This window comes from Streptomyces subrutilus, from assembly GCF_008704535.1.
GTDB lineage: Bacteria > Actinomycetota > Actinomycetes > Streptomycetales > Streptomycetaceae > Streptomyces > Streptomyces subrutilus.
On the sequence record NZ_CP023701.1, the window covers coordinates 1 to 57,671 of the forward strand.

The 57,671-nt window shown below is 71.0% G+C and carries 46 protein-coding genes and 3 pseudogenes; 14 read left to right on the forward strand and 35 right to left on the reverse strand.

The features are described 5' to 3' along the window. Nucleotides 1-1,136, reverse strand: a 1,136-nt coding sequence (locus tag CP968_RS00005; RefSeq protein WP_244330563.1) for a helix-turn-helix domain-containing protein, incomplete at its 3' end; no start/stop codon positions are given. Between the two features lie 173 nt (nt 1,137-1,309). Here CP968_RS00005 and CP968_RS00010 point away from each other — a divergent pair. Further along, a complete protein-coding gene (locus CP968_RS00010) occupies nt 1,310-1,609 on the forward strand; it encodes a hypothetical protein (protein WP_150516023.1) in 300 nt (99 codons plus the stop codon). 128 nt (nt 1,610-1,737) lie between these two features. On the opposite strand, the gene CP968_RS33900 is transcribed toward CP968_RS00010, so the two are convergent. Next, nucleotides 1,738-1,914 carry a hypothetical protein gene (locus CP968_RS33900; RefSeq protein WP_167536722.1) on the reverse strand — a complete coding sequence of 59 codons (177 nt, stop codon included), beginning with the start codon at nt 1,912-1,914 and terminating at the stop codon, nt 1,738-1,740. Nucleotides 1,915-3,101: 1,187 nt separating this feature from the next. Between CP968_RS33900 and CP968_RS00015 the strand changes: the two genes are divergently transcribed. After that, a complete protein-coding gene (locus CP968_RS00015) occupies nt 3,102-4,325 on the forward strand; it encodes an IS110 family RNA-guided transposase (protein WP_150516024.1) in 1,224 nt (407 codons plus the stop codon). Nucleotides 4,326-4,369: 44 nt separating this feature from the next. Here CP968_RS00015 and CP968_RS00020 read toward each other — a convergent pair whose 3' ends face one another. Continuing rightward, a complete protein-coding gene (locus tag CP968_RS00020) occupies nt 4,370-4,792 on the reverse strand; it encodes a hypothetical protein (RefSeq protein WP_208835959.1) in 423 nt (140 codons plus the stop codon). A gap of 263 nt (nt 4,793-5,055) precedes the next feature. Between CP968_RS00020 and CP968_RS33905 the strand changes: the two genes are divergently transcribed. Then, nucleotides 5,056-5,226, forward strand: a complete 171-nt coding sequence (locus tag CP968_RS33905; protein WP_167536723.1) for a hypothetical protein — start codon at nt 5,056-5,058, stop codon at nt 5,224-5,226. Between the two features lie 3,547 nt (nt 5,227-8,773). Here the strand turns inward: CP968_RS33905 and CP968_RS00025 are convergent. The 8 genes from CP968_RS00025 to CP968_RS00065 form a co-directional block, all read right to left on the reverse strand. Further along, the gene (locus CP968_RS00025) at nt 8,774-9,583 is read right to left on the reverse strand and encodes a helix-turn-helix domain-containing protein (RefSeq protein ID WP_150516025.1); all 810 of its coding nucleotides are present in this window, start codon (nt 9,581-9,583) and stop codon (nt 8,774-8,776) included. 12 nt (nt 9,584-9,595) lie between these two features. Then, nucleotides 9,596-9,880, reverse strand: coding sequence for a hypothetical protein (locus CP968_RS00030; RefSeq protein WP_150516026.1), 285 nt, complete (start codon nt 9,878-9,880; stop codon nt 9,596-9,598). A 1,327-nt stretch (nt 9,881-11,207) separates the two neighbouring features. Further along, nucleotides 11,208-11,486, reverse strand: a complete 279-nt coding sequence (locus tag CP968_RS00040; protein WP_306419972.1) for a hypothetical protein — start codon at nt 11,484-11,486, stop codon at nt 11,208-11,210. A gap of 119 nt (nt 11,487-11,605) precedes the next feature. Further along, on the reverse strand, nt 11,606-12,145 hold the full coding sequence (locus CP968_RS00045) for a hypothetical protein (RefSeq protein WP_150516027.1): 540 nt from the start codon (nt 12,143-12,145) through the stop codon (nt 11,606-11,608). Between the two features lie 81 nt (nt 12,146-12,226). Then, on the reverse strand, nt 12,227-12,739 hold the full coding sequence (locus CP968_RS34465) for a DUF6087 family protein (protein WP_306419973.1): 513 nt from the start codon (nt 12,737-12,739) through the stop codon (nt 12,227-12,229). 665 nt (nt 12,740-13,404) lie between these two features. Continuing rightward, nucleotides 13,405-13,716: a hypothetical protein gene (locus CP968_RS00055; RefSeq protein WP_150516028.1), complete on the reverse strand. Its 312-nt coding sequence runs from the start codon at nt 13,714-13,716 to the stop codon at nt 13,405-13,407. A 110-nt stretch (nt 13,717-13,826) separates the two neighbouring features. Then, nucleotides 13,827-14,429, reverse strand: a complete 603-nt coding sequence (locus tag CP968_RS00060) for a gamma carbonic anhydrase family protein (RefSeq protein ID WP_150516029.1) — start codon at nt 14,427-14,429, stop codon at nt 13,827-13,829. Between the two features lie 51 nt (nt 14,430-14,480). Beyond that, on the reverse strand, nt 14,481-15,218 hold the full coding sequence (locus tag CP968_RS00065) for an SCO6745 family protein (protein WP_150516030.1): 738 nt from the start codon (nt 15,216-15,218) through the stop codon (nt 14,481-14,483). Between the two features lie 79 nt (nt 15,219-15,297). On the opposite strand from CP968_RS00065, the gene CP968_RS00070 reads away from it, so the two are divergent. Next, nucleotides 15,298-16,224 (forward strand): LysR family transcriptional regulator, encoded by a 927-nt coding sequence (locus CP968_RS00070; RefSeq protein ID WP_150516031.1) that lies wholly within the window; start codon nt 15,298-15,300, stop codon nt 16,222-16,224. A 155-nt stretch (nt 16,225-16,379) separates the two neighbouring features. Here CP968_RS00070 and CP968_RS00075 read toward each other — a convergent pair whose 3' ends face one another. From CP968_RS00075 to CP968_RS00090, 5 genes are all read right to left on the reverse strand, one after another. Further along, entirely contained in the window at nt 16,380-16,991 is a 612-nt protein-coding gene (locus CP968_RS00075; protein WP_167536724.1) for a DnaB-like helicase C-terminal domain-containing protein, read from the reverse strand. 82 nt (nt 16,992-17,073) lie between these two features. Continuing rightward, nucleotides 17,074-17,868: a hypothetical protein gene (locus CP968_RS33910; protein ID WP_167536725.1), complete on the reverse strand. Its 795-nt coding sequence runs from the start codon at nt 17,866-17,868 to the stop codon at nt 17,074-17,076. A 559-nt stretch (nt 17,869-18,427) separates the two neighbouring features. Next, nucleotides 18,428-19,270: a nucleotidyltransferase domain-containing protein gene (locus CP968_RS00080; RefSeq protein WP_150516033.1), complete on the reverse strand. Its 843-nt coding sequence runs from the start codon at nt 19,268-19,270 to the stop codon at nt 18,428-18,430. A 1,316-nt stretch (nt 19,271-20,586) separates the two neighbouring features. Then, nucleotides 20,587-22,836, reverse strand: a complete 2,250-nt coding sequence (locus tag CP968_RS00085) for an ABC transporter permease (protein ID WP_229886939.1) — start codon at nt 22,834-22,836, stop codon at nt 20,587-20,589. 56 nt (nt 22,837-22,892) lie between these two features. Then, complete coding sequence (locus tag CP968_RS00090) at nt 22,893-23,603, reverse strand: ABC transporter ATP-binding protein (protein WP_150516035.1); 711 nt, start codon at nt 23,601-23,603, stop codon at nt 22,893-22,895. A gap of 137 nt (nt 23,604-23,740) precedes the next feature. Here CP968_RS00090 and CP968_RS00095 point away from each other — a divergent pair, with 137 nt between their 5' ends. Further along, entirely contained in the window at nt 23,741-24,580 is an 840-nt protein-coding gene (locus CP968_RS00095; protein WP_229886940.1) for a sensor histidine kinase, read from the forward strand. A gap of 32 nt (nt 24,581-24,612) precedes the next feature. After that, nucleotides 24,613-25,341: a response regulator gene (locus CP968_RS00100; RefSeq protein WP_150516036.1), complete on the forward strand. Its 729-nt coding sequence runs from the start codon at nt 24,613-24,615 to the stop codon at nt 25,339-25,341. 49 nt (nt 25,342-25,390) lie between these two features. On the opposite strand, the pseudogene CP968_RS34470 reads toward CP968_RS00100, so the two are convergent. Then, a pseudogene (locus CP968_RS34470) lies at nt 25,391-25,507 on the reverse strand (MerR family transcriptional regulator); the annotation flags it as partial. 94 nt (nt 25,508-25,601) lie between these two features. Continuing rightward, nucleotides 25,602-26,207: pseudogene (locus CP968_RS34475) on the reverse strand (HAD-IC family P-type ATPase); the annotation flags it as partial. 291 nt (nt 26,208-26,498) lie between these two features. Between CP968_RS34475 and CP968_RS00115 the strand changes: the two are divergent. Together CP968_RS00115 and CP968_RS00120 are read left to right on the forward strand one after the other, a co-directional pair. Then, nucleotides 26,499-27,113 carry a YidB family protein gene (locus CP968_RS00115; RefSeq protein ID WP_150516037.1) on the forward strand — a complete coding sequence of 205 codons (615 nt, stop codon included), beginning with the start codon at nt 26,499-26,501 and terminating at the stop codon, nt 27,111-27,113. 38 nt (nt 27,114-27,151) lie between these two features. Next, nucleotides 27,152-28,078 (forward strand): flagellin N-terminal helical domain-containing protein, encoded by a 927-nt coding sequence (locus tag CP968_RS00120; RefSeq protein ID WP_150516038.1) that lies wholly within the window; start codon nt 27,152-27,154, stop codon nt 28,076-28,078. Nucleotides 28,079-28,570: 492 nt separating this feature from the next. Here the strand turns inward: CP968_RS00120 and CP968_RS00125 are convergent. Next, a protein-coding gene (locus CP968_RS00125) for an IS3 family transposase (protein WP_373304142.1) occupies nt 28,571-29,781 on the reverse strand; the annotation gives its coding sequence in 2 pieces (ribosomal slippage) (nt 28,571-29,490 and nt 29,490-29,781; 1,212 coding nt in all). 208 nt (nt 29,782-29,989) lie between these two features. Here CP968_RS00125 and CP968_RS35245 point away from each other — a divergent pair. After that, nucleotides 29,990-30,112 (forward strand): hypothetical protein, encoded by a 123-nt coding sequence (locus tag CP968_RS35245; protein ID WP_268253315.1) that lies wholly within the window; start codon nt 29,990-29,992, stop codon nt 30,110-30,112. A 169-nt stretch (nt 30,113-30,281) separates the two neighbouring features. Here CP968_RS35245 and CP968_RS00130 read toward each other — a convergent pair whose 3' ends face one another. Continuing rightward, the gene (locus tag CP968_RS00130) at nt 30,282-30,695 is read right to left on the reverse strand and encodes a barstar family protein (protein WP_167536727.1); all 414 of its coding nucleotides are present in this window, start codon (nt 30,693-30,695) and stop codon (nt 30,282-30,284) included. 30 nt (nt 30,696-30,725) lie between these two features. Further along, on the reverse strand, nt 30,726-34,556 hold the full coding sequence (locus CP968_RS00135) for a polymorphic toxin-type HINT domain-containing protein (RefSeq protein WP_229886941.1): 3,831 nt from the start codon (nt 34,554-34,556) through the stop codon (nt 30,726-30,728). Nucleotides 34,557-35,236: 680 nt separating this feature from the next. Between CP968_RS00135 and CP968_RS00140 the strand changes: the two genes are divergently transcribed. After that, complete coding sequence (locus CP968_RS00140) at nt 35,237-35,608, forward strand: hypothetical protein (protein WP_229886942.1); 372 nt, start codon at nt 35,237-35,239, stop codon at nt 35,606-35,608. 60 nt (nt 35,609-35,668) lie between these two features. On the opposite strand, the gene CP968_RS00145 is transcribed toward CP968_RS00140, so the two are convergent. The 4 genes and pseudogenes from CP968_RS00145 to CP968_RS35605 all read right to left on the reverse strand — a co-directional run bounded on the left by CP968_RS00145 (nt 35,669) and on the right by CP968_RS35605 (nt 39,659). Further along, complete coding sequence (locus CP968_RS00145; protein ID WP_167536728.1) at nt 35,669-36,571, reverse strand: IS3 family transposase; 903 nt, start codon at nt 36,569-36,571, stop codon at nt 35,669-35,671. A 133-nt stretch (nt 36,572-36,704) separates the two neighbouring features. Then, nucleotides 36,705-37,635 (reverse strand): annotated as a pseudogene (locus tag CP968_RS00150) (IS5 family transposase). 219 nt (nt 37,636-37,854) lie between these two features. Further along, nucleotides 37,855-39,039, reverse strand: a complete 1,185-nt coding sequence (locus tag CP968_RS00155; protein ID WP_150516042.1) for an IS701 family transposase — start codon at nt 39,037-39,039, stop codon at nt 37,855-37,857. 269 nt (nt 39,040-39,308) lie between these two features. Further along, nucleotides 39,309-39,659, reverse strand: a complete 351-nt coding sequence (locus tag CP968_RS35605) for an ALF repeat-containing protein (RefSeq protein WP_189829212.1) — start codon at nt 39,657-39,659, stop codon at nt 39,309-39,311. Between the two features lie 448 nt (nt 39,660-40,107). Here CP968_RS35605 and CP968_RS00165 point away from each other — a divergent pair, with 448 nt between their 5' ends. After that, nucleotides 40,108-40,557: a hypothetical protein gene (locus CP968_RS00165; protein ID WP_229886956.1), complete on the forward strand. Its 450-nt coding sequence runs from the start codon at nt 40,108-40,110 to the stop codon at nt 40,555-40,557. A gap of 134 nt (nt 40,558-40,691) precedes the next feature. After that, the gene (locus tag CP968_RS00170) at nt 40,692-42,326 is read left to right on the forward strand and encodes a S1 family peptidase (RefSeq protein WP_167536730.1); all 1,635 of its coding nucleotides are present in this window, start codon (nt 40,692-40,694) and stop codon (nt 42,324-42,326) included. A gap of 794 nt (nt 42,327-43,120) precedes the next feature. On the opposite strand, the gene CP968_RS00175 is transcribed toward CP968_RS00170, so the two are convergent. The 3 genes from CP968_RS00175 to CP968_RS34320 form a co-directional block, all read right to left on the reverse strand. Continuing rightward, nucleotides 43,121-43,537, reverse strand: a complete 417-nt coding sequence (locus CP968_RS00175; RefSeq protein WP_189829211.1) for a DoxX family protein — start codon at nt 43,535-43,537, stop codon at nt 43,121-43,123. 15 nt (nt 43,538-43,552) lie between these two features. Next, nucleotides 43,553-43,942 carry a cupredoxin domain-containing protein gene (locus CP968_RS00180; protein ID WP_150516046.1) on the reverse strand — a complete coding sequence of 130 codons (390 nt, stop codon included), beginning with the start codon at nt 43,940-43,942 and terminating at the stop codon, nt 43,553-43,555. 325 nt (nt 43,943-44,267) lie between these two features. Continuing rightward, nucleotides 44,268-44,537, reverse strand: a complete 270-nt coding sequence (locus tag CP968_RS34320) for a ferritin family protein (protein WP_208835961.1) — start codon at nt 44,535-44,537, stop codon at nt 44,268-44,270. A gap of 285 nt (nt 44,538-44,822) precedes the next feature. On the opposite strand from CP968_RS34320, the gene CP968_RS00190 reads away from it, so the two are divergent. Continuing rightward, nucleotides 44,823-45,647, forward strand: coding sequence for an SDR family oxidoreductase (locus CP968_RS00190; protein WP_150516047.1), 825 nt, complete (start codon nt 44,823-44,825; stop codon nt 45,645-45,647). A gap of 505 nt (nt 45,648-46,152) precedes the next feature. Here the strand turns inward: CP968_RS00190 and CP968_RS00195 are convergent. From CP968_RS00195 to CP968_RS00210, 3 genes are all read right to left on the reverse strand, one after another. Further along, nucleotides 46,153-48,888 carry a M4 family metallopeptidase gene (locus CP968_RS00195; protein ID WP_167536731.1) on the reverse strand — a complete coding sequence of 912 codons (2,736 nt, stop codon included), beginning with the start codon at nt 48,886-48,888 and terminating at the stop codon, nt 46,153-46,155. A 1,270-nt stretch (nt 48,889-50,158) separates the two neighbouring features. Further along, on the reverse strand, nt 50,159-50,806 hold the full coding sequence (locus CP968_RS00205) for a hypothetical protein (protein ID WP_150516049.1): 648 nt from the start codon (nt 50,804-50,806) through the stop codon (nt 50,159-50,161). A gap of 585 nt (nt 50,807-51,391) precedes the next feature. Next, nucleotides 51,392-51,961: a TetR/AcrR family transcriptional regulator gene (locus tag CP968_RS00210; RefSeq protein ID WP_150516050.1), complete on the reverse strand. Its 570-nt coding sequence runs from the start codon at nt 51,959-51,961 to the stop codon at nt 51,392-51,394. A gap of 103 nt (nt 51,962-52,064) precedes the next feature. Here CP968_RS00210 and CP968_RS00215 point away from each other — a divergent pair, with 103 nt between their 5' ends. Beyond that, nucleotides 52,065-52,973, forward strand: a complete 909-nt coding sequence (locus CP968_RS00215) for an NmrA/HSCARG family protein (protein ID WP_150516051.1) — start codon at nt 52,065-52,067, stop codon at nt 52,971-52,973. Between the two features lie 6 nt (nt 52,974-52,979). On the opposite strand, the gene CP968_RS00220 is transcribed toward CP968_RS00215, so the two are convergent. From CP968_RS00220 to CP968_RS00235, 4 genes are all read right to left on the reverse strand, one after another. After that, nucleotides 52,980-55,091 carry a xanthine dehydrogenase family protein molybdopterin-binding subunit gene (locus tag CP968_RS00220; RefSeq protein WP_150516052.1) on the reverse strand — a complete coding sequence of 704 codons (2,112 nt, stop codon included), beginning with the start codon at nt 55,089-55,091 and terminating at the stop codon, nt 52,980-52,982. A 27-nt stretch (nt 55,092-55,118) separates the two neighbouring features. Next, nucleotides 55,119-56,141 (reverse strand): FAD binding domain-containing protein, encoded by a 1,023-nt coding sequence (locus tag CP968_RS00225; protein ID WP_150516053.1) that lies wholly within the window; start codon nt 56,139-56,141, stop codon nt 55,119-55,121. Then, nucleotides 56,138-56,725, reverse strand: coding sequence for a (2Fe-2S)-binding protein (locus CP968_RS00230; protein WP_229886957.1), 588 nt, complete (start codon nt 56,723-56,725; stop codon nt 56,138-56,140). Before CP968_RS00230 ends, CP968_RS00225 begins: the two co-directional genes overlap by 4 nt. 371 nt (nt 56,726-57,096) lie before the next feature. Then, nucleotides 57,097-57,660: a DUF3291 domain-containing protein gene (locus tag CP968_RS00235; RefSeq protein WP_150516055.1), complete on the reverse strand. Its 564-nt coding sequence runs from the start codon at nt 57,658-57,660 to the stop codon at nt 57,097-57,099. Nucleotides 57,661-57,671: the final 11 nt, after the last annotated feature.

A 57,671-nucleotide genomic window follows, 5' to 3' on the forward strand; every position in this document is an offset into this window, starting at 1 on the left:
GATGTCCACGACTCGTGAATGACCGGGGCGTCACAGAACCCCAATTTCGCGCAGCGTAGGAGGAGTCGGAGTGTGGGTTCGGTGATCCACAGGTCCCCCGGCTCTTTCCGGGCACCCAGCGGGGACGGCAGGTCAGGCATCTCCCAGACGGCCGGGGTGACCCGGTGGACACCAGAGCGTTTCGGGTTGTGGTCGCCGCCCTCGGAGTGGACGAGCTTCCCGATCGGCAGCCACGTCTTGAGCGCGGCCAGGTAGGCGGCGTTCATGTCCAGGGCGGTGACGTCGAGGCGGACGTGGCCGGCGCGCGCGGCCCGGTGCAGGTCCTCGGACCGCCACTTCGGCCGGCCCTCCCAGATCTGGTCCGCGCCCTTCTGCGACGTCTTCTGGAGGATGCCGGCGGTGGGCGGGAACTGGGAGTGTTCGTACCGGCCACCGACCCGCGACGCGGAGAACAGGGCCATGACGTCGGGGACGGCCGACTTGATGAGGGCGGCCTTCGCGGCGTCCTGGTCGCCGCCGTGGGCGGCCAGCTCCTCCGCGACGCGGGCACGGATGCGGTCCGCGAGTGGACCGGCCGGCGCCGCGACGCGCTTCGGAACGGGCGGTGCGACAGCGGGCGGTGCGACAGCGGGCGGTGCGGCCGGGGCCGGCTCGGCGGCGGGCGCGCGCCGGGCCGGAGCGGTGCGTGCAGTCGCGGCGTCCGCAGGCGCCTGGGCGGGGGCGCTGCGGGTCGAGGTGCTGCGGGGGCTCGCGGCCGGGGCCGGCTCGACCGGGGCTGCAGCGGAAGCCGGGTCGGGGTCGGCGGCGCGGCGCGCCGGGGTACTGCGGGCGGTCACGGCGGGCGTGGGGCCGGGGGTGTCGAGTGACAGCAGAGTCTGCTGCCCGCCGGCCGCCAACCGGTCGGCGGGCAGCCGGGTCAGGGCGTGCGTCGGGCCGGCCAGCAGGTCGAGGACGGGCATGCCCCAATGCGCGGCCAGACGGTCGCAATCGGCCAGGGTCCAGGAGGCCAGACCCCGCTGCCTGCGGCTGATCTGACTCTGCGTCAACCCCAACGCGACCGCGACATCCGCCTGCTGCTCCCCGGTGCGGTGCGTGATCGCCGTCACCGTCACGCGCAGCGTCTCTTCGGTACTCATTGCCATGGGCCTCACCCTACCAATCTGCATGCGGATATTGCATGAGGAGTGTGAAAGTCGCATACGTGAGGGTGAGCGTCGGCCTCCGGGGCGCCGCCTCCACTCGATGTGGTGAGGTGGCAAGACCGCCCACCCCCGGCCGTGTCGTTCTGGGAGGATCGCGTCATCCCGAGATGCACGTGTACGACTGTCCCGGCACGCTCCCCGGTGGACGCGGCTGCGAGCTGTGTGAGGGGTGGGAGGGCGGGCGCTTCGAGGACATCCGGGCCGAACTCGCGGGTGCGTCCGCGGGGGTGCCCGGTCCGCGGCCGGCCGCCGGCGCACCGGAACCGCCCCGGGCCCCCGGCCATGACGACCACTGCGAGCGCCTCACCTACGAGGGCGGCATCTGCACATGCCACGGTGCGGACGACCACGACCGGGAGCCCGCGAACATGATCTATCTTGAGGACGGCATCAGCGCCGGGTGGTAGCCCCCTGCGCGGGCCTGCGCCCGCCCGGGCAGCGGCCGCAGGTCTGCCCTTCTGGGTGCTTCCGCTGAAGTGCGGGATGTGTTGCGGGCGCCCGCACCCGCTGATGGCGGGTGCGGGGTGCCGGCGGGTCACAGGGCGGCGATGACGCCCAGGCAGCCGACGATCACGCCTGCGGCGGCCAAGGCCACCGAGACCGGGGCGGTCAGTCGCGGGTAGCGGTGGACGAGCCACCCGAGGCCGAGCAGCACAGCGGCCACCGCGACGCCCAAGACGAAGAGCAGCAGCAGGAGCAGCTTCGTGGACATGTGGATCTTCCTTTCGTTGGGGGCGCGCGCCGAAGTCGGCGTGCGGAGTGGGGTGGAGCGTGGAGAGGCCTCGCCCCTGGCGTCGCGGACTGCCGGTTCGACAGGCGGGCTGGCCGTTGCTCCGGACTCTGGCGGCGGAGGGGGTTAGCCCCGCAAGCCCGGTCACCGTCGCGCAGCGAGAAGCCCCATTCAAGGTTCTGACCAGCGGTTTTGATGGCTAGTCAGGGGTTGAATGGGGCTTCGGTCGCTGCTACGGGACGGGGCTGGCGTCTCCTCGTACATGGGTTATGGGGGAAACGGAGGCAGATCCAGTACCGCGTTGCCGACTTTTTCAGGTGCTGTTGAGGCTCAGAAGGCTTGCCCAGGCCGTCGAGGCGGGGCTTGCCCAGCGTCCTGGCAGGCTTGCCCGCGGCGGGCTTGCCCACCCCCGCGGGAGGCTTGCCCGCCTTTCTGGACCGGCTTGTCGTCGGCGGCGGCGAGTGTGCGGTGGAGCTTGGCGGGCGTGCCACCGGCCGCGGCGCTGACCTGTGGTGGGGGGTGTCGGTGATGTTGTCCAGCCCCGGTGGGCTTGCCCGACCGCGCCGCGGGGCTTGCCCGCCGGGCCGGCTGTTTCCCGTTGGGAAACGGGCGGCGGCAGTTGCACCGGGAGGGGGTTGCAGAGGGGGCTGCACAGGTGCATCGGGAGGTGCATCGGAGGGAGGACCGTGAGTGGGACCCCCTGTTTGGTGATCATGGGTATCGCTGCTGGTCATACCTGGTGGGCAAGCCTGTCAACGCCGACGACACCTCTAATTCGACAGCAATCAGAGGTTCTGGATCTCTGACGGGCCTGGCGGACGCTGTCTGCCTGGGCAGGACGTGTGTGGTCCGGTCGGTGCCGTGGTGACCCCTACGACACCTCCGACCGATCAGGTCTGTGGAAAGACCGGTGGCGCCGTGGTGCCGGCCGGTCCTCGCACGTTCTGCCCCACGGGCCCGTCAGGTTCGAGATCCTCGACGGATGAGCTGCCGTACGGTGACGCGTTTTTCCTCACGAGCTTCGAGCTCTGGACATGGCGTGCGCCCGTGCGGTCCAACGGTGCCGCGCACGGCTGATGAGGTGGCGGGCCTTGGAGCCCTGGAATTAGTGCGCCGTGCGGCCCCGCGTGCTCGCCTTCGAGAACAGCACGGGAGAAGGGGCGGGATCCATGGACGTGTTCTGCGGGATCGACTGGGCGGAAGGGCACCACGACGTCGCGATTATCGACAACACCGGCAAGCTGCTGGTCAAGTGTCGAATCGACGATGACCTGGACGGCTACCAGCTGCTGCTGGACCTGATGGCCGAACACGGCGACAGCGCCGAGACGCCGATCCCGGTGGCCATCGAGACCAGTCGCGGCCTGCTGGTCGCCACCCTGCGGACTGGGGCCCGGCAGGTCTTCGCGATCAACCCGATGGCGGCCTCCCGCTACCGTGACCGGCACGGCGTCTCCCGCAAGAAGTCCGATCCCGGCGACGCCCTGGTCCTGGCGAACATCATCCGCACGGACATGCCTATGCACCGGCCCCTGCCCGCCGACAGCGACCTGGCCCAGGCCATCGCCGTCCTCGCCCGCGCCCACCAGGACGCCGTCTGGAACCGGCAGCAGATCGCCAACCAGCTCCGCTCTCTCCTGCGCGAGTACTACCCCGCTGCTCTGGAGGCATGGCGGCACAAGGCCGGCGGACTGACCCGGCCGGACGCGCGGAAGATCCTCGCCGCCGCACCCACCCCGACCATGGCCGCTGAGCTGCCGCTCTGGAAGCTCCGGGTGATGATGCACAACGCGGGCCGCCAACGCGGCATCAACGAGGACGCCGAGCGGATCCACACGCTGTTCCGGCAGCCGACCGCCCGCCAGCTGCCCGCGGTGGAGGAAGCCATGGGCATCCAGGCCAAGGCCCTGCTGGTCCAGCTGAACGCAGTCTGCAAGGCCGTCGACGAACTCGCCAAGGCGGTTGAGCGGACCTTCCGGAGTCACCCCGACGCGCCGATCATGCTCAGCTTCCCCGGCATCGGCCCCGGGGTCGGAGCACGTCTCCTGGCCGAGATCGGCGACGACCGCACCCGCTTCACCACCGCCGGCGGACTCAAGGCATACGCGGGAGCGGCCCCGATCACCCGGGCCTCGGGCAAACGCAAGTACGTCGGACGGCGCTTCGTGAAGAACAACCGGCTCAACCACGCCGGCTACCTATGGGCCTTCTCCACCCTCACCCACTCGAAGGGCGCCAACGCGCACTACCGGCGACGACCCGAGACAGGAGACTGGCATGCCCAGGCCCTGCGGCACCTGTTCAACCGCATGATCGGACAGCTCCACCACTGCCTCCAGACCCGCATCCCCTTCGACGAATCCATCGCGTTCCCACAGCCCGCTGGGACCTGATGGGGCACGTTGGAACTCTGATCACGGTGGCGTGAATCCTCAGGTCAGCGGCGGGCACCCCATACGCGCAGGATCCTGCTTGCTTCGTTGCTGACCGAGTCGTCGGCATCCGATACCAACACCGAGGACAGTTCTTCGAGCTGTGCGAGACCTTCCTCGGACTGACAGCAGACGTCATTGATTGCACCATCGAGGTAGTCACTGGTGCCGTCGTCCGCGCTGCTGAGCGCCACCAGGACCATGCGCAAACCGCAGATGTCCCCCCGCTCGAGCAGAGCCTCCGCCGTCTCGCGAGTGACAGCGGTGTCTTGGCCGTCCAGCAGCAGCTGATGCAGTACGTCAGCCACTCCGGCTTCCTCTGCCGAGCCTGCCAGACGCCGACCTGCTGCCGCTCTGACGGACCATGATGCCGAGCGAGCGTCCTGAAGGGCTGAACTCAACTCGTTGTCGATTTCGGAGAGGGTCATGGCCTCCATCCTGGCACGACAGCCCGGACACCTCGGCTCGCCTTCACGATGGCGGCCAGAGCCGCCTCCGGAGGCCCTCATTTCACCCGTTGTCTTGACCTCTTAGCCGCATGAGGTGTCTTTCCTGCGACAGCCAGGAAGAGGTTCGGCCCTCTCGTCCGGGGCGGCGGCCGGCCCTGGGCATCTCCTGGTCCAGGTCCCGTCTCTGGTCGCTCCGGCACCGTCGTGCGGACGGCGTCGGGGCGGGGGGCGAGAATCGGGCGGTGAGCACCGACCGCCGCCAGCTCGGCACCGGCCCCCGTCCCGCCGACCCACCCGCGCACCGGGTCACCGGTGCGGACCCCCGCACCGCCGCCGAGCGTCTCCCCGCCGCCCCCACCACCCCGAAGGCCGCCGACACGGGCGGTCGGCCGTGCGGGAGGCCATGCAAGTGACGGCCCCGCGGCAGCACGGGCGGGCGGCCGGGCAGCTGCCCGGGCGCGCGACGAGCAGCACCCTGATACGACCCAGCCCCGTACCGGCCCGGCACAGACACCAGAGCTGCGGCTGCCCGGCCGCAGCCGGGTAGATCCGGGCAGCACCACGTGCGGTCGGGCGGCACCGCAGGAGCCCGAGCTCCGGGCAGCCGAACGGCCGCAGCACCACCCTGGCCCGAACGCAGTCCGGCCCAGCGGGGCCAGCTCGGGCTGTCCGCGGGCGGGGGCGTCCGGGCCGCGCGGCCCGCAGCAGCACCGCTTGGACCCGGCAAAGGCTGGCGGGCGGGCGCGACATGCCACAGCAGCAGGCAGGTTCCACGCGGACGGTCACGGCACGGACGGCAACCCGGGGCGGCGCGGGACGCTCCCGGCGCGGAGGTGGGCGACAGCAGTGGAGCGGAGGGCCGCGGCGCGGACGGCCGAGCGGCTGCTGGTGGGCGATCGGCGGCGGGCGGCACCACAGCAGCCCGGACTCCCCGGCAACAGCGGCGCCAACTCCGACGCACGCGGCCCGCAGGCAGCGAACCGTCTACCGCAGGTACGAGCCGGCAGGCAGCCGGCGTCGCGCTCAACACACGGGCAGCCGGGGCATGTCCGGCCGAGCCGAGCCGGGCCGGACGGGGCACGGCACGAGCCCAGCCCAGCCGGCCGGCACGGACGCGGCCGGCACGGACGCGGCCGGCACGGACGCGGCGGCCGGGGGCCCGGCAGCCAGCGCGCAGCCGGGTGGACGCGGCCAGAACGGGCGCAGCACCGCCTGGGCCGGGTGAGCAGCCCGGGTGGTCGGGCAGGATCTCGCGGGCACAACACCGCCCCGGCGTGGCACCACCGGGGCGCGGCGCGACCGAACAGCTGCCAGGGCCTGGGCGGCAACTGCGGGTGACGGCGGACGGTGGGGGCGCGCGGCGTCGCAGCCGAGCAGGCGATGGTGCCCTACCGGGAAGCGGCAGGCCGGGGCCGCAGCCATACAAGCGGCCGACTGTCCGGACGGTGGGCGGGCTGGCACACGGGCAGGCGGAGCGCGGCCGGAACGGACGGGCGGCGGCCGGAACGGACGGGCGGCGGCCGGAACGGGCGCGTCATCACAAGCGGGCGGCGGCGCGGGTGGTTGGCGGTGCAGCCCGGGTGGGACCGCGGTCACTCAGTCGGCGGACGGCGGAGCAGTACAGGCTGGGCGGAACCCGGCCACGGCCGGCGGCACACGGGCAGGCAGGGCGCGGCCAGAGCGGACGGGTGTACGCGGACGGCCGCAGCGTCACCGGGCCCGGGCCCGGGCGCGACCGGGTGGCCGGCGCGCGGCCTGGGTAGCCGGGGCTGCCCAGGGGCAGCAACCAGGGGCGACGGACGGCCAGCACACGGCCGGCTGACGCGGGCGGCGGCGACACGGGCGACCACAGCAGCCCGAACCCCGGCAGCACCACCCGGCCGGGGCACAGGCAACCCACAGCAGCGCTGTCTGGACACGACACCGGCCGGCGACCACCGCGCGCGGTACGACGGGCAGGAGCAGGCAGGTCCCGCGTATACCGACACGGTATTGACGGCAGGCGGGCGGGCGCGTGATGACCTCGGCGGCAGGCGAGCCCAACACGGACCGCCGGACGGGCTTGGCCGAGCGGGGCTGACCTGGCAGCACGCGGGCAGCCGGGCGGGCAGTCGGGCCGGGCCTGCTCGGCAGCAGCACGACCAGGACGGCCACGGCGATGCGGCCGACGGACCGGACACGACAACAGCAGACCACGAGCGGGCAGCGGGCGACCGGAGCGCGGGAAGCCCGGCCGCGGGAAACCCGCGCATGACGGCGGCGGCCTGGGCGCCGTCGGTGGCGGCAGGTCCGGGCACCCGGCAACAGCCCGGCGGGCGAGCGGCGGAGAGGATGCGGGCAACGCGCGGCGCCGCAGCCAGACAGGCCCAGGCAGCGGCCGACGGTGGGCGGGGCGGAGCGGGGCGGGCACACGAACTCATGGCGGCGGCGCGACCGCCCTCGGGTGCCTGGCTCCCTTCTGTGTCCCGCCCGGCGGGAAACCCGGGGTCTCGCGGGGACCGCATGTCGAAAGTGCCAGAGGTGTGCCGCACACCAGACACCACAAACCCGAGACCACCCCCACCCCCACCCCCACCCCGGCGGCGGACGGCGGACGGGGTAGCGGGCGGCACCACAGCAGCCCGGGCTGCCGGTCGGGAGCAGTACAACCCCGCCCGGACGACACACGACCAGGACGGCACAACAACAGCCCGACGCGACACCGGTTGGGGCGCGGCACGGCCGGGCGGCCGGAGCCGGCAACGACCGCCTGAGCAGAAGCCGCAAGCATCGGACAGCGGGCGGCGGGCGAGCGGGACGCGGGCGCGGCCGGGCGGCCGCGCGTGCAGTCGGGCAGTCGGGCAAGCGAGCGGTCGGGCGACGGCGGTGCGGAAGGTCATGGACGGCGGCGGGAGCGGACGGCGGCCAGGGCACGGCCGGGCCAGCGGGCACAGTCCGGGCGTGCGGGCAGCGACCGCGCGGCGGACGGACGGCGGCCGGGTGGACGCGGCAGTGCGAACTCCGGGCAGCGGCGGCGGGCAGCACCTTGCGGGGACGAGCGGCCGGGTGAGACCGCGGCAGCCCGAACTCCGGACACCACGGCCGCCCACGGCAAACCGGCCGGAGCGGGAACGGACCGCGGGGGCCACGGGCACCGCGCGGGCGGCGGGGTTCGGCCGGGGAGGTCTGAAGCCGGCTCGGCAGTCGGGCGGCAGGCGCGGCTGGGTGGACCGCGGGCAGCCGGGGCCGAGCGGCGGGCGGCAGTCAGAGCGGCCGCAGCACCATCCGATCTGGGAGGACAGCCCAGGTGGCACAACCGCCGTGGGCACGGCAACACCCCGGCCCGGCACCGCCCGGGCGCGGAGCCACCGGACAACAGCCCCGGCCCGGACAACAGGCGGGCGGGCCGGCACCACAACGCCTTGGTCCCACACCGCGTGGCCCGGACGCGGCCGGGCGGGTAGCATCCGAGCTCGGGCGCGGCAACGCTCCGGCCCTGCACGGCCGGAGCGACGGGCCGACCGGGTTCGATCAGACCACCGGGGTCACCCGCGCGGGCTTGGGTGGCCTTGCAGGCTGAAGGGGTATGCCCGCTGCCCCGCACGCGGGGCCAGCCGGCCGACCAGCCCGGGCCTCCCCTCCGGCACATCAGCGTCGATATGACGCCCCAGGCCGGCATTCCCCACATGCCTCTCCCACCCGGGCCGGTCCGTACGCGCTGTGCCCGTTCGGGGCCGTCCGCCTAGCGCTCCGGACCCCGTCAACGCCCCGCACCGCGCGCCTCGCCGGTACGGGCTGCCGCGGGTGCGCGGGGACCGCGGCTTCGGCCGGAGCCGGCTGGCCGGGAGTCGCGGTGACAGGCGTGGTGGTGGAACGGGACCGGGCCGCAGCCGGGGACACGGGGGACGCGGATGCGGGCGCCGGTGGTGCGGCAGGCGGGGTCGTCAGGGAGCGCAGGGTCGCGTCCACGAGGCGGACCGTTCAAGCCGGCTGCGGTGGCAGCCTTCGAGGACGCTCGGCGAAGCGGATGCGGCGCTGGGGCAGTTCCTGGGGCAGAAGGCCCGTCAGAGTCTGCTGTCCCCGCAGGCGAGTCGCCTCGCCGGGCCCCTGAAACAGATCCGTCACGCGGACGGACCCGTGACCGCCGGAGCGTTCCGTAAGGCGCTGCACGTCCCTCAGCAGCACCAGGGCGGGGTCCACCTCGCTGGACGACGCCCGGGTGTTGGTGTGCCGTGCGGCGATGATCCGGTCGTAGGCGTCCGCCCAGCGCCGCACCAGGCGCGGGCCGATCCCGCAGGCGGTCAGGAAGGCGATGCACTGCTGGCGGCTGACGGGGAGTGCCTGTCGGCCCACGATCCGGGCGGCTGTGCTGACCGGCAGGAAGTACGCCTCGCCCGCCAGCTCCTGGAGCCGGCGCAGCGGCAGGCCGCCGGCCCACTCGTAGAAGTAGACCAGCGCCTCGCTCAGGGCTCCCGCGTTGGTGATCAGTTCGGGGGAGGCGGGGCGGGGCAGGTCCTTCAGGCGGCCCCGCTGGGCGACGCGGGCACGCTGCCACAGCTGCCCGACGTCACGGTGCAGGTCGCCGCATACCTCGGTGATCGCCGTGACGGTCTCCCAGGCCGGCACGTACCGGCCCGAAGCCGCACGCTTCAGTGTCGCCGCCGACAGACCGGTCCGGACGGCGAGCTCGTCGTAGGTCAGCCCTGCCGCGGCACGCAGCCCCCGCAGGGCCGCGGCCAGTTCGCCGCGGGCCGGGACGGTGTGGTCGACCGGGAGTTCAGGACGCCCCATGGCCCCGGCCCCCTACCGGCCGGCCTGGAGCGCGGCGCGGGCGGCCGCGGCGACCGCGCCCCGGCCGCCCGGGGTGACCGCCACCACCAGGACCATGCCGATGGCGCCCGCGCCGCCGAGCAGCCGCAGGATCTCCCCCGTCGGCATGCCCCGCAGGCTAAGGACCACGGCCAGGACGAACACCACCGGCATCAGGGCGCTGATCACGAGGGCCTGCGGCATCGTCAGGCCCGGGGGGCGGCCGTCCGCTCCCCGCTGCGCGACGCACGAGTCGGTGGTCTCCTGCTGTACTTCCATGACAGTTCCTGACCGGGGCAGCGGGATGGGGAGCCCCTGAAGTGAGTGCCGGGAGGGCACGGGACAGTGCCCTCCCGGATTGGTGACTCCGCGCCAAGTGGCGCTTTCCCAGGGGCGATTGGCGTCGCTTGTCCGGGAGGGCAAGCATGACAGACGGTCACGGGCCCGCGCGGCCCGGCCCTCCTGAACCACATCCCATACATTCGGAATGTCCGTTCATTCGTTCACTGGTGTCCCCGCTGTTCAACTTGCACACGCAGACTCCCTTGGAAGCTGCTGACCTGCACAAACGCCTTCCGGTCCACCGGGAAGTCGCGGCAACCCGGCCTGCTGGTCACCTGCGGGCGCCGTGCAGCGGCCGCCCAACCCGGACACCCGCACCCATTCGTCGAGTCCCGTCCAAGCAGAAGTTGCGTTTGTGTGCGCCGGCAGGACACCGTGGGGTGCAGACCGACCGGGCAACCGGCGGAACCCCTGAAGTAGGTGACTCCGCAGCAGGGACACACGCGGCACCGCGTTGGCGCGCGAGTGCCGCACACGGCAGGGCCGACCCCCACCAGGGCCGGCCCTGCCGCCGTTTTCCCACCGCCGCCCCCGAGCTCCGCACAACGTCCTGCGGACCCCCGCCAGGCCCGCGCCGAGCGGACGACACCACGCCCCCGAAGGCCGCGGCATCCGACCATCGGGCGGGCACAGCACGGCCGGCGTACAAGCGACACCGCGGGCCGGAACCGGGCCCGCACCGGCCGGCGGCCCAGAGCAGCGCGGTGGCCGCCGGCGGCCGGCCCGGGCTCGGGCTGGCTCCGTAAAATTCACGGAGCCCACCCTGCGAGTTCCCGCGTTCGGGCCACGGCGTCCGTGCAGGGCTGGTCGCTGCCCACGTACACGTACTGGTCCCATCCGACGTACACGGCGAAAGCGTCTCCCGCCTCCAGTCGGCACCGGGCGCCCTGCTCACGGAGCATGACGCGGATCAGCTCCAAGGCCACCGCCAGGGGAACCTCGGCCCCGTCGTGCTAGCCGGCGAGGTCGGCCGGGAAGAGCCCGCCAAGACCGTGCCCCTCGGCCGCCGACCGAGCACCGAGGTGGACGAGCCCGGCCGGAGGGCTCGCGGATCTCCAGCCGGTCGATACCCGCGGCTCCCGCGAACGCGGCGATCGCCTCCAGGTGCGCGGCCTCGTACGGCCCGTAATCGCTGACCGCCTCCTCCGCGCCCCGGTAACTGCCGTGTTTTCCGGCTCTGCTCCCGCCTCGCCTGACCGCCGGTGCGCGGCGCTCCCGGGGTCTGCGGCACGACCGGGCAGCCCCGGGGCCGCCGCGCGAGCGGCTACTGCGCGGGCTCGTAGACCACGGTCGTCGTCGGGCAGGCCTCGGCGAGGTCTATGAGGGCCTGGTACTCGGCTTCGTCGGCGGCCAAGTCCCAGCGGAGCTTGGCACCCACCCACGTCGCGGCGTAGGTGCAGTGGTAGGAGGGGTCGGAGGGCAGCCACTGGGCCGGGTCCTTGTCGGCCTTGGACCGGTTGGAGGCGGCGGACACCGCGATCAGCGTGTCCGGGCTGGCCTGGTCGTTCGCGTACACCTCCGGCCACGCCGGGCTCCAGGGCATCAACTCAGCCGGTGGAGCGTCATTCGAATCATGCGGTGCCCCTGCTTGGTCGGGTGGTTGAGGGATTTGAGATTGTGGCCCGCCAAGAGCGCGCGAGTGCCCCTGGTGTCGATGAGGGGTCAGGAGCTGGTACTGGCCGCGCTCCGCTCCATGTAGCCATCAGGAGGACACCCTGCGTCCGGGTCCTCTGTAGGACACATGCCGGGGTCCTCTGTATCTCCGAAGTACCCGTAGAGGTAGACCCAGACCGTGCACGTCGGGTCCTCGCTGAAGGACAACTGAAGATCATGGCCACGTGTGGCCGTCTCGTCCGGGACGATGAGGCCGTCGCCTTCGGGGCTGACGTAGAAGGCCCAGCGGCCATTGGACAGCCTCTCGGGATGGGCGCAGTCAGCCATCGCTTCGACCTTGTCGAATCCCGTTCCGGTGAAGGTGTGTTCCTTCGAGAAGGTCAGAGACGTCCCGGCTGGGCTGGTCCACGTCCCTATCAACTGCTCCTGCGGAATCTCCGCGGCGTGGACGGCTGCGCCGTACCCGCAAGACGCTGTGAGAACCACCCCAGATACCACGAGAACCATCGCCCGCCAGCCACGCATGTCCGTAGACCTCTCCCGAGAGATTCGCTGCCCGGCCCGTGGCCGTGCAACATATTTGAACATGCTCAAAAATTTTGACATCCCTCGGGGTAGCAGCAAGGGGCACCTCCCAGACCGACCGCAAAACTCGACTGCGACCGGCGGTCAGGTTGGCAGGGTGATGGCAGGCCAGACCGGGCCTCCAGCTGCGCCCCTCTTCAGTGCGTCGTGCTGCGGTGAAAGGGTGCGAGGCGTCTTCCTTCGCGCGGCCGGGCGTTCACGAGCCCCGACACATCGAAGCCCGTAGTGCACGGCGGTGCGAGGCGTCACACCCGACGACGCGCCCACACCGTCTCGTGGATTCGGCCGCCGGTGACCCCGGCCCTTGCCGAGTGCCGGGCGAGCCCACTTGGCCGGCTTCGCCGCGACTGGCCGCGACGCATACAGCAGGACCATCGCGGCGACCAGGCCGTCAACGAGCCCGACAGTCGCCCACCGGCTCCCGTCCCACTCCTCGATCACCCGGGGCAGCGCCCGGCTCGACGTGTACCCCGCGGTGCGGACCCGCCGTAAGCGGCACCGCCCGCAGCCTCCCCTTCGACCGGGCCCGGCGCTCCCCGCGCCGTCGCGCCCGCATTCCGCCATGACCTGACAGCGAAATCGCCCCGCCCACCCCATGGTCGACGATCATGAATGCCACGTCATCGCAACCGAGACGGCGAGGCTGACAGCCCGTCGGCCGACTGGGCGCCGGAAACCCCAGGGCCGCGATCACCCTCATGACCAGGCGCATCACCCGTCGGCAGTCCCGCCGGGCCAGCCAGCCGCCCTCTCGCGAACACACCCGGGACTGACACGGCCACCACCGCAACCGCCAACCGCACCGCCTCTCATGGATGGGGATCGGGATCAGGTGCTCGGGAAGACCTGGCCACCCCGGTTCAGGTCTCCGTTCGGGGAACCTGCTCGTTCACGCGGCCCTCCCACACCCCGACGCAGTGGGCAAGATCCCTCTGAAAGGTAGACGTGAAACCGGCGTGGCGGGTCGGTGACCATGGCCAGGTACACCCGTGCGGCTCCTGCATCGTGGAGCCTGTCTACGGCCTGAGCCAGGCTCTCCAGCCGGACCGGCTCAGATCCTCCCGTCTCCACCAACATGTCCAGCCGGTCGCACCAGATCGCCCACAAGGATTGGGACGAGGCCGACTTCGGATAGACATGCCACCGCGCGCCCGACAGCAGGGCAGCCAAGGCCGCGGGCGCTCTGATGGAGCCATTCCGGGCCAGAGCGGACCTCAACGCCTCGAACGTCGAATCCGCCCCCTCTGGGTTGTCCTTGCCTCTCAGAACCCGTCGCCCCATCCGAAAGTGACGTTGTACGCGCGCTGGAGTGCGTGTCGGCCGTGGTCCCCGTCGGCGTAGGCCCACGCAAGGGCCGCGGAGAACCAGAGCAGAAAGACTCCGCCGACGATACCCAGAGCGACCAGCTTCCCGTTCCAGCTGAGCAGGACCAGGGCGATGGTCACGATGGCCACGCCGAGGTGGGCTCCCCGCGAGTCGAGCGACGCAGCCTTGCGTGCCTCTCTGCATTCGGCCCGTTCTGCGGCGAAGCGCTCCTCTCGAACAGACTGCGGTTCGTTCTCGTCGAAGTCCATCTCATCCCCCTGGTCCTGAAGCTACATGGACCCGGTCCACGTCGGCAGAGGAGCACCACGGGGATATGGATCAGGTACCCAACACTGGACCCAGGCGCTCCAAGCGGGACTCAGATCTGGTGGTCGTCGCGGTGACGGCCGAGGCTGCGGCCGAAGCGTTCGGAGATGGACGGCATCAGGCTCTGGTCTTCGCCGGGCCGGTCCAGGCCGAAGACGTAGCCGGGGAAATCGAGCTCTTTCTGCACTTCCCAGATCCCGTTGTGGTCCTCCGGCGGGAGGATGCGCGCTGGGTCGCCGACGGCGATCCAGCCGATCGGCACCGTCGAGTCGGCGGGCAGGACCGTGCGCAGGTGCACGATGCCGTTGATCCGTACCTCGGAGCGGGTCCCGATCCGTGCTGCGTTGAAGACGCGGCTGCCGGTGGCCAGGAAGACCTCGTCCTCGACCCGGCAGCCGGTCAGATAGGAGGTGGGGCCCACCAGGACCTGTCGCCCCAGGACCAGCGGATCTCGTCGGGTGCCACGTAGGACCGCGTTCTCCATGACGATGCAGCCTTCGCCCAGCTCCACCGGCCCGCCCTCAGCGGTGAGCACCGCACCGAACAGCACCCGGCACCCGGCTCCCACGTGCACCTCCCCGCACAGCGTGGCGTTCGGAGCGACATGGGCCGTGGGGTGGACGGAGGGCGAACGGCCCTCATGAGTGAGAAGCATGGCCGCGATCAGCCGTCCTTTCGTATGCCTGCCGGTGTCTGCGGCGTACGGTTATGAGGGGCGGGCACTGGTCAGCGCGTCGACCAGCCGGGCGAACTCGGCACGCTGCCGGGCGGTCAGCGTGGAGTAGAGCGGCGCCTGCAGCTCGTCCGTGAGCCGCTCGGCGCCCTGCCATCGGGTAATCAGGGCCGCGGCGGCCGGACCCGGCTCGCGCCAGCCGTAGTGGGTCGCCTGCTCGACGCCGAGGTCGACGACCATTGCCTCCCGGGCGCTCAGCCCGGACAGGCGTACCGCGGCGAGATGGCAGGCGCCGCGGTGTTCCCGCAGGACGTGGATACGCTGCATCGCCGTTCCGGCCGGATCGTCGCCGGGCACGGGCTGGGCGCGCCAGCCGGCGAACAGGGGCAGCGCGCCGGCGTCGGCGGCGTCGATCAGCCGCTGCGCCAGGCAGTTGAAGTGCTCCACGTCGGCGTCGGCGGGAATATGGGCGCGCCCCCACGTCCGGACGGCCTCTGCGTAGCAGGCGGCGGCCTCCTCCGCCGGCATAACGGGCCGGCCGTCCCGCCAGCCGGTGGCGACGAGATCAGGGCCGAGGAACCCCTGCACCGCCTGGACCACCGGGGCCGGCGCCTCGCCGAGCACCCCGAACCGGCCGCGGCAGTAGAAGCCGCGCCCCGGGGGGAAGCCAGCGCGCAGGCCGATGGCGGCGGTCGCGTCGTCGGACATGAACTCGTCACCGAATTCGTGGACCGGCCGGGCCACGGCGGCGATGCAGTCGAGGATCTCCATGCGCAGAAGGTCGCTCACCCCAACCCAGCAGGTCAAGGGGATCATTTCTGATGGAACCCTTTAGGTAATCTATCGAGTCATGCTGGATATCCGCCGTCTGTACATGCTCAGGGCCGTCGCTGCCCGTGGCTCCATCACCGGGGCCGCCCAGTCCCTGGCGCTGTCCGCCGGTGCCGTGTCCCAGCAACTCGCCGCACTGAGACACGACGTCGGGGTTGATCTGCTGCGTCCCGACGGGCGAACCGTCGCGCTCACGGAGGCGGGCCGCGTCCTCCTCGAACACGCCGACCGGATCCTCGCCGCCATGGAGGAAGCCGAATGCGCCGTCGCGGCGGTCAAGGGTACGGTCGGCACCACCGCCACGCTCGCCGCGCTGCCGTCGACCGTCGCCGGAATCGTGGCCCCCGCGCTCATCACGCTGGGCGCGGACCATCCGCGGCTCGCCGTGACCTGTCTCGTCACCGACCAGGCACGACTGCGCGAACTCACACTCGGCACCGTCGACGTGGTGCTGGGGCAGCACTACCACCACCTGCCGGAGACCACGCCCAAGAGCATCGCGGTCTCGCGGCTGCTCGACGACCCACTGCTCGTCGTCACCGCCGCCGACGGAGCCGTCAGCGGATCCGACGGACGGCCCGTCGGCCTGCGTGAACTGGCCACGCACCACCTCGTCGTGCCGCCGCCGACCACGGACTGCGGACAGGCCATCCTGCAAGCCTGCCGGCAGGCCGGCTTCACCCCCACGCCCCGCTACGTCACCGCTGACATCGCCGCCCAGCTCACCCTCGCCCGGTCCGGCCTCGCCACCGCGCTCGTCCCCCGGACGGCCATCGACCCGGCCACGCCAGGAATCCGCGCGGCCCCCATCGACGACCACCCGATCCAGCGCCTCCTGTTCGCCGCGACCCGCCACACCGAAACGACCAACCCGACGACCGCAGCCGTCATCGCGGCGCTCCGCAAAGCAGCGCGGCAGGACCGCACCGCGCACCTCCCGTCCTGAAAGCAGGACTGGATGCAACGGGCGAACAGGGCCGGGACGCCCGCCTATCGCGTCCTTGGCGGCCGCCCTGATGACCACGGCTCCGGCGCGGCAACCGCGACGGTGCCAGCCTCGCGCAGAGTCACCCAACAGGCGAGGCACTCGCCCCGCGAATCTCAGATGGATGGCACACGTGCCAAAGCGGTGCCACTGCGGCTGAGACTGTGCCGCGAATCTTGAGAAGCTACACGGGTCGTGCTCAGGTCTCGCCCATCTCCACGAACCGCGAGGAGTGGAGCTGCGCGGCGACGGTCACGATGGCGGTGGGCCCGAACCGGTTCTTCTCGATCGCGAGGTCGACCTCGCCGGCTCGGGGCGATTTCCTTCTCGCCCGCGTCCGGCCGCTCGGCCTTGATCACGATGGAGGCGTCGTTCTTGATCGCCCGGGACTCGCGCATGATGGCGTCGTCGTTGAGCTGCGACAGGGCGATGACGTGGCAGCCGAGCTGGACCGACAGGTTCTTCAGGCCCCGGGACACCGACGCGACGGCCTGCTCCCGGGTGATGCTGCGGGACTGCTCGACCTCCACGAGCTGGAGGCAGTCCACGACCAGGAGGGCGAGGCCGCCGTCGCGGGCGCAGGCCCGCGCCACCGCGGCGATGTCACCCAGGCCCGCGCCGTCGGGCCGGGAGACCCGCAGCGGCAGCGACCGGAACAGTGCCGTGCCCAGGCGCCTGACGGTCTCCCAGGCCCCCGGCCGGGCCGGGCCGGGCACGACGGACAGCACACGGGCAGGCGAGGGTGGGCCGGTCGGAGGGGCCCACGCGGCGAAGGTGAGGCGGGGGGCCGTGGATGGTCCCCGGGGTGCGTCAGGTGCGCTTCTCCGACGCGGTTCGGAACTGCAGGGCGATCGAGGCGGCTTCGGAGAGGTTCTTCTCGTCCGCCAGCGCGACCTGTCCCGATGTGGCGGCGTCGGCCCATGCGCACACGATCCGGTCTCCGGCGGACGGCAGGAAGCCACAGCTCAACCGGCCGCCCCAGGGTCCGGCTTCGAAGTCGGTCACCTCGGTCGCACGCGCCCCGGCGAAGAGGCTGTTCAGTTCTTGGGTGATCGTGTTGGAGCGCTTCGACTCGGCCAGCCGAGCATCCCACTCGACGGCGTTGATCTGGAGTACGACGTCCACCGGACCTCCGGCGGGACCGTCGTAGTACCAGCGCTTGCCCGAGGTGCCCTTCCCGGCGGTCAGTTCGTCGTAGTTCGCGGCCGCCTCGCCGGTGAGCAATCGATACGCGCCGACCTCCGGCGCCGGGCCGATGGCCCGCTGGGGCTGCGGGGTTCCCGCTGCCTCGGCGGGGGTCTGGACCGTGGAGTCCTGAACGCCGGAGACGACCTCCGCGGCAGACGGCTCCCCCTGAAAGGTGAAAGCCCGCACCAGACCGGCGGCGGCGAAGACCAGCAGGAGGGCACGGACGACGTTGCCCCGGCGCAGGGCCACCGCGCTGGCCCGCTCGGCATCCATGGCCCCGGTCGGCACCGGTCCGCGGCGCCAGGCCCGGGTGGCGAACCAGAGGACGGCCATGACCGTGCCGGTCGCGAGGAGCGCGCCCAGCGTCTGGCCGGTGGCGAAACCCTCGGAGGTGGGGTCTAGGGACAACGTGATCATCCCGGAATCGTAGGCGGGCTCGCATGCGCGTTCGCATCCGGACGGGGTCACGATCACGCATCACATGAGCCCCGCCCCGCCGAAAGCGCCGACCTGTGATTCCCGCCTGGCGGGGAGCCCGGACAAGACCAACCTCGGGCGACGCCCCACGGCCCTGGCACGACCTGGGGCTACCGGAGCAAGGCAGCGGCCGGGCAAGCGGGCACGGCCCGAACGGAACCGGCCGGCGGTCGCGGTCCGGGCGGCCGCAGCACCACCCGGCCCGGGCGACAGCGGACCGCGGGGGCCGGCAAGCGGCGCGTGGGCGGCCGGGCCGGGTGGGGCGGCCCGGGGCCGGCCGGACGGCGGCCGCGGCCAGAGCAGGCGGGCGGACACAGCCCGGCGGCAGCAGCAAGACCCGGCCCGAGCACGACCCGGACGCTGCCCGGCGTGCGGGCACGGGGACCGGGAGCCGACTCGGCAGCAGCACAGCCTGGACACGGCCCGGGCGGGCCGCACCTCAACCCGAACCACCGGGCAGCACGAGCCGACCCGGCACTTCAGGACTCGACCATCGCCCTCATCGCGCATTCCCGGCGCCGAGGTGCTGGTCACCGGTGAACCTGCACACCTCGGCGACCAGCCGGTCAGCGTCGTCAAGCGCGGCCGCGAGCGTCTCCGGAGTGGTGCCGAGCGCGGAGAACACCCCGTGAGCCCGTCCCACGAAGTCCGCAGGGGCCGCAGGGAGTTCTCCCGCGGCCTGCACGGCGCCCTTCTCGTTGAGCACCCAGCACCTGGCATGGGCGTGGAGCGCATGCACGAGAAGTCCGACCGCGCGGAAGAGGCAACCGCCGACATAGAAGGCGTCACCGCGCGCCGCTCCCTTGCGAGCGCCGGCCAGGATGAACGGTGCCTCCCATTGCGCGTTGCCGACGAGGGCTTCGCGCAGAGGCTCCGGATAGAGACGCGTCTGCTCCTGCAGGGCCTGAAGCTCGCCGCCGAGGTCGGCGAGGACCCGGCCCACGGCAACCTCACCGGCATAGGCGTGGGAGTACACCCCCAGAGGATGGCCGGGCTGGGCGCCGACCTCGAACTGCCCGGCCTGGCACTGTCGCCAGACGCGGTGCACCCGGTCCATGTCGCGGTAGATCCAGTCGACGCGATGGCCGTCGATGCTCAGCCAGCCACCACCGTCCACCCACGGTCCCCAGCCACCCGGCTCAGTGACCTCCACCGGCCCACCGGTCAGCTCGGCCGCCAGCAGACGCAGAGCAGCGGTATCCAACGGTGGCCGGTAGTACAAGCCCAGGTCGTAGTCGGAATCGGGGTGGTGCATACCCCTCGCCCGACTACCTCCCAGACAGACACCGACGACACCGCTGACTGCTGCCAGCCGATCCGCGATCTCCACCAAACGATCCATGGGCCCCAGTCTGCCGACGCGGATCACCGGCCACGACCGAAATACCCGGCCCCCCACTCCGTGTATTCACCCTTGGGGGCGAGGTACAGAGAAGCACCACCGGACCCCAACACAGCCCGGGCAGACCGCGCGAGCAGGCAACGCAGCCACACTCGGCGCCCCACCGGGAGGCGGCAGCGCGGGCGGCGGCCGGGCAACCCAGAGGGGCGCCACCACAGCAACAGCCCGGGCGGGCGGGCGGCGGGCGGGACCGCAGCAGCCGACTGTCGTGCGACAGCCGGGGGCGAGTGGCACCATCGGCTGTGCGTGGATGGCCGTGCGGCCCGGCTCGGCAGCCGGGGTCGGACGCGGCGGCCGGGCGGCACAGCGGGCCGAACTCCCGGCAGTACAAGTGGCCGTAGCACCACCTGGCCCGAGCGCAGCCAGGGCGGGTAGGACAACGCCTGGCCCGGCACCGTCTGGAAAGCGGTGCCACGGGCAGCAGCGCGGGCCCGGGCAGCCGTGGGTGGGGCGCGGGGTCGCAGCCACACGGGCAACGGCGGCCCGCAGGGGCGCGGACGGGGCCGAGCCGGCGGGCCCGGGCGGACAAGCCGGCTCGGCCGGGGGGCGGCCCGGCAGCACCCCCACCTGACCTGGGAGGGGGGGAAGGCACGGGCCGCCGACGCGGGCGGGGCCGACGGGCGGGCGGCGGCGGTGCCGGGCCGGGGCCAGAGCGGCCGGAGCACCATCTGGCCCGAGCGGGCAGCCGGGGCGGGCGAGCCGGACAAGGGCCCCGGCCCGGCACCGCCGGAGCGCGGCACCACCGAACAACAGCCCGGGCAACGGGCGGCCGGGCAGCGGCCACCCGGGCAGCAACCGGACAACGCCGGCCACCGACGGGCGGGATGCAGGCGGCGGGCGCCCCACCGGGCTGCGGCCCCCACCGGGCTGCGGGGGCCGCAGCCACACAAGCGCCCGACAGCGCGGGCACCGGGCCACACCCGCACGCGCCATACCGACACGGGCGCCCCGACGCCAACCCCGCCCGGACACGAAGTGGGAAGGTACGGAGCCGGCACGTGGCGCCGGCCGCCGTACGCGGCGGGGACACTCGGCCGCGATCGCCGACGCCGACCACAGGCAGGGGCCCACGTCCGGGGGGCGGGACCCGTCCGGTGGTGACCGCCCACCGCCATGCCTCCACCGACACCCCGAGCTGCGCCGCCACCGCGAACTCGACCAACTCCGCCGCCACTTCACGCCTCACCACGAAACGCATTACGGTCGTACATGCGGCTCGATCGTCGAACCGTGCCGGAAAGCGCCCCACGGGCGCTTCACTCCGTGTGCAGCACCGTGGCGATGGTGGTGCGGGCCGCCGTCCGGGCGGGAACGAGGGCGCCGAGGACGGCGATCGTCACGCCTGCCACGAGCATGGCGGCCAGTTGCGGTGCGTGCCACACGTCCTTCATGTACGCGGGGAAGTCGATCACCCCGACGTGGTCCACGACGAAACGGTGGGCCGCGATGCCGAGGGGGATGCCGAGCAGTGCGCCGACCGCGCCGAGTCCGGCGACCGAGGTCACGGTCATGACCATCACCTGGCGGGGGGTCATGCCGATGGACTTGAGCATGCCCAGGTCTCGGCGGCGCTCGCGGACGTTGAGGAGGACGGTGTTGAAGACGCCGAGCGAGGCGACGAGGGTGAGCAGTGCGGTGAAGACGGTGGAGAAGGTGATGATGGTGGCGGTGCCGGCATTGCCCGGGTCCAGGACGGAGGCGTGCACGGCCGGGTCGAGTGCCCCTGCGGCCTCGGTGTAGGCCCGGGCATCGGCGCCGGGGGCGAGTCGTACGGTGTATTCGGTCGCGCGGGTGTCCGGTGCGAGTTGGGTCAGGGTCTCCCAGGTGGCTTCCAGTGCGCGGGCGTTGCCTTCGATGACTTGGCCGACGACGGTCGCGGTGATCTTCTTTCCGTTCAGTTCCAGGGTCGTCCGGTCGCCGATTCTCAGGCCGCGTTGGGTGAGGAAGGCGGGTCCGGCCACGATCTCGCCCGCGGCCTGGGGGGCACGTCCCTTGACGATGGTGCGCTCGTACGGGGAGTCGTCACCGCGGTAGAAGTCGGCGAAGACGGGCTGGTTCTGGCCGGTCATGTGCGCCTGGGACAGGGCGCGGGCCCGTACGCCCTTCGCGCCGGGCAGGGCCCGCAGCCGTTCCTCGACCTGCGCGTCGCTGAGACGGGGTGGTGTCGGGTTGTCGCCCGATCGTGTGGTCGTCACCTGGATGCGGGCACCGCCGTCCTCCTTGCCCAGGTTGCCGTAGGCGGCCAGGGTGCTGGTGAGTCCGGTCGTCAGGGTCACCGTGGTGACTCCGAGGACGATGGCGGCCAGGGTCAGCAGGGTACGGGCGGGGCGCGCGAAGGGCTGGCCCAGGCCCAGGCTGACGGAGCGCGGCAGGCGGGTGGCGCCGAGCGTCCGTTGGACGCGCAGCCCGCGCCCGGTCCTCGGTGTGCCGCCGGCGCTGATGGCCAGGGCGGCGGGCAGCCGGTGGGCCCGCAGGGCGGGTACCAGGGCGGCGAGCAGGACGAGGGCGGGCATGCCCACCAGGCAGGCCGCGGACGCCCACGGGCTGATGTCGCCGACCCTGGCCCGGCCCACGTCGATGCCGGTGAAGGCGAGCTTCATGATCGGGCGGGCCAGCGCGTTGCCGGCCAGCGTGCCCAGGACGCATCCCGCCGCGGCCGGTACGGAGATCATGGTCAGGTAGACGGTGACGACCTGGTTGGGGGTGAAGCCGAGGGCCTTGAGGACGCCGATGTGCCGGTAGCCGGAGACGACCGCCCCACTGACCACGTTGCCGACGATCAGGGCGGAGACCAGCAGGCCGAGGATGCCGAAGAGGGTCATGAAGGGGAGGTAGGAGTCGGCCATGGCGGAGAACGCCTGCTTGAGGGTCAGGTAGGTCTGCGCGCCGGTGAGTGCCTCCTCGGGCAGGCCGGCGGTGGCCCGGTCCAGCGAGCTGCTCAGCTGGGATTCGGTCGAGGAGCGCGTGAAGCGGTAGAGCATCTGGGCGGAGGTGGGGTGCAGCGCGGTCATCTGCGCGGGTGAGACCCAGGCGCTCGCCGATTTGCTCATGCTGGTGGCGAAGCCGACGACGGTCAATGTCGTGCCGCCGGGTGCGTTCAGTTTCGTGCCGAGGTACTCGGTGCCGGGGGAACCCTGGACGGGCCAGTTGACGACGATCTCGCCGGGGGCCGTGGCCCAGCGGCCCTCCAGCAGGTCGATCCGGTCCACGGGGCCCGCCGGGTCGGCCCGGCCCACGACGCTGAGGGTGCCGCCTGCCATCCACAGCCAGTCCTTGGGGATGTCGACGACGGCTTGGCCGAACGGGCCGGCGGTGGCTTCCACGCCGGGCTGCAGTGCGGTCCGTGCCAGTTCTTCCGGGGAGACCTTCGTGGTGTCGAAGGTCGCCGCGACGTGCGCGCCGCGCTGTTCGGCGTAGGCCTTGTCGAAGGGGCTGGAGGTGGCGGTCAGGAGGGCCAGTGCGAGCAGGACGGTCGTGGTGGAGCAGAGCACCACGAGTCCGATCACGAAGGTCTGTACCCGACGGCGCTTGACCGCCGCGCGTGAGGCTCTCCACACGGCCCTCATGCGGATGCCTCCAGGGCGCTCTCGCGGGCGACCCGGCCGTCGGCGACTTCCACGAGCCGGCTCGCGCAGCGGGTGGCCAGCTGCGGGTCGTGGGTGACGATCAGGAGGGTCTGGCCGATCTGGTTGAGGTCGATCAGGAGGTCCATGACCTGTTCGCCCGACCGGCTGTCCAGGGCGCCGGTCGGCTCGTCCGCGAGGAGCAGGGCCGGTCGGTTCATCAACGCCCTTGCCACGGCGACGCGTTGGCGTTCACCGCCGCTCAGGGTCACCGGGTAGTTGTTGCGGCGTTTGGCGACGCCCAGTTCGTCCAGGAGCTCCAGGGCGCGGCGGCGCGCCTGCCGGGCCGGAGTGCCGGTCAGCTGGGCGGCCAAGGCCACGTTGTCCAGGACGGGCAGGTCGTCGATGAGGTTGAAGAACTGGAAGACCATGCCGACGTGGTGCCGTCGGAACAGCGCCAGGCCCGTCTCGTTGAGCTTCCCGAGGTCGCGGCCCTGTACCTCGACCGTGCCCGATGTCGGCCGGTCCAGGCCGGCCACCATGTTGAGCAGGGTGGACTTGCCGCAGCCGGAGGGCCCCATCACCGCGACCGCGTCGCCCGCCCGTATCTCCAGCGACAGCCCGTCCAGGGCCTTCGCGTCGCCGTACTCCTTGTGTACGGCGTCGAGCCGCACCACTGTCTGCCGGGCGTCGTCGTGATCGTTTTCCATGCCCCGAACCTAGGACGGTGCCGATCGTGGTGCATCGGCCCTCGTATGTATCCGTCCGCGCGGGTCATCCCGGGGATGTACGAGGACGCGTCCGGGGGCCGATGCGGGTCCTGCCGCACACCTGCGAGGATGATCACATGGGGGACGTCTGGACGATCACGCTGATCATGGCCCTGGTGGCGGCGGTTGGCGCCGCCGGATGGCTGTCCGTGGCCGCGGCGCGGGCGCGGCGCCGATACCGGAAGGCCATCGAGGAACGCGGCTGGCTGCTGGAACGCGAGCGAGAGAGCGCGACGCGGGCCGCGGTCGAGGCCGAACGATCCCGGATCGCCGCCGAACTCCACGACATCGTCAGTCACAACGTGAGTGTCATGGTGGTCCAGGCCGGGGCCGCGCGCGAGGTGCTCACCACCCTTCCCGAAGAGGCGGCCGCGGCGATGAGCGCCGTGGAGAACGCCGGACGCAACACCATGACCGAGCTGCGGCACCTGCTCGGTCTCCTCGCCCCCGCGCAGGACGGCGAGGACGAACCGTACGACGTGGACCTGTCGCCGCAGCCCAGCCTGAGCGGGCTCACCCCGCTCATCGACAAGATCGCGTTCGCCGGTCTCCCCGTCGAGATGCGGATCTCCGGCGAACCGCGCCCGCTGCCGACCGGGATCGACGTCACCGCCTACCGGATCATCCAGGAGGCCCTGACCAACGCGCTCAAACACGGCGAGGGGTCGAAGGCCGAAGTGACGGTGCGCTACGCCGACAACTCCCTGCGCGTCGAGGTGCTCAACAGCGGACCGAGCGTCCTGTCGGGCACGGCTCCGGCCACGACGGGGCCGGTTCGGGAGCGGGCGGACGGAACGGGGCGGGGACTGGTCGGTCTGCGTGAGCGGGTCGCCGTCTACGGTGGCGACCTCGACGCCCGCCGTCGCCTCGGCGGCGGCTATCGCGTCCGCGCCCGCATCCCCCTGGACCAGCCATGACAGCCCGAGCACCCGCGACCACAGGACCGCCCATGACCACGCCCACCGGACCGGTCCCGCGCGTCGTGATCGCCGACGACCAGGAACTGCTGCGCACCGGTTTCCGTATGATCCTCACCGCCCGCGGCATCGACGTCGTGGGCGAAGCGGGCGACGGGGCCCGGGCCGTGGCCGCGGTACGGGAACTGCGGCCCGACGTCGTGCTGATGGACATCCGCATGCCCGTGATGGACGGCCTGGAGGCGACCCGGCGCATCCTGGCCGACGCCCCGGACTGCCGGGTCATCATGCTGACCACCTTCGACCTCGACAGGTACGTGTACGCCGCCCTCGCCGCCGGAGCCAGCGGCTTCCTCCTCAAGGACGTCACCCCCGCGCACCTGGCCGCCGCGGTACGCCTGGTCGACACCGGCGACGCCCTCCTCGCCCCCACGATCACCCGCCGCCTCGTGGAACGCTTCGCGTCCGACGTCCGGGCACCGGCTGAGGGCGCGGGCCGGGGCCCCGCGGCGCCGGCCGTCCACCGGGACCTGACGGCGCTGACGCCTCGCGAGCGGGAGGTCCTGACGCTGATGGGCCGTGGCCTTTCCAACTCCGAGCTGGCCGGGCGGCTGACCGTCAGCGAGGCCACCGTGAAGACCCACGTCGCCCGGATCTTCGCCAAGCTGACCCTGCGCGACCGCGCCCAGGCCGTCGTCCTCGCCTACGAGACGGGGCTCGTCGCACCGGGCGACACCGGCAACGCACCGTACCCGGCCTGAGGGGCGGGGCTGCGGAGGGTGCGGTGTACGGCTTCAGGCCGCGGCCGTGGGCTCCGGTGGTGTGGCGGTGTTCGGCGTTGATGCGTTGAGCTTCTTCGAGTTGGTCTTCGAGGGTGACGATGCGGCAGGCGGCCTCGATGAGGGCACCCTGGTAGACGGGCGGGCGCGGGCCGCGGAGGGCCGCGGTCAGGACGTCGGCAGAACACCCGGCGCCGCAACCAGACAGGCCCGGGCGGCGGGCGGGGCGCGGTGATGGTGGCGGCCGAGTCCGGGCGGGGCGGATCGGCTAGCGGCAGCACGCCGAGCAGCCGCCACCCGCCTTCGGGGTCGGTGCGGGCCACGGCCAGGGAGCGGTAGCCGAGGGCGGCGAACTCCTCGGTCACCGCGCCCACGTCCTGCGCGGCCGGATCGTTCGCGCACAGGGCCGCGATCACCTGCGGGGCGCCCTTGCTGACCTGGAACCGGTCCCCGTCGGCGGGTGCGAAGCTGGCCTGGGTGCGCTTGGCGACCGCGTCGAACGGGACGAACTGCATGACCTCGCCCGGCGGCAGCTGCCCGGCGGCGGCGAGGAAGGCCAGGTCGATCAGGTCGCGGTCCTCCGCACGGGAGGCCAGCGCCGCCGGGTCGAGCACCTGTGCCCGGTCGACTCCGGGGGCGGTCCACGGCTCGGCGACGGCGAGCCGGTTCTGGGTCAGGGTGCCGGTCTTGTCCGAGCACAGCACATCGATGCCGCCCAGTTCCTCCACCGCCGGCAGGTGGGAGACCACGGCATGCTGCCGGGCGAGATGGCGGGCGCCGACCGCCATGGTCACCGACAGCACCGCGGGCAGCGCCACCGGCACCGACAGCACCGGGTTGCCGTACACGTCGACGTCGGCTGACCTTCCGTCTGACGCGCATCCCTTGGGCGACGCTGTACGGGAGGTTGGTCGACCGGAAGCGGTGACAATGCGCCGACGATCCCGGCGCCAGCGCCAACAATTGCCGCGGTGATGACAATTCTCGTGCCTCGTGTTGCGGCCCGCCCGGTTCGGCTCGCCGAGCCGGGCGGACCACCGTACCCCTGCCTGGCCGCCATGACTGAATCACGGTCTGTTTCAGTGCGCTCGCATTCGGTAACGTTCCGCCGTCAGCAAGATCATTACTGAGGGAGTTCGATGAGCGAGACCACGGTGTCCCCTGTGCTGGGACAGCTACTGACGGCCCTGGCGGCCGCACCGGCAACGGCGGCCAAATTCAGGTCCTGGACCGGAGAAGGCTCCAACGAACCGCTGTCCGCGGAAGAAGTGGCCGCGGCCGCTCCCGCCGGCATGCTCAAGCAGCTGGCGGAGCTGGCGCAGGTGAGCGAGGCGGAAGCCGCTGCCTCTCTGGCTGTGGAGATTCCCGCTCTGCTGGACGCGATTCCGGCCGAGACCATCGAGGCGTTCCGCGCGGCTGCGAAGATCGCGGCCCTGACGCCGGAAGAGGAAGCGGCCGCCGAGCAGATCGCGGCCGAGGCCCGGACTCTTGCGGCCGCTCTGCCGCAGAGCGGTTCCTGGCTCGGCTCGGGCCCCAACGAATCCCTCACCGAGGAGCAGGTGGTCCAGGCCCTCGGCGAGGACAAGATCGCCGAAGCCGCCGCGGCGCGGGGCCAGGACAGGGCCGAGGTTATCGCGGAGCTGACGCGGACCCTGCCCGCGTTCATCGACGCGATCTCCCCGTACGCCTGGGTCGATGTCGATGTCCTGCGGTTCGTCCTGGCCCAGGACGACGTGAACGTGACGTCCGTATAGCGCTTCCCCCTTACCGACCACCGACCGGGACTGATCACATGCTGACGCTCAACACCAACATCATGTCGCTCACCACGCAGAACTACCTCAACATCACGGGTTCCACGATGGGGATCGCGGCCGAGCGGCTCGCCTCCGGCAAGCGCATCAACTCCTCGAAGGACGAAGCTGCGAGCCTGGGCATCGCCATCGCCGACCGGATGGCCACCCAGGTCAACGACTCCGGCCAGGCGTCGCGCAACGGCAACGACGCCATCTCCCTCGCGCAGACCACCGAGGGCGCACTGAAGGAGATCACCAACAACCTCCAGCGCATCCGCCTGCTGACCGTCCAGGCCGCGAACGGCATCCACGCCGTCACCGACCGCCGCGCCATCCAGCAGGAGGTCAGCCAGCGGCTCGAAGCCATCGACACGATCTCGCAGCAGACGCAGTTCAACGGAATCAAAGTGCTGGCGAAGAACACCAGCATGACCTTCCAGACCGGCACCAACGACGGCGACGTCATCGCCGTCGCGATGAAGACGGTGAACCTCCACACGCTCGCTCTGGAGGGCTACGACCTCACCAAGACAATCGCCTTCACCGATGAGGCCGACCCCACAAAGATCAACTACACCGACCCGGACGGCCACGCCGCGACGGCCGACACATTCGACGCGTCCCTGGCCGGAAGGTACCTCATCGATCCGCTCTCCCAGATCGATGCCGCGCTCGTCCATGTCACCAGCCTGCGAACGATCCTCGGCGCCGTTCAGAACCGCTTCGAGTCCAACATCCGCAGCCAGGACACCGACGTGGCCAACCTCAACGCCGCCCGCGAGCGCATCGAAGCCACCGACTACGCCCTGGAAACCGCGAACTACACCCAGGCCAGCATCCTCCAGCAGGCCGGCATCTCCGTCCTCGCCCAGGTCAACGCCCAGCCCAAGAACATTCTTCCCCTGCTCCAGCAGCTCGGCTGACCCCACCAGAACCTCAATGAGGGGGGCATCGGCTAATGCAAGCGCTGGAGGAGCCCCCAGCACTGCCGGGGTCCTTGTGCCGCGGGGCGCCTGTCAGCTCGTGCGTGCCGCCAGCTGCGACATGATGAGGTCGGTTCAGCAGTTCGGCCAACGGCCCCGCGCCGCGTTCCCGGATCCCGGAAGGGGGTCTGCCTCCCGCCGGGGAGAGCGGCGGTGTCGAGGGTGACGTCGGCGATCAGGTTGGCGATGTTGCGCTATGGGGGTGCGGGACGGCCCGCACGATCGACGGGGCCAGCGTTCTGTGGCGGGAGACGAGCGAGGAGAAGCACGAATTCAACTCTCTGAAGTAGGTGTGCTCGAGCAGCACTGAGCACCCACGCACGACCGCGGTGCGGCCTTATCGGCCCAGGGCGACAGCGGAAGGCCCCGGAGACTCCCTCAGGTTCTGGGAGTCGTTGCGACACGGGCCTTGACCCCGGATGTTGAACACGTCTATGCGGCTTGGGCCAGGGTAGTTGCTGCCGGTTGGGCATCGTTCTCGTAGGCGATCGGGGACCGCTGGCCGAGGCGGGAGTGCCGCCGGCGGGTGTTGTATCGGGTCAGCCAGCGGAAGACGTCGAGCCTGGCCTCACGTGCGCTCGACCATGCCTTCCGGCCTTTGAGCGTCTCCCTCTCGAAGGCGGCGTTGAAGCTCTCTGCAGCGGCGTTGTCCGCGCTGGAGCCGACCGCCCCCATGCCCTGCCGGACCCCTGCTGACCTGCAGATTTCAGCGAATGCCCTAATCGCATACTGCGAGCCGTGATCGGTGTGCATCACCGATCCGGCCAGGCCCCCGCGGGTCCGCTCGGCTGCCGCCAAGGCGTCGATGACGAGCTCGGTGCGCATGTGATCGGCGATCGCCCACCCCGCCAGCCGGCGTGAGCACAAGTCGATGACGGTCGCGAGACAGACCGGCTTCGCACCGCTGACCGGCAGGCGTGTGATGTCGCCGACGTACTTCGTGTTCACCGCGGCCGCGGTGAAGTCACGGCCGATCAGATCCGGTGCCTTCACAGCTGACTGGTCCGCGACGGTGGTGCGGTGCCGGCGGCGCAACCGGACTCCCTCCAGTCCGATGGTCCGCATGATCCTCGCGACGCGCTTGCGGTTGACCACCGAGCCGCCTTCGTCGCGGAGTTCGGCGGTGATCCTGGGGGCCCCGCAGGTGCCGTCGGAGTCCTGGTGGACCTTGCGTATCCGGGCAGCGAGCCCGTCCTCGACGACCTGGCGGGCAGTCCGCGCGGCCGCGGTGCGGCGCCAGTAGTGGAAGCTCGAGCAAGAGATCCCCAGCAGCGAGCACAGCCGCGTGACGCCGGAGCGCCGCTGATGATCGTCAACGAACTGGCAGCGGTTCACCAGCGCGTCTCCCCTGCGAAATACCCGGCCGCCTTGCGGAGGATGTCGCGTTCTTCCTCCAGCTCACGGATCCCCTTCCGTGCCGCGACCAACTCCGCCTGAACGCCGTCGCCGCCGGCTTGCTCAGCTACCGGCCCGGCGGAGTGAGCGCCGGGACGGCGCCCGTCGGCGGCCCGGATCCAGTCCCGCAGCGCCTCGGTGTCCGCCGCGAGACCGCCGGCGACCGACATGATCGTCGCTCCCGGCCTCGACCGGTACAACGCGACCGCGGCCGCCTTGAACTCGGCGGGACAGTGCTTCATCCCCACGGAAACTCCGTTCTCCTGGACCATCAAGATCCAAGTCTCTCCAGCGTCCAAAATCCGAGGTCAGGGCCCGGACTACGTCGAGGGTGACGGGCCGCTCTTGACGCCCCGGGCCACCCGAACCGCGTCCACGGCATGGCTGGCCAGCGGCCTATTCCGGCGGGTCGGGCTGAGGCGTATTGCGGGCGTCCCGCTGTCGACCACGTCGTGAGTGAATCCCGCCCGCTCCGGGGAGCAGTGGATCATCGACCACATCCACGAGCCCACCGCCGCAACGGTGCGCCACGGCACGTTCGTCCAGTTGCTGGCCGCCCCGGACTGGGGCTTGCCCTGAAGGAGGTTGACTGCTGGTGCCGCTGCCCGGCAGACCCATCAACCTCACCTCCACAGTCACCTCCAAAACCGCTCAAGGGGGCAGGCCAGCAACCCGAGGCCATGCATGAGAACGGCCTCCGAGGAGTCAAGTCCCGGAGGCCGTTCAGCTCCTGTCTGCTGGCAACTAGCTACTTCTCATCATTGCCTTGATCATTTCCGCACTCATCCGAAATGACAATAACGGAGACTACCTTCGGAGCGAACTCCCCGGTGATGTGCCGATTTTCCAGCTGGTCGGCCACTTCCTCCAGAATGGACAAACCTTCAGAAGGATTACCGATATCTAGAGATTCATGCTTCAGTGCATCTTCCCAGACAATTACCACCCGCGATGCTTCAATCTTAAGAAGCCCACCAAACAGAGAGTCAGAGAGCGCCTCCCAGCTGCGGGAACTATAGTTCGGCGGATCCATTGGCAGGCCCTCGCGGAAGCCTTCGAAGATCCTATCCCGATCATCTATCCCGCCTGTCAGGAGGGTTAGAATGGGAACGCCCTCTTGCGCGGCCTGAGCCCTTACCTGCTCCACCTCGCCTACAGACATCCAGGTGACACCTGAACTTATTTGCATTTCTCACCGAATTCTGACAAAGGCTGGCTTTCCTGCGTCTCCATAGTGAGTCCACGTGTAGTACGTCTCACCGGTTATTGTATTGCGTACGACGCGCAGCGGTCCTGCCGCGGGCACGGTTCCCGCGGGGGGAGCGACACGATACTCCAGGTACGGGGAGTGTTGCCCTACACCGCCAGGAAGGTCGACATCCCTGTTCTTGAACTTGGTTGCCCACTTCGTTGCGGTGGGGCCTGTCGGAACAGTACCGGCGTCGATGTGCGAAAGCGTGGCGTTGAGAGCAGATTCCTCTGCGGCGGGAAGCTGTCCGGTAATCCATGGGACCAGCGGGCAATTGACCGGGCCATTGGCGTTGTGAACCAGAACCGGTGTGCTACCGGCCAGCACGTAGTAGGTGTGCAGGTCCCTGACCGTCAGGTTGTACGCGGGCTGAAGGGTCTCCCAACGGTGCGTAGAGGTGACCCGCGCAGTTCCTCCATCTGCTGTTCTGAGGTCCTCACCATCAGCAAGGTCTGCCGCGTCCTTCCAGCTCTGATGTGTCTCGGACCAGAAGGGGTGATGCTCCGTGGCGGTCACGGACCCCTGGAAACCGTTCGACCAAATGGACAGGTCGGCGAAGACACGGTCGTCAGGCGTGAAGATCGCCGCTTCGACCTGACGAGGCCCGGTGACATGGGTGAGGGGATCAGTCGAAGTGACCTGGTCTCCTACCTGGACGTCCTCGATTGGCCGCGACGATCCGTCGCCCATGAGTACTCGCGTGCCCGCTGGGAAGCTGTTCGGACTTGGCTTGACCAGGCACTCGACAACACGGCTCGTCTTACGAGCATCCTTGACACCTTCGGCCACATCATCGATTTTTGTGATGAGTTTGAGTCGGCCCCAGGGCAGTGCGCCGGCTGCTGCCATGATGCAGTTCAGGCCGGTGGGGTTCTCGATGCAGCCCTTGATGTCGTTGGCGCCGGTGAGTTCCCAGACGATGGCGTTGAGTGTGGGGTCGATGGGGATGTTGATCATGGAGTTGCCCGGGTCTTGGGCACACGCCATGATCGGCGCCATCGTCTCGCGGGTGGGGTGGGGGACGCAGATCCGCTTGGGCTTGGCCTGCTGCTGTTGCTTTCGTGCTTCTTCGGCTTGGCGGCGGGCTTCGGCCTCCTCCTTCTCCCGCAGGACCAGGACGGCCTTCCAGGCAGTCTTGGCGTCGGCCTCTGCGGCCTCCTTGCTCTTGCCGGCCGCGATAGCCGAATCACGGGCCGCGTTCGCGGAGGTGTTGGCTTCGTCGGCGGACTGGCGGGCGTAGGAGGCGGAGAACTCGGCGTCGGCGGCCGAATCTTCGGCTGCCTGGGCGTCCTGTTCGGCGCGGTTGGCTGCGTTGCGTGCGGTGGTGGCGGACTTTGCCGCATTCGCCGCGGAGACACCAGCGGCGTCAGCGGCCTTCTTGGCGTCCTTCGCGAATCCGTCGGCGGCGTCGGCGGAGTCCTGGGCGTCCTTCGCGTACTTGTCGGCGTCGGTCGAGGCCTGCTGGGCCCTGGCGGATGCTGCTGCGGCGAGCCACCTGTTCTGCATGGCCTTGGCCGCGATCTGCTCGCCTTCGGCGAGAAGGCGTTCGATGAGGTTGATGTGGTTGGCGGCGAGGTCGTCCTTGCGCTGGGCCATGAACTGGCCCGTGGTGACGAACTCGTGCAACAGGTCAGGGGACCCGGCCAGGGCGATCTTGGCCGCGGAGTTGACCTCGGGGCCACCGGTGTTGGTCAGGGTGGCGGCGATGACCTTCTCATCGCTGACGCGCTCGCCGTACTGGGTGACGTTCAGGAACGTGGCCAGGGCCTTGGGGGTGCCGTCGGCCAGAGCCTTCTTCGCAGCCTCCTTCACCCCGGGCCCGCCCGTGCTGGTGAAGCGGGCGACGTCAACCTTCATGTCATCCAGGCCGGCCGTGTACTGACCGGTGGAGTAGAAGCCCTCGATCTGCTCCGGTGCGCCCTTCAAAACCGAGAGCGCCGCGGTGCGGACCGCCGCGTAGGGGCTCTGAGTGCTCAGGTTGACGACGCGCTCGCGGATGTCGTGGTGGGCGGCTTCCTTCCAACGGGTGCGCAGGTAGTCCAAAACATCCTGGTCGGTCCCGGCCAAGGCGCGGGCGGCGGCTTCCTTGTGCCAGGGGCCGAGGAGCTTCATGGCCTGCATGGCGAGCTGGCGGCCCTTGAGGGCGGTCGCCTTCACGTCCACGTCCGGCTTGGCGGCTTCCTGAGCCAGGGTGGCGGCGGTGGTGTTGAGGGCCAGGGCGTCGACCTGGGTGGAGGCCGAGGCCGAGATCTGCTTGTTCGACGCGTCCTTGATCGAGCGGGCGCGTTCGATGGCGGCGTCGGTGCGGGTTTTCAGGTCCTCAGCTTCGCCGTCGCGGGCGATCGCAAAGGTCTCCTTCGCCTTCGCCACCGCTGCCACTGCTGCTTCGGCTGCCAGCTTGGCGGCGTCCGCGTTCTTCTTGGCCTGCGCTGCGTAGGTGGCGGCGTTGCCTGCCTGCGTGGCGGCTTCCTCCGCGTATCCGGCGGCCTTGTTGGCGTGTGCCGCGGCGTTGTTGGCCGCGTCGCGCGCGCCGTAGGCGGCGGTCGCGGCCCGCTGCGCGAGAGCTGCGGAGCGGTCGGCGGCAGCGTCCGCGGCATTCGCGTGGCGTCGTGCTTCGGCTGCTGCCTGGCGTGCCTCGGCCGAGTGGCCGCCAGCCGCGTCCGCGTATCCGTTCGCCTCATCCGCCGCGTCAGCAGCGGCCCGCGCGTTGGTCGCAGCACCCTTGGCCGCGCTCGAGGCCAAACCGGCGGCGGCCGAGGCCTTGCCCGCCTCGTTCGCGGCCTTCGCCGACTCCGTCGCCGCCGTGGCTGCGGCACGCGCGTCAGCAGCCGACTGGCGTGCCTTGTCCGCGTCAGCCGCGTTGCCGGCAGCCGCGATCGCCGCGGTGTAGGCGTTGTTGGCCGCCCGCGCGGCAGCGGCAGCGGCCGACGCCGTCTGCGTCGCCGCCAGAGCGGCACGACGCGCCGCCCGGTTCGCCGCGTTCGCCGAACCGATCGCCTCCTGCGCAGCCGAAGCCGCCGCACGAGCAGCATCCGCCGCCTGCGCCGCCTTCACCGCGGCCCGTTGCGAGTCGTTCTTCGCCGCCTGGGTCTCCGCCGCGGCCTTCTTCGCGAGTTCCTTGGCCTTCTCCGAGGCATCGACAGCCTTCTTCGAGGCCTCATCGGCAAGCTTGGTGGCGTCCTGGGCCTGCTTGCCGGCCTCCTGCGCCTGCGCCAGCAACTCCTCGATCGTCGTGTACTCCACGTCCCGGTTCCGGGCGACGAACTGCCCGATCTCCAGGAACTCGACGATGTCTTCCGGGGTCCCCTTCAGCGCGACCTTCGCCGCCGCCTTCACATTCGGACCACCCGTACTCGTCAACCGGGCAACATCAACCCGATTATCATCCTTCCGCTCCTCGTACTGACCGGAATCGAGGAACTTTATGCGGTCCGCAGGCGTGCCTAGGAGGGCTGCCTTGCCCGCGTCGCGGACTCCAGGGCCACCTATGCCGACCATCCGAGCAATATCGACCTTGCGGTCCTCATCAAGCGGAGCTTTATAGCCCGATGCGAGGAAGTCGCGCATCTTGTCAGGCTGCGTCCAGACTTCCTTCGCAGCCTCCCGGACACCGGGCCCGCTCGTCGACATCAATCGGGCCGTGGCAACTCGGTTGTCGTCGTGCTGAATTACCTCCGCCCCATCCAGGAAATTTCGGATCGCGTCATCGCCACCAAGAAGCGCCTGCTCGGCCGCCTCCTTGATGCCAGATCCACCAGCCTCCCAAAGGATCACGATCCTGTCACGTATATCAACAGGGAGGGGTGCTGGATTTTCCGCAGCAACAGCGGAGGGCCCACCCGTCAGACCCGCTAGCAGACCAGTTGCCAACAACGCGTGCAACGCACGCCTGCGCACTCCCGAACCAAATGGCCGGGAAGATATATGCCGCCCCACGGTGCCCCCAATAAATTGAACGATCTGACCCCTCTGAGAAAAATCGCCAGTACCCGGCAACACCTGAGGGGCTGCTCCACTGCGGGCGATCAGCGAAGGCGACCGCCCTGGAGCCGAATGATCGTACAGCCAGCCAACTGCCACCCCCCGTCAGGGGCTCTCCGTTTACGGATGCACTTCGATGTTCACCCATAAATCCGATATGCACTTTTTGCGTACATGATTCATGCCAGGATTCGCCGCTTCACCGGATAGGTGACGGGTTGCGACAGGTTCGCAAATGAGATGTTGATCACGATCTACGGGCTCAGGGTGGTGATCGTCGGCGTGATTGAATCTGCTGAAACCTGAAGCGATCTTTGCGTATCGTTTCTCGTATTATGAAGAGGGTCATAATGGCTATACCCCGTGCGCGCAAGGCTCTGTTTGTGGGTCTCGCCTCGGTGTTCACGGCGACCACTGCGGCTATCGGTGTCGCCTATGCCGTGCCTGGAACCGTCGCTGCTGCGGCAGATGAAATGCCTTACGCCATCGAGGACTTCGGCTACCCGGATGCCGCGAAGATCGAGGCGGATAGGGCCATCGTCCTCAAGCGCGGCGACGGCAACGTTCTCCTGCAGGCCTGCGACGGCACCCAGGACGTCACCGTCAACACCCGGTCCGGGGAGAAGGACTACTGCTTCGACGTGAAGGCCAAGCCCGGCTATCTCACCCTGTCGGTCCCCAAGGCCTGGGGCATCTGGACCGGCGACGCCCCGGTGAAGAGCACCATCGAGGCGGGCGGCAAGACCACCGTCATCGACGCCCCCGCCAACGACTTCACCAGCTTCGGCGAAGCCACCGCCGAAGGCGTCAGCTCCGCGCTCATCGAACTCCGCGTCACCGGCTGACCTACGCATGAGGCGATCGGCGAGGAAACAGCGGGCCTTGACCTCGGATTCTGAACACGTCTATGCGGCTTGGGCCAGGGTAGTTGCAGCTGCCTGGAGGCCGTTTTCGTAGGCGACCGGGGACCGGTGGCCGAGGCGGGAGTGCCGGCGGCGGGTGTTGTATCGGGTCAGCCAGCGGAACGCGTCGAGCCTGGCCTCGTGCTCGCTCGGCCAGGCCTTCCGGCCTTTGAGCGTCTCCCTTTTGAAGGCGGCGTTGCGGCTTTCTGCGGCGGTGTTGTCGGCGCTGGATCCGACCGCGCCCATGCTCTGCCGGATTCCCGCTGACCTGCAGATTTCCGCGAAGGCCCTGCTCGTGTATTGGGATCCGTGGTCGGTGTGCATGATCGCGCCGCTCAAGTTTCCGCGGGTCCGCTCGGCGGCCGTGAGGGCGTCGATGACGAGTTCTGTCCGCATGTGGTCGGCGATCGCCCACCCGGCGAGTCGGCGTGAGGCGAGGGCGATGACGGTCGCGAGGTAGAGCGGCTTGGAGCCGCTGACTGGCAGGTATGTGATGTCGCCGACGTACTTTCTGTTTACCGCGGCCGCGGTGAAGTCACGGCCGATCAGGTCTGGCGCCTTCGCTGCGGCCTGGTCCGCGAGCGTGGTGCGGTGCCGGCGGCGCAGACGAACGCCCTCAAGTCCGATGGTCCGCATGATCCTGGCGACGCGCTTGTGGTTGACCGCGGGGCCACCCTCGTCGCGGAGTTCGGCGGTGATCCTGGGAGCTCCGTAGATGCCGTCGGAGTCCTGGTGGACCTTGCGTATCCGGGCTGCGAGCCCGGCTTCGATGGTCTGTCGAGCCGCTCTGGCGGCTGCGGTGCTGCGCCAGTAGGAGAAGCTCGAGCGGGGCAGGCCGAGGATGTCGCAGAGCCGCTTTACGCCGTGCCGGCGCTGGTGATCGTCGACGAACTGGTAGCGGGTCACCAGCGCATCTCCGTCGCGAAATACTGGGCCGCCTTGCCGAGAATATCCCGCTCTTCCTCGAGCTCACGGATCCTCTTCCGTGCGGCGGCCAGCTCCGCCTGGACGGCGTCCCCGCTAGGCGCTGTTTCCCGGATCATGTGCGGAGCCAGATGATGAGGGCTGCGAGGGTGACGGTGCCGAGGTAGATGTGGGCGCGTTTCTCGTAGCGGGTGGCGACGGCGCGGAAGCCCTTGAGGCGGTTGATGGTTCGTTCGACGGTGTTGCGTTTCTTGTATCGCTCGCTGTCGAAGCCGGTGGGCCGGCCGCCGCGTGAACCGCGGTTCTTGCGGTGTCTTTGCTGGTCGAGGCGTTCGGGGATGGTGTGGCGGATTCCGCGTCGTCGCAGGTAGCGGCGGTTCTTCCGGGATGTGTAGGCCTTGTCGGCCAGGACATGGTCGGGCCGGGTGCGGGGTCTTCCGACTCCGATACGGGGTACGGCGACATGCTCCAGGACACGCTCGAACTGTGGCCCGTCGCCGTAGTGTCCGGGTGTCAGGACGAGGGCGAGAGGCCTGCATCGCCCGTCCGCGGCGAGGTGGATCTTGGTGGGAATCCGCCGCGGGAGCGTCTCAGGCACTCGCCGATCTGACCACTTCCTCGAGCCGGACCACCAGTCTCCGCAACACCGGATCGACCGGGTTCGTCCCCCGAACGTGCCCCTTTTGAGGATCGGTGGCCGGCGGCGCCTTCCTCGCGCCGGCGGCGTGCTGGTGGGCCCGCACTGCTGTCGAGTCCACCGGCACGTCCCAGTCGATCCGGCCCGCAGCGTCCTCGGCGGCCTGGATCCGAGAAAGCAGCATCGTCCATGTTCCGTCAGCTGACCAGCGGTGATGGCGTTTGTAGACGGTTTCCCACGGCCCGAACCGCTCCGGCAGATCCCGCCACTGCACACCGGTCCGGACCCGGTAGAGCACCCCGTTGATGACCCGCCGGTGATCACTCCACCGGCCCCCACGAGCACCACCAGGAGGCAGGAACGACACCAGCCGGTCCCACTCCGCGTTCGTCAGATCCCCACGACCCATACGGCAAGCCTGACCCCAACACCCCACTCACGTCAGGAGATCCGAGAAACAGCGCCTAGTACTGCAACGGTGCCTGCTGTGACTGATGGCCAGGTCAGGGGCTGTGTCCGCGTCGCTTGTAGTGACTGGTGCGGGCTTGGTGTTGTCGTCGTCGGCGCCAGGTCGACCAGTGCAGGATGTGCTCGACGGGCGTGGGGCGGCGGTCGGTGAGGCGGGTGATCAGGCGTCGGATCTCGGCGAGGCTGAGGTGGATGAGCTGGGAGGATCCGTTTCTGCTTTCCCGGTATCCAGCTCGCGGGCTCGCAGGACGGTCAGGCAGGCGTGGGCGGCCATGGCGAGGGTCATGTGGCGGTGCCAGCCGGGATAGCGGCGGACCTGGTAGTCGTCCAGGCCGCATTCCTGCTTCGCGGTCTGAAAGCATTCCTCGATGGCCCACCGGCTGCCCGCGACACGTATCAGCTGGTCGAGGGTGGTTCCTGCGGGGCAGTAGGCGATGTGGTAGGAGATCTCGTCGGGCCGGTGGACGCTGCGGCGGGCGATCACCCAGTGCCGGCGATCCTCGCGGTGCCAGGGCCGCACCTCGACGCGAGCCCAGTCGTAGACCCGCTGGCCGTGGGCTCCCGCTCCGCAGGAACGACGCTTCCACTTCTGCCGGGCAAGGCCGGTGAACAGGTCGTGGACAGGGTGGTCGAGGGCCCAGCGGGTGACGACGGTGTCGTGCCGGGTGGTGGCCATGACGTGGAAGACGTCCGCCTGCTCGAGCTCGAACCGCCAGCCCTTGGAGAAGCCGTAGGCGGCATCCGCGGTCACCCAACCGAACGGGATCTTGTCCGCGATGGCTTTGCGGACCATCGCCTTGGCCATGGCCACCTTCGTCTCGAACGCCGCCTCGTCACTGATGCCGGCCCGACGACACCGCTCGCGGTCATCCGTCCAGGAAGTAGGCAGATACAGGCGGCGGTCGATCAACGTTCTATCTCGGTCGGTGGCATAGCCGAGGAACACGCCGACCTGGCAGTTCTCCGTCCGTCCGGCGGTGCCGGAGTACTGCCGCTGAACGCCGGCCGACCGCGTTCCCTTCTTCAGGAATCCGGTGTCGTCCACGATCAGGACCGCCTCGCGATCCCCGAGGTTCTCGATCACGTAGTCACGGACGTCGTCGAGGGCCTCGTCAGCGTCCCACTCGATGCGGTTCAGCATCCGCTGGATACGGTCCGGACCGTCATGACCGGCCTGTTCTGCCACGGTCCAGCCGTTCTTGCGTTGCAGCGGAGCAATCAGTCCTCGCATATAGGCCAGTGCCGACTCACGCGGCTCCGACCTGCTGAAACGGTGCACGAACCGCTCGTGCACCGCGTCCAGTTCACGTGCCCACAACCTGACACCAGCAAGGTCCCCACCCATACCCACACCAACGACCAACCTGGCCATCAGTCACAGCAGGCACCGTTGCAGTACTAGACTGCGCAGCGGCCGGCGGTGCGGAGTGGGCGCCGGGCCGGGCCGTCGGCGGCCCGGATCCAATTCCGCAGCGGTTGCGGTGTTCACCCCGAGATCGCCGGCGACCGACTTGATCGTCGCTCCCGGCCTCGACCGGTACAACGCGACCGCGTCCGCCTTAAACTCGGCGGGACAGTGCCTCATCCCCACCGGGACTCCGTTCCCCTGGACCATCAAGATCCAAGTCTCTCCGACGTCCAAAATCCGGGGCCAGGGCCCCGGGCTGCTTCCACCCGGTTGTCGTCATGCTGAATGACTTGCGCCTGGTCCAGGAACGTACGGATCGCCTCTTCGCCACCCAGCAGCGCCTGCTCGGCCGTCTCCGTGATGCCAGGCCCGCCGGTTTCCCAGTAGTCGACGATCTGCCGACGTACCTCTGCCGGGGCAGGCGGCACTTCGGCCGCGAACGCGGTGGGCGCGCCCAGTAGACCTGACAAGAGACCGGCGGACAATAGCGCGCTCAGTGCGCGCCGGTGGGCCGAAGCCCGCTGGGATACTCCCGTGATAGCTGTCCGGGAGTGCATTCGCCGTTTCACGGCAATCCCCAATGATTAGAATATCAAATGATGGCAGGGTCGAGTTATCGAGAACCTCGCGCTACAGCCGCCCCGGAGCCTCCGCGGGGAGGCCTGCTACACGGAGCCGCATGATCGTACAGTCGCCCAACCACTGGGTCACACCGGGGCGTACAAAAATTTGCTGACGCATCTCACGGGGCGACCGTTGATCCATTAAGTCCGTTTCATGGCGATATCTTCTACCTCGATTCCCCGTGCAGGCGAATGGTTGTACAGGCGCAGTGAATTAGCACCTGAGATGTTGATCACGTTCCCCGGCCCGGGGTCGCAATCTTCGATGTGATTCAATCTGCTGAAATCTGACGGGATCTTTATGTCTCGTCCCTGCATTTTCGAGAGGGCCACAATGGCTATATCCCGTGCGCGTAAGACCCTGTTCGTTGGTCTCGCTTCGGTGTTCACGGCGACCACCGCGGCCATCGGTGTCGCCTACGCCGTCCCCGCAACCGTCGCCGCGACGGCAGCCGATGAGATGCCTTACGCGATCGAGGACTTCGCCTACCCGGACGCCGCGAAGATCGAGGCCGAGAAGGCCATCGTCCTCAAGCGCGGCGACGGCAACATCGTCCTCCAGGCCTGCGACGGCACCGAGGACATCACCATCAACACGCGCTCTGGGCAGAAGGACTACTGCTTCGACCTCAAGGCCAAGAGCGGCTACCTCACTCTCTCGGTCCCCAAGGCATACGGCATCTGGACCAGCGACGCCCCGGTGAAGAGCACCATCGAGGCAGATGGCAAGACCACCGTCATCGACGCTCCCGCCAACGACTTCACCAGCTACGGCGAAGCAACTGCCGAACGCACACCCGCCACTCTTATCGAGCTGCGCGTCAACAGCTGACAGCTGTTCAATTTTTTCTTCTTCAAGGCACTTGGCATGTCTGAAGCCGCATTGCCGGCCGACCGCTGTACCAGCACCTCAGCCATGCTGCCGCCGGTGCCCGCCGACCCACCCCCATGAGAAAAGACGTTCGCATGTCTGCACCCCGTCCGCGCGCCGCGTGGATCACCACCACCGTCGCCACCACTCTCGCCGGCGGCCTCCTCGCCACCGGGGCCGCTTCCGCCGTCGTCGGCATCCCCGGGACCTCCGGCCAGCACGCCTACACGGCCCGCGTGAACGTCGGCGAGGGTGACACCGCCCGCGGTTGCTCAGGTGTTCTCGTCGGTGCCGATTGGGTCCTCAGCGCCGCCAGTTGCTTCGCCGACAAGCCCGGTGACGTCCTCCCGGCCGGCAAGCCTAAGCTGAAGGCCACCGCGACCCTCGGCACGACGGTCCTCGAAGTCACGGAGCTCGTGCCCCGCACCGACCGCGACGCGGTCCTGGCCAAGCTCGCGAAGCCGGTCACCGGCATAGTCCCGGCCAAGGTCGCCTCCGCGGCGCCCGCCCAGGGGGCGAACCTCATGCTCGCCGGATTCGGCCGCACCAAGACCGAGTGGGTACCGGGCAAGCTGCACACCGGTGCGTTCACCCTCGCCTCCACCGGCGCGGCCTCGTACGCGCTGAACAGCAAGGGCGGCACCACCGACACCGTCTGCCAGGGCGACGCCGGAGGCCCCGTCCTCAACGGCCAGGGCGAGATCACTGCGTTGGCCAGCCGGTCCTGGCAGGGCGGCTGCCTGGGCACCGCCGCCACGGAGACCCGCACCAACGCCATCGCCGCACGCGTCGACGACCTGCGGGACTGGATCGACACCAACCGGGCCCGTGCGTCCGGGTGGAAGACGCAGGCCTTCGTGCAGGCCGGGAGCAGCGTGTACCAGGCCGTCCGGCTGCCGGACGGCTCCTGGACCGGGTTCTCCGACCTTCAGGCCAAGGTCGCCAGCCTCGGCGGGGTGCGTTCCTCGGCCGTCGCAGGCGTCAACGGCGACACACACGTGCTGGCCATCAGCAACAGCGCCGGCCTCTACCACACGGTGCGCCGGGAGAACGGCTCCTGGGACGGCTTCGGGGACGTCTTCAGCGCCGCCGGCACCCTCGGCAAGCTCACACAGGTCTCGGCCGTGTCCATCGGCTACGAGCTGCACGTCGTGGCCGTCGCAGACGGCAAGGCCCTCCACACCGTCCGCAACGCCGCGGGCGAGTGGACCCCGTTCCGTGACGTCACCAGCGGATCCGTCGCCAACGTGACGGCCGCGGCGACCGCCAGCGTCCGGGGCGAGCTCCAGGTCGGCATCGTCAGCGGTGGCAAGGCATACCACAGCATTCGCCAGACCAACGGGAACTGGCTGGGCTGGGGCAACGTCGCCCAGGCTGCCGGCGCCACCGGCCCCATCACCTCGATCGGCATGGCCGGGAGCGGCGACGAGACCCACTTCGTCATCGCCGCCGACGCCGGGACCCGTCAGTACCACACCATCCGCAACTTCAACGGCACCTGGAGCGCCTTCGGCGAGCTGAAGGACGTCCTGGGCACGGTGACCGCCAAGTCCGTCTCCGCGGCCACCGTCAACGGAGAGATCCAGGTGACCGCCACCACCGCCGACGGCAAGCTCCTGCACACCACCCGCCACGCCAACCGGACCTGGGACGCGCCCGTGACGGTGCCGCTGCTGGGCCTGCCCGCAGCCCCCGGCAGCCTGGCGACCACCGCCACCTACACCGGCTGACCGTATCGCTCGTCGGGCCCCGCCCGTATCAGGACCTGATCTTGATACGGGCGGGGCCTTCGGCGTGTCGGACGGTGTCCGGCGCCCTCGATGCCGGACACAGTCGGCAGCGGCCGACGTGTGCCCGGGGGACGCACTGCATCGCACCCGACGCTCAGCACCGGCTTCCGGCTCGCGGTGCGGGTCCGGCTGCTCAACGCGGTTGGCTCGCTGGTCGTCCTCGCGCACCGGGTGCGCTACGGACGGGGCGTCGTCGCGGTCGGCTTACTTCTGCGTACTCGCTCCGGCTCCGTCTCCGCCCTTCGTGAAGGCGTCCTGCAGGTGGCGCAGTTGCTCGCTCACCGGCTCTGCAGATCGTGGCCCGGCCTGGCGGCGAGATCGGTGCAGCAGATCCCGCCACCGGGGTTCCGCTCCGGCAGCGGTCCCACCGTGGCGCCGTGCTCTTGGCGCTCGACGGCAACCTGGAACGCACCGAGACGGCCTTGGCCGTGCAGTTCTCCTTGCCGCCGAGGGCATCGGACTGGCGGGCTCCCTCATGGGTGGTCTGCCCATGACGACAGCGCCCGCCGAACTCCACCGGCTCTTCCGCATCCACGTGCCCGTGCTCGACGAGGACCGCCGGATGACGCCCGGAGGCGAAGCGGCCACAGACCCTCTTCGCCCGCGGCGAACTCCTGCCCACCGGATCCTGACGGGTCGACAGGCACTGCGGCGCAGCAGAACACCGAGGAGAGGAAAGTGGCAGGGCGAGGACGTTCGCGCTCATCGGGGCGGGGGTCGGCGGGCTGCAGCCGCTACGTGCCGGCCGGCCGCGGCTTGGTCGGGCGCAGGGCGGCGGCCAGGTGGCGGCGGGCTCCGCGGAGGGACAGCGCGGTGGGCGCGGCGACGGCGAGTGCGAGGAACGTCCAGCAGTACAGGACCGCGAGCTCGCCGTCGTTCTGCATCGGGAGGAGTCGGTCGGGCTGGTGCTCGGTGAAGTAGGCGTAGGCCATGACGCCGGAGCACAGCGGGGCCGCGGGCCGGATGAGGAGGGCGCCGCCGGTGAGTCCGATAAGTCCGGCCCACCAGTAGGGCCACAGGCCCGTCGGGACGGGGCCGTCGCCGATCACGCCGAAGAGCTTGGCGACGCCGTGGCAGGCGAAGAGGGAACCGGTGACGATGCGGAGGAGGCCCAGCAGGTGGCCGTCGCCGGGGCGGGGAGGGTGGGGCATGGTCGCATCCCGGGGTCAATGGATTGTGAGGGTGCCGGACATGAACTGGTGGATGGTGCAGATGTAGGAGTACGTGCCGCGGGTGCGGGGCGCCGTGAAGGTGGCGCTGCGGCCGGCCTTGATCGTTTTGGTGTCGAAGGCGGCGCGGCCGGTGCCGGTGCCGGTGCCGGTGTGCGGGGCAGTGTCCTGGTTGACGACCGTGACGACGGTGCCAGGGGCCACGCTGAGCGAGCCGGGGCCGAAGCCGAAGGCCTTGATCGTGATCCGTGCGGCCGGTGCGGACTGGGCGGGTGCGGACTGGGCGCCGGCGGGCGCAAGGCAGACACCGACCAGGGCGGCCGCGGCGCACGCGGCGCGGACGGCCACCGAGCGCAGCGGGTGGGAGGCGGGTTTGAGCAGCAGCATGGCGCATCGGCCCTTCGCGGGGCGGGGAGGCCGAGGGGGTCGGCCGTGTGGTGGAGGGAGCCGGGGCTCCTGGGGCCGGGTGGCGTGACGGCGGGCACGGTCGCGGCACCCGGCTCGGGGTCGGTGGGTCGGTCCGTGGGTCGGCAAGGTCAGACGGTGAAGAGGGTGAGCTTGGCGGCCTTGTCCGTCTGAAGGCGTCCGGTACGGGGTATTCGCCGAGGACGAAGTGCAGGATCGCGGCGTGCATGGCCTCGACGGGTGCGATGCTCGCGCCGGTCCTGATGCCGGCCGGGCCGGGGACGTTGCCGGCCGCGAACAGGTACGTCTACGCGGCCTGGTCCTCCAGGGCGAGCGCCAGGCGGGCGACGGCCCCGATGTCCTTCGCCTGGCCGAGAGCCTTGAGGGTGGCGGGTTGGTTGGACAGCGGCACTCCCGTGATCGCGGGCCGGCCCGCTCCCGTCAGCACCGCGTTCCATGCCTTGGCGTGTGCGGCGTGCTGGTCCATGGCCGTCTTCGCGAAGGTGCCGACGGCGGGCGGCACCTTGCCGAGCTTGCCGGCGCTGGCCGCCTTCAGCGCGGCGCCGTAGGCGCCCACGGCCTGGTTCTCCGGCGCAGCGGCCAGCGCTCGACCGGTTCTCCTTCGCCATGGTGGCAACCTTGGAAGAGTCGCTGATGGTCCTGCGTCCCCGCGCCGTACCTTCACCGGCCGACGAGGCGTCGACATGAGTGCCGGTTCGGCGGGGTGCCGTCCCGCCGGGCCCGACATGCCGCCTCCTGGGGCAGTGGAGTTGCCTTCGAGTCCGCTCGAAGGTGTTGGCTGGTGGGAGAGCACCGCGACGTGCCGACCGTACGGACGGCGAGTTTCCCTGAGGAGCACACCATGACGCAGAAGATCTGGTTCATCACCGGTGCCTCGCGCGGCTTCGGCCGGGAGTGGGCGATCGCCGCCCTCGAACGCGGCGATTCGGTGGCGGCGACCGCGCGCGACCTCTCCACGCTGGGCGACCTGCACGAGAAGTACGGGGAACGACTGCTGCCCCTGCGTCTGGACGTGACGGACCGTGACGCGGACTTCGCCGCCGTGCAGCAGGCGCACGAGCGGTTCGGGCGCCTCGACGTGGTGGTCAACAACGCCGGTTACGGCCACTTCGGCATGGTCGAGGAACTGACCGAGGCCGAGGCGCGCGCGCAGCTGGAGACCAATCTGTTCGGCGCTCTGTGGATCACGCAGGCGGCGCTGCCGTTCCTGCGTGAGCAGGGCGGCGGCCACATTCTCCAGGTCTCCTCCATCGGAGGCATCAGCGCCTTTCCGCTGGTCGGGATCTACCACGCGTCGAAGTGGGCGCTCGAAGGCATGAGCCAGGCGTTGGCCCAGGAGGTGGCGCCGTTCGGCATCAAGGTCACGCTGATCGAGCCCGGGGGGTTCGCCACCGACTGGGCGGGGTCGTCGTCGAGCACGTCCGAGCCGTTGCCGGCGTACGCCGACTTCCACAAGGAGGTGCAGGAGCAGCGCCGCAAGCGTGTCGGTACGCCGGGCGATCCGACCGCGTCCGCGGCCGCCGTGCTGAAGGTGGTCGACGCCGATGAGCCGCCGCTGCGCTGCTTCTTCGGTTCGGGGCCGTTGGGCATCGCCAAGGCCGACTACGAGCAGCGTCTCGCCGTGTGGGAGAAGTGGCAGCCCGTGGCAGAGCTGGCGCAGGGCTGAGTCGGGGCGGGAGGCCCGGCGTGCGGTCGCCCCCCCCTCCCGCTCTCTCCCCCTCTCCCCTTCTTCCCGGGGTGCTGCTTCGTCACCGGTCCGGCGGTGCGGCCGTGTTCCTCCTGCCAGGGGGGCCACGGCGGTGCCCGTTCCAGAAGGACGGGTACAACCCGTTTCAGTGGGAGACGCCCCGTCGGCCGGGCTTGCGGGGTGGAGCCGATCGGCGCGGTCGGCTTGAGCAGCCCGATGTGGTTCGGTACGCCGGCGGTGTGGGCAGTGGACACGGCCCGGGGCGAGGTGATCGGTGCGCCGGCGTTCGGCGTCCTTCGGCCGGGCCGCGCCGTGTGCGTAGACGGTCTGCCGTGGCGTGCGGTCGTGGGGATGGCGGTTTCCGGGGGATCGTGGTCCGGTTCGGGTGCAGGGCCGCGTCCGCGGTCCGGCGCCCGGGGAGGCGGCGAACCGGCCGGGTGCCGGGCTCGTCGATGGGTCCGGCACCCGGTCCCGTGGACGGAGGTCAGCAGGTGCCGGCGGGGCGGTTGCGGGCCACCAGGTCGGTACGGCCCGCGGTGGAGTCGAGCCAGACCACCCGGGTGCCCTGGTCGGCTGCCGCCATGACCTGGCTGCCGCGGTTGCAGGAGAGGCGCTCGGGGGTTCCGCCGGTGAGGGGGAGCTGCCAGAGCTTGGGCAGGACCGCGTTGGACCAGCCTCCGGCGGGGTTGGTGTCCCAGGTGGTGAAGGTGACCGACCGGTCGGAGGCGGTGAGTTCCATGTTCACCGGGGCGTGCGGCGTGTCCCTGCGCAGCACGTCGGTCGTCCCGGAGCCGTTCGGCGCCCCCGAACGGATCGAGCTGCGCTTCGTCCGGTCACCGGGGTTCTCGACCCAGAGCAGCCTGCCCCCCGCGAGGAGCGTGGAGGAGGTCCAGGTCCCGCTGGCGCCGTTCGGGTCGCCCGTCACGTACTGGGCGGTGGCCTTGCCGTCGGCGAGCGAGTAGACGGTGGGCGCGGAGACCTCGCCCGCGGCGGCCGTCCAGGTCTCGGTCCCGCCGAGCAGGCCGTCCTTCAGGGTGAGGCCGGTCATGTCGTGGCCGTCGGGGAGCGGGAGCTTCCCGGCCGGTGCGCCGTCGCGGAAGAGGAGCACCTGGCCGCGGCCGGTGGTGGGGTCGCCGACCCGGAAGGCCACGTCGGGGCCCGAGATCTGGACGTCGGCGGGCCACTGGGTCGGGGAGCGGAAGAGGCTGCGGATCGGACCGCCGGTCAGGGAGCGGGTCAGTACCTCGAACCCCCATACGCCCTGGTTGTCGGTGCCCTGTGCCACCCAGGCGGCGGACTTCCCGTCGGTGGCGGACCAGCCGTGTGCCCGCTGGTCCGGCGGGCTGAGCCTGGTGGGTGCGGTGGAGCCGGTGGTGGAGCCGGTGTACAGGGGGGTGCCCTGGCTCTTCTTGGCCGGGTCGGTGTTGCCCATCACCCAGCGGCCGTCGGCGACGGCCGGTTTGCCGGGGCTGGCGGCGCCCCGGAGCAGCAGGTGGCTGTCCACGCCGAGGTTCTGCTGCCAGCCGGCCCGGATCCCGTGTGCGTCGAATGCCGCTGTCACCGAGCGGAGCTGGGTGCGGGTGAGCTTCATGGCCTTGCCGGCGGCGAGGACGGCGTTGCGTCCGTCGACGAATTCGTCCAGCGGGGTGAGGTAGTCGGTGAGTGCCCGGTAGATCAGCCGGTCGGCGACGAGGGGGTCCAGTGTGCGCCGGATGTCCCAGAGTGCGCCGCCGAAGATGGTGGAGTTCGGGTGGACTCCGCCGCTGTCGACGTCGTTCCCGGCGCCGAGGTAGTCGTTCAGGGTGGTCCGGCGGTCGTCCAGGCGGCGTTGTGCGCAGGCTTCAAGGGTACCGGTGAGGCACAGGGTCTCGCCCAGCAGTGCGGCCTTCGGGTCGTTCATCGCCGTGCCCAGGGCGGTGACTTCGATGGCGTTGCCGAAGTAGTCGGCCAGTGCCTCGTTCATCGAGCCGGGCTGGCCGGTGCCCACCAGGTCGGCGGTGTTGTGGATGACGCCGTGGGTCATCTCGTGGCCCGCTATGTCGAGGGGGACGGAGAACGGCCGGTGGTTGCCGCCGCCGACGCCGTAGATCATCTTCTGGCCGTCCCAGAGCGCGTTGTTCATGGGCGTGCCGTCGTCGCTCGCGTTGGCCACGGAGATGATCGGGGAGCCCTTGCCGTCGAGGCCGTTCCGGCCGAGCCGGTCGCGGTAGAAGTCGTAGACGGCGGTGGCGCCCAGGTGGGCGTCGGTGGCGCCGCTGCTGCCGGTGGAGGCCGGGAAGTCGGGGCCCGGGGAGCCGGCCGGGAGGACGTCGGCGGGGATGCCGCCGCCGAAGTCGTAGTAGCTGCGGCCCGCGGCGTCGTAGGTGGTGATGGTGGCCGGCCGGGTGAGGTCGGTGAGCTGGTAACTGCCGTCCGGAAGGCGGCCGATGTTCACTTTGACGGTGCGGCCGAGGGCGTCCGGGGCGGTGCCGGTGGCAGGTTCGGCGTCGGGTGCGGTGTGGGCGCTGCCGGTGGGGGTGGGGGTGGTGGGGTCCGGGGTGCGGGCGTCGTAGGAGAGGGCGATCGTGCCGTCGGTGGCGTCCACGTAGACCTCACGGGCCCGTGGGCCGCCGGTGGCCGGGGTGGTGCGCAGGGTGAAGTGCCGGGCCAGCCGGCCGCCGCCGCCGGGCAGGATCAGCTGGCCGTGGTCCTCGGCTCTGGCTCTGGCTCCGGCGCGGGTGCGCGGGTCGCCGAGCGAACCGAGTGCCAGCTCGCGGAGCACGGCATCGGGGACGGTGGCGGTGGTCGGTGCGGTGAGGCCGGTGAAGTACTTGCCGGCGACCGACTCGACGCGTTGCCCGGTGCCGGCGCCGGTGAGGTGGACGAGGTACTGCGCGCCGAAGACGGGTATGCCGTGGTGGCGCTGTTGGAACCTGACGGTGTGCCGTCCGTCCGGGCCGCGCTCGGACGCGATCTCGGTCAGCTGCGCGGTATCGATCCGGTAGCGGTCCGGGTGGGCCGCGAGATGGGCCTTGGCGGCGTCGGCGGGGCTCCCCTGGGCCGGCTCGGCCAGGCCGGTGACGAGTTGCGGGGCGGCGGTGTCCGCGCCTGCCACCAGCGCCGGGACGGGGTCGGGTGCCGGGGCGGCGGCCTGGGCGGCGGGCGCTGCGGCCAGGGCCAGGGTCAGGGCGGCTGTGATGCCGAGTCCGAGCGCGGTGGGTGTGCGGGAATGGCGGGGCAACGGTCCTCCGGCGGTGTGCGGTTCGGTGGAAGCGTCACGCGGGATGCGTGACGAACAGCCAGATGCGCACCCGGCCGAGGGCGTTCCGGCCGTCCGGGACATTGGGTGCAAGGGGCACGGAGCGGGGGCTGTTCGCGCACGGTCGGCCTGTCCGCGAGGGCAGCGGAAGCGGTGTGGGGCGGGGCGGTGTGGGGCGGGCCCGCGCCGATCACCGCAGGGCCGCCGTGCAGCCGGGCCGCCACCCGCTGCTCGCCCCTGAAGGCGGCGACGAAGGGGCCGGTGGTCCGGCGGGAAGGGAGCGCCGCGGGCTGTGGGCGCCGCGGGCTGCGGCACGGGCGCCGCAGGCGCGGGCGCGGGTACTGGCCTGGGCGCGGGGCTGGGCGGGGACGCGGGCGTGGGCGCGGGTTCTGGCCTGGGCGCGGGCGCGGGGTTGGGCGCGGGTGACGGTGACGGGCGCGGGTGACGGTGACGGGCTTTGCCGGGCCGTGTCCTGTCGGCTGTTGCGTGCCCGGGCCGCCCGCCCTGCCGAGGGGGGCGGACTGCCGGTGGGTGGCCTTCGCCGTGCCTGAGGAGGAGGGCCCGAGGTGTTCCTGCGGCCTGGCGTCTGGGGCCATGGCCTGCCGGGCCGACCGGGCGGCCGCGCTCTGGTGGGCGGGGCCCCGTCCGCCGTGGCGGGGCGGCCTGGTGAGGCGCGGCGGGTCCGAGGCTGCGCCCGATGGGTGGGAGGGCCGGGACTGGCGGGGCGCGCCGGGACCGTTCTGCGCGGCCGGAACCGACCACTACTTCGCCGGGCGCCGATGCGCGTCCCGTCTTGTCGCGTACGAAGACGGGTGCGGCACCGGGTTCGTCCGACGTCAGCCGGTCCGGGCCTCCCCGGTGCGCGAGTTGACCTGTGCCTCGGGGCGCGACCCGCCGGCGTGGGCCTGCCTCGGGCATGGGGGCCGAGGCCTCGGGCGGTATCTGTGCGGGTACGCGTTCCGGTGGGCCGAGGGCGGTCCGGCCGGCTCCGGCGCGCGGCTGCCGGAGCCGGACGCGTAGGTGCGGCGGCCGCGCACCGCGCCGCATCGTGCGGGGAGGCCCTCGACCGGGCGTCGGTTGGGGCTGGGTGGGCGGGTTCGTGCCGGGGGGCCGGACAGAGTGCGTCTGTCCGGCCCCGTCGTGCGGGCGGCCGGCGGTGGGCGTGTCCGGGAAGCGGGTCGCCGGATGCGGGGCCGGGGTGCACGCCGCTGTGCCGTCGGTCCGGCGCTGCTCCGGAGGGTGCCGGTGCGGTCTACTGCTGCGAGAATTCGTTCTTGTTGTTGTAGACGACGGTCACGTCGGCGCTCCTGGAGAAGTCGACCTTGAAGGCGTTGCTCGACCCGGTGGCGCTGATGGCGTCTCCCTGGACCTGTGTCGTGGCGACGATCCAGTACTGCGGGTCCGGAGTGAAGACCCAGTTCCAGCTGGGCTCTGCCTGCACCACGAAGAACGGCGAGCCGTACATGGCCAGGCCGGCGGACACCTCGTAGTCCACGATGCTCTTGTCGCCGAGTACGGCAAGGCCCTTCGTGGAGAGGTCCTGGGGCTTGGCGACCTCCTGGAAGGTGTACGCGTTGCCGCTCTTGACGAGGTTCACCTGGTCGCCCGCCTTGGTCCTCGTCGACGAGGTCTTGACCGCGTCGGGGGCCGCGGGCCACTCGTCACTGGATTCGAAGCGGACCTGTTCGTTGAGCTTTCCCGTCTGGGACCAGACGAAGGAATACACCTCGTTCCACTGAAATGTGGAGGAGTCGTCCGCCTTCGCATTGTCGTGAATGGTCTTCACGAACCAAGCGAGCGCGAGGCCGTCCTTCGGTACGGCCGGATGCCTCTGAAAAACGGCGAAGTCCTTGGTCTTTCCCGATTCGTTCCTGAGACGCAGCGTGTGGTCGAATCCCATGGCGCTCCACCATTCTTTCCGTCGATTTCGATGCGAATTCGCCTGACCGGCACCATGCCGGCGTGATGCATTCTCGCGCGCGGCCGCGGCGAGAGAGCTGTCCGTGCCGGGATCGGTCAACGGCAAGCGAGGGGAAATGGCGGTCCGCCCGGGCATCGTTCTCGTCATCGGTGCCGAGGGCGAACCGATGCGGGTCAGATCACTTCCGGTCCCCCGGGCGGGGCTTTTCTTCCCACGATCGAGCCCTCTCGGTCGAGCCGCGCACCATTCGGCCTGCTCGGCAACTCTGTCGAGACGGCAGCGGAAACTCAAGATTCGGGGGGCGACGTTGGAACCATCGGAGTATTCGTATGACGAACCTCCCCCGCGGCCCGAAAGGATACGGTCTCCGCGAAACCCGAACAGCGCCCGGGGGGAATCGTTCATGCGGCTCGCAAAAGCGGGCGACAGTTTATTTCGAAATCAGTTCGCGGCAATATCCTTTCTGCTTGTTCGTCATTTTTTTCCGCCTCGCTTCACCCGTGATGCAGCTGCGACTGAAGGGGCTGCTGCGACGGCCGGCGCCGCGGGCGCGCGGCCGCCTGCTCAGCTCTGCGGGCTGATCCCCCGTACCGTCAGGGCGAGCAGCCGGTGTGCTTCGGCGGCAGGGTCGGGATGGTGCTCCGTGGCGAGTGCGAGGCCCGTGACCAGCGAGATCAGGTCGGCGGTGGTCACCCCTGACGCCATCGCGCCGGCCCGGGCGGCGCGGTGCAGCAGAGGATCGACCGCGCCGGCGAGCCGTGCCGAGCAGGCATTCACGTGGTCCGTGTCGTCCTTGTCGTCCCGGTCGTCCCGGAGGAGCGCATCGGCCATGCCGCGCGCGGAGGTCGCGTACGTGGTGAGGGCGCTCAGCCAGTCCAGCAGCGCGGCCCGGGGGTCGTCCGCGTCGGCGAGGGCCGCGGCGTGGGCGCACAGGGCGTCGATCCGGTTGCCGAACACCGCTTGCAGCAGGGCCCGGCGGCTGGGGAAGTGCCGGCGCACGGTGGCCGATCCGACTCCGGCGGTGCGGGCGATCTGCTCCAGGGAGGCGTCGGCGCCGTGCGCGGCGACCTCCGCCTCCGCCACGGCGAGGATCAGTGCGCGGTTGCGCCGTGCGTCCACGCGCTGGACGGCCATGGCGTCATCTCCGTACTTGCTAAGCGGCGGGGCCCTCCGTATCGTACCCGGCAACAAACGGCGGGCCCCGCCGTTTGTGTTGGGATGCCATCCGAGGAGCAGCATGAGCGCGGACTCCGCCCCGGTTCTGGTCGTCGGCGCCACCGGCCGGCAGGGGGGCGCCACGGCTCGCGCCCTGCTCGCGGCGGGGATTGGCGTTCGGGCGCTGGTCCGGGATCCCGCGACCGCCCGGGCGCGGGCCGTCGGGGCGCTGGGCGGCGAACTGGTCACCGGCGACCTCGACGACCCGGGCTCCGTGCGCCGGGCCGCCGCGGGGGTGCGCGCGGTCTTCTCGGTCCAGATGCCCGACCTGGACGGCCGCGGGTTCGAGGGCGAGGTCGCGCAGGCCGTCAACCTGATCGAGGGTGCGCGGGCCGCCGGGGTCCCGCAGTTCGTGCACACGTCGGTCTCCGGTGCCGGGCAGCACGTCGGCTGGGTGAAGGGCCGGTGGGCGTGGATGGAGCCGTACTACACCGCCAAGGCCGGGATCCAGGACCGGGTCCGCGAGGCGGGCTTCGCTCATTGGACGCTCGTCAAGCCGGGGTTCTTCATGGAGAACTTCCTCCCCTCCGCGCGGATCATGTTCCCTCGCGGGGTCGGGGGCGGGCTGGTGAGCCTGTTGAAGCCCGCGACCCGGTTGTCGCTGATCGCGGTCGACGACATCGGGACGGCGGCCGCCGCGGCTGTCGCCGAGCCGGAGCGGTTCGCCGGGGTCGAGCTGGAACTGGCGGGTGACTTCCTGACGATGACGGACATCGCCGCGATCCTCTCCCGGGCCCTGGGTACCGGGCTGACCGCGCCCGACATGACCGCGGAGGAGGCGACGGCGGCGGGGATGCCCGGCATGGGCTTCGCTCAGGCCCGCATCAACGAGGAGCCCCAGCCCGCCCGCCCCCGGTTCGCACGGGACCTGGGGCTGCCCCTCACGTCCTTCGAGGCCTGGGCGCGCGACCACCTCGGGGACACCGGGTGAACCGGGTCAGGCGGGGCGGGCGAGGGCGGGCAGGACGCGGTCGGGGGTGAGGGGCAGTTCGCGCAGGCGGTGTCCGGTGGCGTGGCTGACGGCGTTGCCGATCGCGGCCGCCGCTCCGACGATGCCGATCTCGCCGATTCCCTTGCTGCCCATGGGGTTGAGGTGGGTGTCGTGTTCGTCGATCCAGTGGGCTTCGATGGCGGGTACGTCGGCGTGCGCCGGTACGTGGTAGGCGGCGAGGTCGCTCTCGGTGAAGTCGCCGAACGCCGCGTCCATGGTGCTGTGTTCGGTGAGCGCCATGCCCAGCCCCATCACCATGGCGCCCTTGAACTGCGAGCGGGCGGTGCGCGGGTTGAGGATGCGGCCGGCCGCGAAGACGCCCAGCATGCGGCGGACGCGGACCTCTCCGGTGACCGTGTCGACGCGGACTTCGGCGAAGTGCGCGCCGAAGGCGTGCCGGGCGTAGGGGGATGTCTGCGGGGCGGACGGGGTGGTGTCGGCGGAGGCGGACAGTCCTTCGGCGGGGAGCGGTCCGTGGTGGTGTCGCAGGCGTGCGGTCAGGGCGGTGCAGGCGTCGTGGACGGCCCAGCCCCAGGAGGCGGTGCCGGAGGAGCCGCCGGCGAGGGGGGCGTCGGGCAGGCCGGTGTGGCCGAGGGCGACGGTCACGGTGTCGAGGGGGGTGTGCAGGGCGTCGGCGGCGATCTGGGCCAGGACGGTTCGGGCGCCGGTTCCGATGTCGGTGGCGTCGACTTCGACGAGGTAGTGGCCGTCGGGGCGGGCGTGGGCCCGGGCGGTGGAGGGGGAGACGAGGACGGGGTAGGTGGCGGCGGCCACTCCGGTGCCGATGAGGAAGGGGCCTTCGCGGGTCGGTCGGGGTCGGCCGGTCCAGCCGAAGCGCCGGGCGCCGTCGCGCAGGCAGTCCACGAGGTGGCGGCTGCTGAAGGGGCGGCCGCTGTCGGGTTCGGTGGGCGGTTCGTTGCGCACGCGCAGTTCGACGGGGTCGATGCCGAGCGCGTCGGCCAGTTCGTCCATCGCCGATTCCAGGGCGTACATGCCGGGTGCCTCGCCGGGGGCGCGCATCCAGGAGGGGGTGGGGACGTCGAGGGCGACGACGCGGTGGGTGGTGCGGACGTCCGGTACGGCGTACATGACGCGGGCGGGTACGGCCGCTTGTTCGACGAATTCGCGGATCCGTGAGGTGTGGGTGGTGACCTCGTGGGTGAGGGCGGTGAGGGTGCCGTCCGCGCGGGCGCCGAGCCGGACGCGGTGCAGGGTGGGTGCGCGGTGTCCGACGGTGGCGGGCAGGTGGGCGCGGGGCAGGGCGAGTTTGACGGGTCTGCGGTAGTGGAGTGCGGCCATCGCGGCGAGGACGACGTGCGGGCGGGGGGTGCCCTTCGAACCGAATCCGCCGCCGACGTGTTCGGAGACGACGGTGATGTCGTCTTCGGTGAGCTTGAGCAGGGCGGCCAGTGCGGCGCGGACGGGGTGCGCGCCCTGGCTGGAGTCGTGCACGGTCAGGTGGTGGTGTTCCTCGTCCCAGTCGGCGGTGGCGGCGTGCGGCTCCATGGGGTGGTTGTGCAGGGGGGCCACCGTGTAGGTGCAGTCGACCTGTACGGGTGCGGTGGTGAGCGCGGTGTCGGGGTCGCCGTGTTCGCGGTGGGCGGGGTGGCCTCCGTTGGCGTCCTGGGGGGTGTAGGCGTGGGGGTGGTCCGCGCGGAGGGTGACGTCGTGCGGACCGGTGTCGTAGGCGACGCGCACGGCGGCCGCGGCGGCCCGTGCGTCTTCGGGGGTGTGGGCGACGGCGAGGGCGACGTACCAGCCGCGGTGGGGGACGCGGAGGTCCTGGAGGAGGTGGAGGGTGGGGTCGTCCCAGGTGCCCAGGCGGGGTGCGTCGTACGGGGTCAGGACGCCGATCACGCCGGGGAGGGCGGTGGCGGCGGCGGTGTCGAGGGAGGTGACGCGGCCGCGGGCGGCGGTGGCGGGCACGGGCCAGGCGTAGGCGCAGCCGGGGGGTGTGTGCTCGGCGGCGTAGCGGGCGGTTCCCGTGACCTTTTCGCGGCCTTCCCGGCGGGGGGCGGGGCTGCCGAGGGCGGTGGGGCTGCCGGGGTCGGGGGGCATGGGCGGTCCCTTCCTGGTCGGGTGGGGTCACGGCCGGCGGGGGGTGGGGGGCGGGTCGCCGGTGGTGGTGCGGATCAGGGTGGTGAGCGCGTCGTGGGCGAGGTTGCGGGCGAGGTCGACCTTGAAGGCGTTGTCGCGCAGGGGGCGGGCCGCGGCGAGTTCGGCGTCGACGGCTTCGCGCAGGGCCCGCTCGGTGGGGCGGGCGCCGGTCAGTCGTGCTTCGGCGGTGGTGGCGCGCCAGGGGCGGTGGGCGAGGCCGCCGAAGGCGAGGGCGAGGTGGTGTACGCGGCCGTCGCGGAGTTCGAGTACGGCGGCGACGGAGGCCAGGGCGAAGGCGTACGAGGCGCGGTCGCGGGCCTTGCGGTAGAGGGAGGCGGCCGCGGGGGCGGCGGGGGGCAGGAGCACGGCGGTGAGGATTTCGCCCGGGCGGATGACGGTGTCCTGTTCGGGGTGGTCGCCGGGGAGGCGGTGGAAGGCGGTGGCGGCGACCTGGCGGGTGCCGTGCTCGGCGTCGTACAGCTCGATCGTGGCGTCCAGGGCGGCGAGGGCGACCGCCATGTCGGAGGGGTGGGTGGCGATGCAGTGGTCGGATTGGCCGAGGACGGCGTGGTCGCGGTGCACGCCGTCGCGGGCGCTGCAGCCGGTGCCCGGTTCGCGTTTGTTGCAGGGTTTGGAGGGGTCCTGGAAGTAGGGGCAGCGGGTGCGTTGGAGGAGGTTTCCGCCGGTGGTGGCGATGTTGCGGAGTTGTCCGGAGGCGCCGGCGAGGAGGGCCTGGGACAGGGCGGGGTAGCGGGTGCGGACGAGGGGGTGGGCGGCGAGGTCGGTGTTGGGTACCGCGGCTTGGACGCGCAGTGCGCCGGTGGGCAGTTCCTCGATGGCGTGCAGGGGCAGCCGGGTGAGGTCGATGAGGGTGTCCGGGGTTTCGACGTCGCGCTTCATGAGGTCGACGAGGTTGGTGCCGCCGCCGAGGTAGCGGGAGCCGGGGTGGCGGGCGTGGGCGGCGGCCGCTTCCCGGAGGCTGGTGGGCCGTACGTAGGTGAAGGGCTTCACGCGGCTGCCTCCCGGCTCGGGGCGGGGTCCGGGGCGGGGTCGTCTGTCGTGGGGTCGCCTGTCGTGGCGGCGGTGTTCGTGGCGGTGTCCACGGTCGTGACGGCGTCGACGATGGCGTTGTAGGCGCCGCAGCGGCAGAGGTTGCCGCTCATGCGTTCCCTGATTTCCTCGGGGGTCAGGACGGCCGGGCGGCCGGTGGCGGCCGCGGTGGTCGGGGTGGTGGCGTGGGAGGGGTGGCCGGCGGCGGCTTCCCGCAGGGCGCCGACGGCGGAGCAGAGCTGGCCGGGGGTGCAGTAGCCGCACTGGAAGGCGTCGTGGTCGAGGAAGGCCTGCTGGAGGGGGTGGAGGGCGCCGTCGGCGTCGGCCAGTCCCTCGACGGTGGTGATCTCGGCCCCGTCGTGGGCGACGGCGAGCAGCAGGCAGCTGTTGGCGCGCCGGCCGTCGACGAGGACGGTGCAGGCGCCGCACTGGCCGTGGTCGCAGCCCTTCTTGGATCCGGTCAGGTCGAGGCGTTCGCGCAGGGCGTCGAGGAGGGTGACGCGGTGGTCCAGGTCGAGGACGTGGTCGCGGCCGTTGATGCGCAGTGCGACGGGCGAGCGGTGCGGGCCGGGCGTGGGGCCGGGCGTGGGGGGTGGTGCGGCGGGGGCGCGGGGGCCGGCGTCTTGCCCGGGGTGCGGGGGGTTGGTTCGGTGTGCGGCCACGACTGCCCTCCATGTCCGTCTACGGGCGGTGGGCCTCGTCGGCTCCCCCGGCCCGGCCGTCCCGCTCGCCCCGGGGGGCGGTCTCGGAGCGGGGGTGGGTTCCCCGTCCGGTGTCACGGTCATGGTGCGCTTCCCTCCGGCGGGGCGCATCTCCCGGGGCGCGGTGCCGGGGGGGGCGGCGGCGGGTGGGGCGGGTGCGGCCCCGGTCGCTCTCGTGGGGCGGGGGGCACGGGCGGGCGAGCGGGGCGGCCTTGTCAGGCTTTCGCCGGGTGGGCGGCCGGGGACGGTCGCGGCGGTGCCGGCGGCGCGGTGGGCAGGTGGTCGGCGGCTTCGGCGGCGGTGTGGGAGGAGGCGAAGGTGAACGCGCGGGGGGAGGGTCCGTGTGCCCGCAGGTCCGCCAGTCGCTCCAGGGCCTCGTCGAGGGTCGGGAGGTGGCCGGCGGGGATCCACCAGAGCACCAGGTGGGCCTCGACGTGCCGTGCGAACCAGGCGCGGCGCTGCCGCATCGCCTCCAGGTGTCCGCTGCGGTAGGCGAAGTCCCAGAGGGAGTCCTGGTCCTGCCAGACCGACAGGTTGACGATGACGTGCTCGCCCGCCGGGCGCAGGCCGGTGGCGTCGGCCGCTCCTTCCTCCACCAGTCGCCACACGAAGCCGGGTGCGGTGTCGGCGGCGGCGTTGACCGGGTCGAGCAGGTCGACGAACGGTGCGGTGCGCGGGTCGTCGAGGGGGTGGAGGAGGGCGGCGACGTTGAGTTGGGCGAGTTGGGCGGCGGGCACGGGTGCGGGTGCGGGTGCGGGTGCGGGTGGGGGTGGGGTCATGGGCTCATCCC

What these genes read in the sequence shown, in the direction of transcription:
- CP968_RS00065 (WP_150516030.1), bottom strand. Translation starts at nt 15,218, where the DNA reads ATGGAGATCCTCGACTGCATCGCCGCCGTGGCCCGGCCGGTCCACGAA.
- CP968_RS35605 (WP_189829212.1), bottom strand. Translation starts at nt 39,659, where the DNA reads ATGCACTCCCGGACAGCTATCACGGGAGTATCCCAGCGGGCTTCGGCC.
- CP968_RS00045 (WP_150516027.1), bottom strand. Translation starts at nt 12,145, where the DNA reads ATGTTCAAATATGTTGCACGGCCACGGGCCGGGCAGCGAATCTCTCGG.
- CP968_RS34465 (WP_306419973.1), bottom strand. Translation starts at nt 12,739, where the DNA reads ATGGGGTGGGCGGGGCGATTTCGCTGTCAGGTCATGGCGGAATGCGGG.
- CP968_RS00175 (WP_189829211.1), bottom strand. Translation starts at nt 43,537, where the DNA reads ATGCCCCACCCTCCCCGCCCCGGCGACGGCCACCTGCTGGGCCTCCTC.
- CP968_RS00170 (WP_167536730.1), top strand. Translation starts at nt 40,692, where the DNA reads ATGTCTGCACCCCGTCCGCGCGCCGCGTGGATCACCACCACCGTCGCC.
- CP968_RS00235 (WP_150516055.1), bottom strand. Translation starts at nt 57,660, where the DNA reads ATGACCCCACCCCCACCCGCACCCGCACCCGCACCCGCACCCGTGCCC.
- CP968_RS00140 (WP_229886942.1), top strand. Translation starts at nt 35,237, where the DNA reads ATGCCTTACGCCATCGAGGACTTCGGCTACCCGGATGCCGCGAAGATC.
- CP968_RS00010 (WP_150516023.1), top strand. Translation starts at nt 1,310, where the DNA reads ATGCACGTGTACGACTGTCCCGGCACGCTCCCCGGTGGACGCGGCTGC.
- CP968_RS00100 (WP_150516036.1), top strand. Translation starts at nt 24,613, where the DNA reads ATGACCACGCCCACCGGACCGGTCCCGCGCGTCGTGATCGCCGACGAC.
- CP968_RS00095 (WP_229886940.1), top strand. Translation starts at nt 23,741, where the DNA reads ATGGGGGACGTCTGGACGATCACGCTGATCATGGCCCTGGTGGCGGCG.
- CP968_RS00055 (WP_150516028.1), bottom strand. Translation starts at nt 13,716, where the DNA reads ATGGACTTCGACGAGAACGAACCGCAGTCTGTTCGAGAGGAGCGCTTC.
- CP968_RS00060 (WP_150516029.1), bottom strand. Translation starts at nt 14,429, where the DNA reads ATGCTTCTCACTCATGAGGGCCGTTCGCCCTCCGTCCACCCCACGGCC.
- CP968_RS00080 (WP_150516033.1), bottom strand. Translation starts at nt 19,270, where the DNA reads ATGGATCGTTTGGTGGAGATCGCGGATCGGCTGGCAGCAGTCAGCGGT.
- CP968_RS00180 (WP_150516046.1), bottom strand. Translation starts at nt 43,942, where the DNA reads ATGCTGCTGCTCAAACCCGCCTCCCACCCGCTGCGCTCGGTGGCCGTC.
- CP968_RS00210 (WP_150516050.1), bottom strand. Translation starts at nt 51,961, where the DNA reads ATGGCCGTCCAGCGCGTGGACGCACGGCGCAACCGCGCACTGATCCTC.
- CP968_RS33910 (WP_167536725.1), bottom strand. Translation starts at nt 17,868, where the DNA reads ATGATCACGTTGTCCCTAGACCCCACCTCCGAGGGTTTCGCCACCGGC.
- CP968_RS00070 (WP_150516031.1), top strand. Translation starts at nt 15,298, where the DNA reads ATGCTGGATATCCGCCGTCTGTACATGCTCAGGGCCGTCGCTGCCCGT.
- CP968_RS00205 (WP_150516049.1), bottom strand. Translation starts at nt 50,806, where the DNA reads ATGGGATTCGACCACACGCTGCGTCTCAGGAACGAATCGGGAAAGACC.
- CP968_RS00040 (WP_306419972.1), bottom strand. Translation starts at nt 11,486, where the DNA reads ATGCCCTGGAGCCCGGCGTGGCCGGAGGTGTACGCGAACGACCAGGCC.
- CP968_RS00090 (WP_150516035.1), bottom strand. Translation starts at nt 23,603, where the DNA reads ATGGAAAACGATCACGACGACGCCCGGCAGACAGTGGTGCGGCTCGAC.
- CP968_RS00030 (WP_150516026.1), bottom strand. Translation starts at nt 9,880, where the DNA reads ATGGAAGTACAGCAGGAGACCACCGACTCGTGCGTCGCGCAGCGGGGA.
- CP968_RS00015 (WP_150516024.1), top strand. Translation starts at nt 3,102, where the DNA reads ATGGACGTGTTCTGCGGGATCGACTGGGCGGAAGGGCACCACGACGTC.
- CP968_RS00020 (WP_208835959.1), bottom strand. Translation starts at nt 4,792, where the DNA reads ATGACCCTCTCCGAAATCGACAACGAGTTGAGTTCAGCCCTTCAGGAC.
- CP968_RS00190 (WP_150516047.1), top strand. Translation starts at nt 44,823, where the DNA reads ATGACGCAGAAGATCTGGTTCATCACCGGTGCCTCGCGCGGCTTCGGC.
- CP968_RS00120 (WP_150516038.1), top strand. Translation starts at nt 27,152, where the DNA reads ATGCTGACGCTCAACACCAACATCATGTCGCTCACCACGCAGAACTAC.
- CP968_RS33900 (WP_167536722.1), bottom strand. Translation starts at nt 1,914, where the DNA reads ATGTCCACGAAGCTGCTCCTGCTGCTGCTCTTCGTCTTGGGCGTCGCG.
- CP968_RS00220 (WP_150516052.1), bottom strand. Translation starts at nt 55,091, where the DNA reads ATGCCCCCCGACCCCGGCAGCCCCACCGCCCTCGGCAGCCCCGCCCCC.
- CP968_RS00025 (WP_150516025.1), bottom strand. Translation starts at nt 9,583, where the DNA reads ATGGGGCGTCCTGAACTCCCGGTCGACCACACCGTCCCGGCCCGCGGC.
- CP968_RS00215 (WP_150516051.1), top strand. Translation starts at nt 52,065, where the DNA reads ATGAGCGCGGACTCCGCCCCGGTTCTGGTCGTCGGCGCCACCGGCCGG.
- CP968_RS00115 (WP_150516037.1), top strand. Translation starts at nt 26,499, where the DNA reads ATGAGCGAGACCACGGTGTCCCCTGTGCTGGGACAGCTACTGACGGCC.
- CP968_RS00155 (WP_150516042.1), bottom strand. Translation starts at nt 39,039, where the DNA reads ATGGGTGGGGACCTTGCTGGTGTCAGGTTGTGGGCACGTGAACTGGAC.
- CP968_RS00130 (WP_167536727.1), bottom strand. Translation starts at nt 30,695, where the DNA reads ATGTCTGTAGGCGAGGTGGAGCAGGTAAGGGCTCAGGCCGCGCAAGAG.